The organism is Thioclava sp. GXIMD4215 (assembly GCF_045291555.1).
Classification (GTDB): Bacteria; Pseudomonadota; Alphaproteobacteria; order Rhodobacterales; family Rhodobacteraceae; genus Thioclava; species Thioclava litoralis.
On record NZ_CP149515.1, the window covers coordinates 1,962,501 to 2,018,831 of the forward strand.

At 59.7% G+C, this 56,331-nt stretch carries 55 protein-coding genes (2 of these 55 running past the window's edge); 33 read left to right on the forward strand and 22 right to left on the reverse strand.

The window, feature by feature from the left end:
* A protein-coding gene (locus WDB86_RS09705; protein ID WP_406735796.1) for a chemotaxis protein CheB crosses the window boundary here: on the forward strand, positions 1-3,050 show its 3' portion. Its footprint begins 376 nt before the window's first position; 3,050 of the gene's 3,426 nt are visible here — the last part of the coding sequence; its start codon lies beyond the left edge, outside the window; the stop codon is at positions 3,048-3,050.
* Positions 3,034-3,435, forward strand: coding sequence for a response regulator (locus tag WDB86_RS09710; protein ID WP_339108665.1), 402 nt, complete (start codon positions 3,034-3,036; stop codon positions 3,433-3,435). Before WDB86_RS09705 ends, WDB86_RS09710 begins: the two co-directional genes overlap by 17 nt.
* A gap of 203 nt (positions 3,436-3,638) precedes the next feature.
* Here WDB86_RS09710 and WDB86_RS09715 read toward each other — a convergent pair whose 3' ends face one another.
* Complete coding sequence (locus WDB86_RS09715) at positions 3,639-5,252, reverse strand: BCCT family transporter (RefSeq protein WP_339108664.1); 1,614 nt, start codon at positions 5,250-5,252, stop codon at positions 3,639-3,641.
* A 220-nt stretch (positions 5,253-5,472) separates the two neighbouring features.
* Positions 5,473-5,646 carry a DUF1328 domain-containing protein gene (locus WDB86_RS09720; protein WP_339108663.1) on the reverse strand — a complete coding sequence of 58 codons (174 nt, stop codon included), beginning with the start codon at positions 5,644-5,646 and terminating at the stop codon, positions 5,473-5,475.
* A gap of 318 nt (positions 5,647-5,964) precedes the next feature.
* On the opposite strand from WDB86_RS09720, the gene WDB86_RS09725 reads away from it, so the two are divergent.
* From WDB86_RS09725 to queC, 4 genes are all read left to right on the forward strand, one after another.
* Complete coding sequence (locus WDB86_RS09725) at positions 5,965-6,378, forward strand: phage holin family protein (RefSeq protein WP_339108662.1); 414 nt, start codon at positions 5,965-5,967, stop codon at positions 6,376-6,378.
* Positions 6,375-7,313, forward strand: a complete 939-nt coding sequence (locus WDB86_RS09730) for a hypothetical protein (protein ID WP_406735797.1) — start codon at positions 6,375-6,377, stop codon at positions 7,311-7,313. Before WDB86_RS09725 ends, WDB86_RS09730 begins: the two co-directional genes overlap by 4 nt.
* A 148-nt stretch (positions 7,314-7,461) precedes the next feature.
* Positions 7,462-8,517, forward strand: coding sequence for an AI-2E family transporter (locus WDB86_RS09735; protein WP_339108660.1), 1,056 nt, complete (start codon positions 7,462-7,464; stop codon positions 8,515-8,517).
* A 95-nt stretch (positions 8,518-8,612) separates the two neighbouring features.
* On the forward strand, positions 8,613-9,308 hold the full coding sequence (queC, locus tag WDB86_RS09740; protein WP_406735798.1) for a 7-cyano-7-deazaguanine synthase QueC: 696 nt from the start codon (positions 8,613-8,615) through the stop codon (positions 9,306-9,308).
* On the opposite strand, the gene mog is transcribed toward queC, so the two are convergent.
* Positions 9,309-9,845: a molybdopterin adenylyltransferase gene (gene mog / locus WDB86_RS09745; protein ID WP_406735799.1), complete on the reverse strand. Its 537-nt coding sequence runs from the start codon at positions 9,843-9,845 to the stop codon at positions 9,309-9,311.
* A complete protein-coding gene (locus WDB86_RS09750) occupies positions 9,842-11,071 on the reverse strand; it encodes an argininosuccinate synthase (protein ID WP_406721535.1) in 1,230 nt (409 codons plus the stop codon). The genes mog and WDB86_RS09750 overlap by 4 nt, the downstream gene beginning before the upstream one ends.
* Positions 11,072-11,174: 103 nt before the next feature.
* Between WDB86_RS09750 and WDB86_RS09755 the strand changes: the two genes are divergently transcribed.
* Both WDB86_RS09755 and ilvA read left to right on the forward strand, forming a co-directional pair.
* Positions 11,175-11,921: a hypothetical protein gene (locus WDB86_RS09755; RefSeq protein WP_406735800.1), complete on the forward strand. Its 747-nt coding sequence runs from the start codon at positions 11,175-11,177 to the stop codon at positions 11,919-11,921.
* A gap of 42 nt (positions 11,922-11,963) precedes the next feature.
* Positions 11,964-13,211 carry a threonine ammonia-lyase IlvA gene (gene ilvA, locus WDB86_RS09760; RefSeq protein ID WP_406735801.1) on the forward strand — a complete coding sequence of 416 codons (1,248 nt, stop codon included), beginning with the start codon at positions 11,964-11,966 and terminating at the stop codon, positions 13,209-13,211.
* A 47-nt stretch (positions 13,212-13,258) separates the two neighbouring features.
* Here the strand turns inward: ilvA and WDB86_RS09765 are convergent, their stop codons facing one another.
* The gene (locus tag WDB86_RS09765) at positions 13,259-13,588 is read right to left on the reverse strand and encodes an Hpt domain-containing protein (protein ID WP_339108654.1); all 330 of its coding nucleotides are present in this window, start codon (positions 13,586-13,588) and stop codon (positions 13,259-13,261) included.
* A 155-nt stretch (positions 13,589-13,743) separates the two neighbouring features.
* Between WDB86_RS09765 and WDB86_RS09770 the strand changes: the two genes are divergently transcribed.
* A complete protein-coding gene (locus WDB86_RS09770) occupies positions 13,744-15,027 on the forward strand; it encodes a SpoIIE family protein phosphatase (RefSeq protein WP_339108653.1) in 1,284 nt (427 codons plus the stop codon).
* A gap of 16 nt (positions 15,028-15,043) precedes the next feature.
* On the opposite strand, the gene WDB86_RS09775 is transcribed toward WDB86_RS09770, so the two are convergent.
* From WDB86_RS09775 to WDB86_RS09800, 6 genes are all read right to left on the reverse strand, one after another.
* Positions 15,044-16,216, reverse strand: coding sequence for an HlyD family type I secretion periplasmic adaptor subunit (locus WDB86_RS09775; RefSeq protein ID WP_339108652.1), 1,173 nt, complete (start codon positions 16,214-16,216; stop codon positions 15,044-15,046).
* 1 nt (position 16,217) lies between these two features.
* On the reverse strand, positions 16,218-18,422 hold the full coding sequence (locus tag WDB86_RS09780) for an ATP-binding cassette domain-containing protein (RefSeq protein WP_406721624.1): 2,205 nt from the start codon (positions 18,420-18,422) through the stop codon (positions 16,218-16,220).
* Between the two features lie 77 nt (positions 18,423-18,499).
* Positions 18,500-19,768 (reverse strand): TolC family protein, encoded by a 1,269-nt coding sequence (locus WDB86_RS09785; RefSeq protein WP_339108650.1) that lies wholly within the window; start codon positions 19,766-19,768, stop codon positions 18,500-18,502.
* A gap of 69 nt (positions 19,769-19,837) precedes the next feature.
* The gene (locus tag WDB86_RS09790) at positions 19,838-22,603 is read right to left on the reverse strand and encodes an Ig-like domain-containing protein (protein WP_406735802.1); all 2,766 of its coding nucleotides are present in this window, start codon (positions 22,601-22,603) and stop codon (positions 19,838-19,840) included.
* A gap of 20 nt (positions 22,604-22,623) precedes the next feature.
* A complete protein-coding gene (locus WDB86_RS09795; protein ID WP_406735803.1) occupies positions 22,624-22,833 on the reverse strand; it encodes a hypothetical protein in 210 nt (69 codons plus the stop codon).
* A 91-nt stretch (positions 22,834-22,924) separates the two neighbouring features.
* Positions 22,925-23,380, reverse strand: coding sequence for an NUDIX hydrolase (locus WDB86_RS09800; protein ID WP_339108648.1), 456 nt, complete (start codon positions 23,378-23,380; stop codon positions 22,925-22,927).
* 133 nt (positions 23,381-23,513) lie between these two features.
* Between WDB86_RS09800 and WDB86_RS09805 the strand changes: the two genes are divergently transcribed.
* From WDB86_RS09805 to WDB86_RS09830, 6 genes are all read left to right on the forward strand, one after another.
* A complete protein-coding gene (locus tag WDB86_RS09805; protein ID WP_406735804.1) occupies positions 23,514-24,536 on the forward strand; it encodes an Hsp33 family molecular chaperone HslO in 1,023 nt (340 codons plus the stop codon).
* Positions 24,529-25,128, forward strand: a complete 600-nt coding sequence (locus WDB86_RS09810; protein WP_406735805.1) for an NUDIX hydrolase — start codon at positions 24,529-24,531, stop codon at positions 25,126-25,128. The genes WDB86_RS09805 and WDB86_RS09810 overlap by 8 nt, the downstream gene beginning before the upstream one ends.
* A complete protein-coding gene (locus WDB86_RS09815) occupies positions 25,125-26,270 on the forward strand; it encodes a CCA tRNA nucleotidyltransferase (RefSeq protein WP_406735806.1) in 1,146 nt (381 codons plus the stop codon). The genes WDB86_RS09810 and WDB86_RS09815 overlap by 4 nt, the downstream gene beginning before the upstream one ends.
* Positions 26,271-26,339: 69 nt before the next feature.
* Positions 26,340-28,175: an ABC transporter ATP-binding protein gene (locus WDB86_RS09820; protein ID WP_406735807.1), complete on the forward strand. Its 1,836-nt coding sequence runs from the start codon at positions 26,340-26,342 to the stop codon at positions 28,173-28,175.
* A 64-nt stretch (positions 28,176-28,239) separates the two neighbouring features.
* Positions 28,240-29,472: a class I SAM-dependent RNA methyltransferase gene (locus WDB86_RS09825; RefSeq protein WP_406721526.1), complete on the forward strand. Its 1,233-nt coding sequence runs from the start codon at positions 28,240-28,242 to the stop codon at positions 29,470-29,472.
* A gap of 79 nt (positions 29,473-29,551) precedes the next feature.
* Entirely contained in the window at positions 29,552-30,052 is a 501-nt protein-coding gene (locus WDB86_RS09830) for a L,D-transpeptidase family protein (protein WP_339108642.1), read from the forward strand.
* A gap of 104 nt (positions 30,053-30,156) precedes the next feature.
* Here the strand turns inward: WDB86_RS09830 and WDB86_RS09835 are convergent, their stop codons facing one another.
* Positions 30,157-30,666: a CAP domain-containing protein gene (locus WDB86_RS09835; protein ID WP_339108641.1), complete on the reverse strand. Its 510-nt coding sequence runs from the start codon at positions 30,664-30,666 to the stop codon at positions 30,157-30,159.
* Between the two features lie 132 nt (positions 30,667-30,798).
* Entirely contained in the window at positions 30,799-31,857 is a 1,059-nt protein-coding gene (gene hemH, locus WDB86_RS09840) for a ferrochelatase (RefSeq protein WP_406735808.1), read from the reverse strand.
* A 146-nt stretch (positions 31,858-32,003) separates the two neighbouring features.
* On the opposite strand from hemH, the gene otsB reads away from it, so the two are divergent.
* Both otsB and WDB86_RS09850 read left to right on the forward strand, forming a co-directional pair.
* Positions 32,004-32,735: a trehalose-phosphatase gene (gene otsB, locus WDB86_RS09845; RefSeq protein ID WP_406735809.1), complete on the forward strand. Its 732-nt coding sequence runs from the start codon at positions 32,004-32,006 to the stop codon at positions 32,733-32,735.
* 1 nt (position 32,736) lies between these two features.
* A complete protein-coding gene (locus WDB86_RS09850; RefSeq protein WP_406735810.1) occupies positions 32,737-34,083 on the forward strand; it encodes a trehalose-6-phosphate synthase in 1,347 nt (448 codons plus the stop codon).
* On the opposite strand, the gene WDB86_RS09855 is transcribed toward WDB86_RS09850, so the two are convergent.
* On the reverse strand, positions 34,080-34,913 hold the full coding sequence (locus WDB86_RS09855; RefSeq protein WP_339108637.1) for a methyltransferase domain-containing protein: 834 nt from the start codon (positions 34,911-34,913) through the stop codon (positions 34,080-34,082). The genes WDB86_RS09850 and WDB86_RS09855 overlap by 4 nt on opposite strands.
* Between WDB86_RS09855 and WDB86_RS09860 the strand changes: the two genes are divergently transcribed.
* Genes WDB86_RS09860 through WDB86_RS09870 form a run of 3 tightly spaced genes read left to right on the forward strand, consistent with a single transcriptional unit; the run spans position 34,912 to position 36,456 of the window.
* Positions 34,912-35,694, forward strand: a complete 783-nt coding sequence (locus WDB86_RS09860) for a double zinc ribbon domain-containing protein (RefSeq protein ID WP_406735811.1) — start codon at positions 34,912-34,914, stop codon at positions 35,692-35,694. The two genes, WDB86_RS09855 and WDB86_RS09860, sit on opposite strands and share 2 nt — an antisense overlap.
* Positions 35,695-35,730: 36 nt before the next feature.
* Positions 35,731-35,988 carry a glutaredoxin 3 gene (gene grxC / locus WDB86_RS09865; protein ID WP_339108635.1) on the forward strand — a complete coding sequence of 86 codons (258 nt, stop codon included), beginning with the start codon at positions 35,731-35,733 and terminating at the stop codon, positions 35,986-35,988.
* A gap of 12 nt (positions 35,989-36,000) precedes the next feature.
* Complete coding sequence (locus tag WDB86_RS09870; protein ID WP_339108634.1) at positions 36,001-36,456, forward strand: MarR family winged helix-turn-helix transcriptional regulator; 456 nt, start codon at positions 36,001-36,003, stop codon at positions 36,454-36,456.
* A 138-nt stretch (positions 36,457-36,594) separates the two neighbouring features.
* On the opposite strand, the gene WDB86_RS09875 is transcribed toward WDB86_RS09870, so the two are convergent.
* The 3 genes from WDB86_RS09875 to WDB86_RS09885 form a co-directional block, all read right to left on the reverse strand.
* Positions 36,595-37,710 (reverse strand): site-specific DNA-methyltransferase, encoded by a 1,116-nt coding sequence (locus WDB86_RS09875; RefSeq protein WP_406735812.1) that lies wholly within the window; start codon positions 37,708-37,710, stop codon positions 36,595-36,597.
* A gap of 170 nt (positions 37,711-37,880) precedes the next feature.
* Positions 37,881-38,513: a ribonuclease HII gene (locus tag WDB86_RS09880; RefSeq protein WP_406721523.1), complete on the reverse strand. Its 633-nt coding sequence runs from the start codon at positions 38,511-38,513 to the stop codon at positions 37,881-37,883.
* Positions 38,514-38,601: 88 nt separating this feature from the next.
* Entirely contained in the window at positions 38,602-39,072 is a 471-nt protein-coding gene (locus WDB86_RS09885; RefSeq protein ID WP_406721522.1) for a hypothetical protein, read from the reverse strand.
* A 208-nt stretch (positions 39,073-39,280) separates the two neighbouring features.
* On the opposite strand from WDB86_RS09885, the gene WDB86_RS09890 reads away from it, so the two are divergent.
* From WDB86_RS09890 to WDB86_RS09950, 13 genes are all read left to right on the forward strand, one after another.
* Entirely contained in the window at positions 39,281-39,565 is a 285-nt protein-coding gene (locus WDB86_RS09890; protein ID WP_339108630.1) for a hypothetical protein, read from the forward strand.
* Positions 39,537-40,241, forward strand: a complete 705-nt coding sequence (locus WDB86_RS09895; RefSeq protein WP_339108629.1) for a hypothetical protein — start codon at positions 39,537-39,539, stop codon at positions 40,239-40,241. The genes WDB86_RS09890 and WDB86_RS09895 overlap by 29 nt, the downstream gene beginning before the upstream one ends.
* Before the next feature lie 87 nt (positions 40,242-40,328).
* Positions 40,329-41,426 (forward strand): carboxynorspermidine decarboxylase, encoded by a 1,098-nt coding sequence (gene nspC, locus WDB86_RS09900; protein ID WP_406735813.1) that lies wholly within the window; start codon positions 40,329-40,331, stop codon positions 41,424-41,426.
* Positions 41,427-41,475: 49 nt separating this feature from the next.
* On the forward strand, positions 41,476-42,720 hold the full coding sequence (locus WDB86_RS09905; protein WP_339108627.1) for a saccharopine dehydrogenase family protein: 1,245 nt from the start codon (positions 41,476-41,478) through the stop codon (positions 42,718-42,720).
* A 187-nt stretch (positions 42,721-42,907) separates the two neighbouring features.
* Positions 42,908-44,995 (forward strand): methyl-accepting chemotaxis protein, encoded by a 2,088-nt coding sequence (locus WDB86_RS09910; protein ID WP_406735814.1) that lies wholly within the window; start codon positions 42,908-42,910, stop codon positions 44,993-44,995.
* A gap of 106 nt (positions 44,996-45,101) precedes the next feature.
* A complete protein-coding gene (locus WDB86_RS09915) occupies positions 45,102-45,353 on the forward strand; it encodes a DUF6525 family protein (RefSeq protein WP_339108625.1) in 252 nt (83 codons plus the stop codon).
* Positions 45,354-45,514: 161 nt separating this feature from the next.
* A complete protein-coding gene (gene rsfS, locus WDB86_RS09920; RefSeq protein ID WP_406721518.1) occupies positions 45,515-45,880 on the forward strand; it encodes a ribosome silencing factor in 366 nt (121 codons plus the stop codon).
* Between the two features lie 16 nt (positions 45,881-45,896).
* Positions 45,897-46,364: a 23S rRNA (pseudouridine(1915)-N(3))-methyltransferase RlmH gene (rlmH, locus tag WDB86_RS09925; RefSeq protein ID WP_339108623.1), complete on the forward strand. Its 468-nt coding sequence runs from the start codon at positions 45,897-45,899 to the stop codon at positions 46,362-46,364.
* Between the two features lie 8 nt (positions 46,365-46,372).
* Positions 46,373-47,098: a hypothetical protein gene (locus tag WDB86_RS09930; RefSeq protein ID WP_406735815.1), complete on the forward strand. Its 726-nt coding sequence runs from the start codon at positions 46,373-46,375 to the stop codon at positions 47,096-47,098.
* An 88-nt stretch (positions 47,099-47,186) separates the two neighbouring features.
* On the forward strand, positions 47,187-48,719 hold the full coding sequence (gene gpmI, locus WDB86_RS09935) for a 2,3-bisphosphoglycerate-independent phosphoglycerate mutase (protein WP_406721516.1): 1,533 nt from the start codon (positions 47,187-47,189) through the stop codon (positions 48,717-48,719).
* Positions 48,719-49,873, forward strand: coding sequence for a murein hydrolase activator EnvC family protein (locus WDB86_RS09940; RefSeq protein WP_406735816.1), 1,155 nt, complete (start codon positions 48,719-48,721; stop codon positions 49,871-49,873). The genes gpmI and WDB86_RS09940 overlap by 1 nt, the downstream gene beginning before the upstream one ends.
* 21 nt (positions 49,874-49,894) lie before the next feature.
* Positions 49,895-51,304 (forward strand): S41 family peptidase, encoded by a 1,410-nt coding sequence (locus WDB86_RS09945; protein ID WP_339108619.1) that lies wholly within the window; start codon positions 49,895-49,897, stop codon positions 51,302-51,304.
* A 46-nt stretch (positions 51,305-51,350) separates the two neighbouring features.
* Complete coding sequence (locus tag WDB86_RS09950; protein WP_339108618.1) at positions 51,351-51,830, forward strand: RNA pyrophosphohydrolase; 480 nt, start codon at positions 51,351-51,353, stop codon at positions 51,828-51,830.
* 1 nt (position 51,831) lies between these two features.
* Here the strand turns inward: WDB86_RS09950 and WDB86_RS09955 are convergent, their stop codons facing one another.
* From WDB86_RS09955 to WDB86_RS09975, 5 genes are all read right to left on the reverse strand, one after another.
* Positions 51,832-53,400 carry an L-aspartate oxidase gene (locus WDB86_RS09955; protein WP_406735817.1) on the reverse strand — a complete coding sequence of 523 codons (1,569 nt, stop codon included), beginning with the start codon at positions 53,398-53,400 and terminating at the stop codon, positions 51,832-51,834.
* The gene (gene nadA, locus WDB86_RS09960) at positions 53,397-54,449 is read right to left on the reverse strand and encodes a quinolinate synthase NadA (protein ID WP_406735818.1); all 1,053 of its coding nucleotides are present in this window, start codon (positions 54,447-54,449) and stop codon (positions 53,397-53,399) included. Before nadA ends, WDB86_RS09955 begins: the two co-directional genes overlap by 4 nt.
* 97 nt (positions 54,450-54,546) lie before the next feature.
* Entirely contained in the window at positions 54,547-55,233 is a 687-nt protein-coding gene (gene dnaQ / locus WDB86_RS09965) for a DNA polymerase III subunit epsilon (protein WP_339108615.1), read from the reverse strand.
* The gene (gene coaE / locus WDB86_RS09970) at positions 55,226-55,825 is read right to left on the reverse strand and encodes a dephospho-CoA kinase (protein ID WP_339108614.1); all 600 of its coding nucleotides are present in this window, start codon (positions 55,823-55,825) and stop codon (positions 55,226-55,228) included. Before coaE ends, dnaQ begins: the two co-directional genes overlap by 8 nt.
* Positions 55,822-56,331, reverse strand: partial view of a shikimate dehydrogenase gene (locus WDB86_RS09975; protein WP_339108613.1) — the 3' portion only. It continues 327 nt past the right edge of the window; 510 of the gene's 837 nt are visible here — the last part of the coding sequence; its start codon lies beyond the right edge, outside the window; its stop codon occupies positions 55,822-55,824. Before WDB86_RS09975 ends, coaE begins: the two co-directional genes overlap by 4 nt.

Here is a 56,331-nt window from a genome sequence, read left to right on the forward strand (position 1 = left end):
CCTGTGTCATCCTGTCCGGCACGGGGGCCGATGGCAGCGCCGGTTTGCGCGCCATCAAGGAATTCGGCGGGCTGTGCGTTGCGCAGGACCCCGAAACCGCGCGCTATGATGGCATGCCGATGTCGGCCAAGGCGACGGGGCTTGTCGATTTCATCCGCGCGCCGGGCCGGATCATCGAGACCATAAGCCAGTTCTATTCCCACAGTTCGCTGCAACTGGACGATGTCCAGCTGGGCCAGTCCATCGAAGCGATGGTGCCCGATATCTGTGCTGTCGTCCGCAAAACATCAGGGCATGATTTCGCGCTCTACAAGATCTCGACACTGACCCGCCGGATCGAGCGCCGCATCCGTGTTCTGGGGCTGGGCGATGCGCTTGACTACCTGCGCCGCCTGCGGGTGGACGCGAACGAATGCGACAAGCTGTTCCGCGAGCTGCTGATCAACGTCACCCGCTTCTTCCGCGACCCCGAGCAGTTCGAAGCCCTGCGCCAGCGGGTGATCGAGCCTCTGGTTCAGGAAAGCACACGCGACGAGATCCGCGTCTGGATCCCCGGCTGTTCCAGCGGCGAAGAGGCCTATTCGATGGCCATGCTGTTCCATGATGCGCAGCAGCGTGTCGGCCATCATCAGCAATTACAGATCTTTGCCACCGATATCGACGAACAGATGCTGCGTATCGCGCGTCAGGGCACCTATCCGCAAGCCGCGCTGGCCGACATCCCCGAACCGTTCCGCGACCTTTATACCGTCGGGCGTGACGGGAAATTCCAGATTGTCTCGCATCTGCGCGACCGTGTGCGGTTTTCCCTGCATAGCGTTGTGCGCGATCCGCCATTCTCGAATATCGACCTGCTCTCCTGCCGCAATCTGCTGATCTATTTCGGCGACAAGTTGCAGGCCGAGGTGATGCCGATCTTCCATTTCGCGCTGCGTCCGGGGGGCACATTGTTTCTGGGTCCGTCAGAAACGGTCGGCCAGTATGACAAGCATTTCATCCCCACGGCGGCCTCCGCGCGGATTTTCACCCGCGACGACAGCCGCTCGTCCTATCCGCTGCTGATCAAGGGACAGGCCGATCAACAGCAGACCAGCCGGATCCACCTGGGCGAGAAGGATGACAGCCCCAATATGCCGCGCACCAGCACCACAGAGGCCGAAGCGCGGCTGCTGAACGCCTATGCCAACCCTGCAATGGTGGTGGACCGTTCGGGCAAGATCCTGAAGACCAGCGGCAAGCTGAGCAAATATCTCGATATCGATCTGCTTGATACCCATGTGCGCCATGCGCAGTCGGTGGCCCGCCCCGGCCTGAAGGAAGCCATTTCGGCCGCGATCCGCCATGTGGCCGAGACTGGGCGCAAATCGGTCAATCGCGACCTGTCCGCGCATTCCGAATTCGGCGTCCAGAAACTGGAGCTGCTGGCCGAGCCCCTGCCGGACCGGTCGATCCTGCTGGTGTTCCGCGATGCGGCGCGGTTCACACCGATCGAGGATCACGATTTCGACGAGGTCGAACCTTCGGACAGCCATGTGCAAAGTCTTGAGGAAGAGCTTCGCGCAACCCGCGCCCGCCTGCACACCACCGTCGAGGAGCTCGAGACCGCCAATGAAGAGCTGAAAAGCTCGAATGAAGAAATGATGTCGATGAACGAGGAGCTGCAATCGACAAACGAGGAGCTCTCGACCGTCAATGACGAGTTGAAGAACAAGATCGAAGAGCTGTCCGTGGCCAATGCCGATTTGCAGAACTTCTTCGCCTCCACCGCCCTGCCCCTGATCGTGGTGGACCAGCGCCTGCATATCCGCAATTACACGGAGTCGATCCTGACGCTCTATCCGTTCCGCCACGGCGATCGCGGACGTCCGCTGACCGATGTGACAAGCTATCTCAACGAAAACACCGAGATTTTCGAGGCGACACGGCAGGTGATTGCCCGTCAGCAGGTCCAGCAACTGACCATCACCCAGCGCGAAAGCGACAAGACATGGTCTTTGGTGATCAACCCCTACCGTATCCGCAGCGGCGAGATTGACGGCGCAACGCTGGTTTTCACCGATATCTCGCAGGCCCTGACGCTGGAACAGGAACTGGCCCGCGAGGGCGAGCGGCTGAAGCTGGCCCTTGAGGTCGCGGGGCTGGGTGTCTGGGAATATGACCGCCGCGCCAATACGCTGGATATGGACGCGCGTTGCCGGTCACTGTTCCGGCTTGACGAAAACGACGATCTGTCGAAGCCCCGCACCCTGCTGCGCCATGTTCTGCGCGACGACCGCGAGATCCTGCGCGACGGCCTGCGGCAGATGGCTGGCCCCGAAGGCAATATGGATATCGCGATCCGTCTGGACACCAAGGACCTCTCGCCACCCACGCTGAAAATCGTCGGGCGCCGCCTGTCGCATGACGCTCTGGGCCGCCGTGTCGGGGTGATCTTCGATGTGACCGATGCGCAAGAGGCGATGCAGATCCGCGAGACCATGCTGCGGGAAATGAACCACCGCGTAAAAAACATGTTCTCCATCATTTCGGGAATGACGCGCATCGCGGGGCGCAAGGCAGGCTCGGTCAAGGAATTCACCACCGAGTTGGAACAGCGCATCGCCGCCCTTGCACGGTCGCATTCGCTGACCCAGTCGGGAGATACCGGTCGCGGCCTGATGCTGCGCGAAGTGGTGAAAGTGGCGCTGGAGCCCTACGAGAAACAGGCCGAGATCCGGATTGACGGTCCGGAGGTCTATGTCCAGACGAAAGAAATCAACGCCCTGTCCCTGCTTTTCCACGAATTAGCAACCAATGCCGCGAAATATGGGGTTCTGGGACCAACGGAAGGCACACTTCAGGTAAGCTGGACCGTTGCGCCCAAAAACAAATTGATTCTTGAATGGAACGAACTCTATTCCAACCGCGTTATCCCTAGTGAATCGACGATTGGAAGCGGGTTCGGATCGACCCTGATCAAACTTTCCGCCGCGCAACTCCACGGCGATATCGAGGTCGAAACGAGCGAAGAGCAACGAACCACTAGGCTAAGCTATGGGCTGTCAGACTAACGAGCATGTACAAAAAACTGTCCTGATCTGCGAAGACGAGCCCATTGTCGCAATGGATCTCGAGATGATGGTCGGGGATATGGGCTATCGGGTGATAGGGCCCTGCGCCTCCCGCTCGGAGGCACGGACAATGATCATCAAGGAGCGCCCGGATGTGGCGATCCTTGACGTACAGTTGCGCGATGGCGAGGTGTTCCCTCTGGCCAAGCGCCTACAGGAATGCGGCACCAGTCTGGTCTTTCAATCCGGTCACAGCCGCGCCGAAGAAATCGAGACGCGCTTCCCCGGTGCCATTTTCTGTGAAAAACCTGTCTGGGGGCATCAGCTGGAAGAGGCGCTACGCCATTTTCTGGACGGCGAACAAGAGCCCGACCTCGCCGAGTAAGTCGGCCGCATAGCCGCCCGACCGGATGCTCTTCATGAAACAAAGACCCCTTGCGGGTCTTTTTCATTTCGAGCGCGTCTTTTTCATTTGCAATGCCCCGTGCGGGCGCACTGTCGGGCCGCTGTGCCATACGGGATAGCTTCTGGAACACTGCAAACGGCAAGGGGCGCAGTCCGGCGCCCCTTCCTGTGTCTGGTGTCGTGTCAGTCGAATTCGGACAGTCGGGGGCGCTTGCCGATTGTCACATGGTCGATATCCTCCGCCGCAAAGCCGCGGATCAGCGACGGGATCATCATGGAGACCAGAATGAAGATCGGCAGACCGACCACGGTGATAACCTGCTGCAGCGCGGTCAGACCGGCATCACCGGCCAGAACGATCAGCATAACGGCCACCAGCCCCTGCGCGACCCCCCAGAACACACGCTGCGGCACAGGCCCCGGCTCGGGGGTGCCGGTGCACAGCATGTCCACCACCAAAGAGGCCGAATCCGCCGAGGTGGCAAAAAAGATCGCCACGATCACCACGCCGAAGCCCTGTAAAAAACCGGCCCACGGGAAGTGCTCGAAAAAGGCGAACATCGCCAAGGGCACGCTTTGGGCGACAGCCGCACTGATCTGACCGGCCTGATCCCCCATTGCCGCACGGGCGGCAGGGCCGATACCGTCGAAATCCATCGCCTGCCAGCCAAAGATCGCAAACCAGATCAGGGTGAAAAGCGAAGGAGCGGCCAGCACACCGAAAACGAATTCGCGGATCGTACGCCCACGCGAGATCCGCGCGACGAACAGTCCGATGAAGGGCGACCAGGTCACTGTCCATGCCCAATAGAAGACAGTCCAGCTTCCCTGCCAGCCCCAGCTCGGAGTTGCGGGATTCTCATCGGCCAGCATGTCGTTCCAGAAGGCCAGACGCGGCAGATTTTCGAAATACAGCCCGAAGGTTTCCACCACGCCCCGCAGCAGGAACAGCGTCGAGCCGGTCACCAGCACAAACACCATCAGCGCCACGGCCATACCGATATTGAGGTTCGAGAGGAACTTCACCCCTTTATCGAGCCCTGCGGTGATCGAGCCAACGGCGACCCCTGTCAGGACGGTCAGAATGATCACCTTGAGCACCGTGTCATCGCGCAGCCCGAACAGGGCCGACAGCCCCGCCGCGATCTGGCTTGACCCCAGCCCTAGCGAGACCGCCACGCCAAAGAGCGTCCCGAGGATCGCGGCAATATCGATCGCCTTCCCCCAAGGGCCGTAAATCCGCTCTTTCAGAAGGGGATAGAACACCGAACTGACACGGATCGGCAGGTCGTAGCGATTGATGAAATAGGCGAAGGCCAGACCGGGAAGTGTAAAAATCGTCCAAGTGTGCAGGCCCAGATGGTAGATCGCAATCGACATCGCGTCCTGCGCGGCCTGCGTGCTATAGGGTTCGACCCCCGGCAACGGTGGTTTCGAGAAATGGCTGATCGGTTCGGCCACGCCCCAGAACATCAGCACGGTGCCGATTCCACCGGCAAACAGCATCGTGAACCAGCTCAGATTGGAATATTCGGGACGGGAATCGCGCGGCCCCAGCCGGATATGACCATGACGCGACATCGCCGCCCAGATCAGAAATCCCAGCCAGACATTGACGCCGAGGATGAAAAACCAGCCCAGATTGACGGTGATCCATTCGCGTCCGGCAGCGAAGGCATCGCCAATCGGACCCGGCGCGATCACCAGCAGGATGACAAAGGCAACCATGAAGAGTGCCGAGATGAAGAAGATATAAGGATCGGTTCGCAAACCGAGTTTGCGCACAAGTGAATGCACGTCGTTCTCCCTGTTTCGGGCTCGGGGGACGTGCCACCCAAGCATTGCGTTTCTTGAACGTCGTCGTTCGTGATCGGGAGAAATCCCGATCAGGGCGGGTCATTACCTAGAGCAATTTTCGCAAAAACCCAACCAAGGACCGGTTTCAGGCCCGATTCACGTGAAAAAGGCCGCACCTGTAGAGATGCGGCCTTTTTGCATTATGCGTATTTCGTTCCGATCAGACCGGCGGTTTGCCGCGGATCGCGCGGGCCACCATAGCCACCACGAACAGGATCAGGAAGATCACGAACAGGATCTGCGCGATCCCTGCGGATGCACCGGCAATGCCCCCGAAACCAAGAGCGGCGGCGATCAGTGCGATAATAAGAAATGTAAGAGCCCAGCCAAGCATAGGAACCTCCATCGGTTGTTTCTGGCAATCATCTTGCGTTCTGGCAGGTCAACGTTGCATTTTGCTCGGAGGTTCCGCGAAAAGATTGCAAAATCCAACGGGAACCCGAACACCCCGAGCGGCGTTTGCGCGCGTTCGTTCCAGTTCCCGGATTTCGACCCGTTCCCGCTTTTCCCGACTTTTCCCTACCGCGAGAGGCCCGACAAAAAGACACAGCCCCCGTCGCGCCTTGGGAACCTTCCCCGAGATCGGGCGTTTAGTCGCCAGATGCGGGTCAGCCGACTTCGCCTCGCCCCCAAGACGACCAAAGAGTAAGTTATGAACGAACATCACCCCGAACATACGACCAGCCCCGACACCGGCCTGACCGATACGGCGCTGCGTGCCTTTGAAAAGGGCCGTCAACTCGGGCGGGATGAGATGGCCTTTGCCCGTGCCGAGATCGCGCAGGCGGGGGCCAATCTGCGTGTTGCGGCAGTATGTCTGGGTATCGCCCTTGCAACGGCTATCGCCCTGCTCGCGGCCCTTTCGCAAACGCTGGTCTATGCGCTTCAGGCTGCGGGGCTTGCCCCCGTCTGGGCGGCCCTGATCACCACCGTTCTATTGATGCTTCTTGGGGGACTTCTGGCGCTGCGGGCCTTTGTGCTGCTGCGCCGTGCTGCGGCGACCCCGCAAACAATCATCACCAAAATCTCTGCCGATCTGCAGAATCTCAAGGAGAGCCTGAAATGAGCGAGAAAGCCACCATCAAGGAAATCGAAAACCGCCTGAACAAAGACAAGGCCGATCTGGCCGGTACGCTGGCCGATTTGACGGGCCGCGTTGCACCGGGTCTTCTGGCCGAGCATGTGTCTGACTTCATTCGTGAAAACGCGACCCCCTATGCCAAACGCGCCGAAGCGACCATCCGCGAGAATCCGGTGGCCTTTGCCTTGGCGGGCGCAGGTCTGGCATGGTTCCTTCTGGGCCGCAAAAACGGCGCGGAAACTGCGGAAACCGGCTCTGTTGCAACGGCAGCCGAAAGCGCGGCCAATGACTGGTCGGAAGAGATCGACCGCCTGCGGGCCAGCGCCACGCTGCGGCTGCGCGAACTGGAAAGCGAAGCCGAGGACAATACCCAATCGGGCCGCGATTTCGTAAAGGAACGCGCCGATATGATCTCGAAATTCTCGGGCGATGTGCGCACGAAACTGTCCAAGGATCTCGAAGACCTGTCTGCGGAGGCCCGCAAACATGTGATTGAAGCCCGCGAGCGCGCTTATGCCGCCAAGCTCAAGGCGCAGGAATACGGCACCCGCGCCGCAACCGAGACGCGCCAGTTCGTGGCCGACCATCCGGTGGTCATTGCGGTGCTGAGCCTTGCCGTGGGCGCTGCCGTTCTTGCCGCAATGCCCAAGGACAAGCTGCGCAATACGGCAGCAGGCCCCTATATCGACCGCGCCAAGGAAGAGGCGATGTCGTTCTATCGCGAAGAGAAAAAACGCGCCGAAGAGCTTGCGGCCCGCGTGAAGAAAGAAGCGCTTGATGCCGCGCGCGACGTTGCGCGCAGCGCCGAGAAGGAAGGGTCGGACCTTGGAGACCGTCTTGCGGAAGAATTCTCCAAAGAGGCCAGCGCTTCGGTGAAAAACCTGCGCAGCCATCTTCAGACCAATGGTGTGGCGCATTAAGCGACAGAGAAATGCATGCAGGAAAGCCGGAGGAAACTCCGGCTTTTTTGATTTTCTGAAATCCGAATAACCTGTTGTGAAATTTATGCCTTCCGCAGGAACAAAGGCGAAAATTCAGACGTTGGGCGCGAAACAGAGGATATCTTTCATGAGTCGCCTAGAGACCCTGTCACGTATTGCCGTCATCTTTTTAGGGGCGGTGGGCGTTGTCTTCGCGCTCGTACAGGTGGAAAGCATCTTTGCCCCGATGATCCTTGCACTGGTCGCGGGCATCGTTCTTTCACCCGTTTCCGACACATGGGAGAAAATGGGGTTCTCGCCCGTCTGGGGGGCGCTGACTTCGCTAATCTTCTCATTGCTGATCGTGGCGATGATTGTCCTGATTTTCCAGCCTCTGGTCTATCAGATCGTGGATCAGGCCCCGAAGGTCTGGCAGGATATGCGCTCGACCATCGACAGCTATAAAAGCGCCATCTCCAATCTCAACTCCATGAGCGACCGCATTCAGGAAGCGGTCAGCGATTCTGCGGCCAAGACCGGAGAAGATGGTGGCGGGGTGCAAATGCCGACGCTCTCGGATGCGCTGATGCTGGCCCCTTCGATGTTCGCGCAGTTTCTGGTGTTTATCGGCACGCTCTTCTTTTTTCTACTGACCCGCAGCGAAGTCTACGCTTGGGTCGCGCGCCATCTGTCGGAACCGGCGGACCGCGCAACAACGGCCAAACGTCTGCGCGCGGCAGAACGCAAGGTGTCGCGTTACTTCCTGACCATTACCCTGATCAATGCGGGGCTGGGGCTGGCAACAGGGCTTGTTCTGACTGCGCTTGGCATGCCCGGTGCGATGCTCTGGGGGCTTGTCGCGTTTCTTATCAACTTCGTGCTCTATATCGGTCCGGCCTGTCTGATCGTGGCCTTGGTCTTTGCAGGCGTAGCGGCCTTCGACGGCTTCTATTCACTTCTGCCCGCAATCCTTTACGCCAGCCTGAACGCGATGGAGGGCCAGTTTGTGACGCCTGCACTCGTTGGCAAACATATGCGCCTGAATCCGCTGCTGGTCTTTCTCTCGCTGATCTTCGGGATCTGGCTCTGGGGACCGGTAGGCGGGATTGTGGCGATTCCGCTTCTGCTATGGGGGCTGGTGCTGGCCGATGGCCTGCCTGAAAGTCAGGCGGAACGGCTTATGGCCACCAAGATCACCGAATAACACCGTGCAAGGCCCCTTGGTTTGGGGCGGCTTCCGCGCTAAACCCTGATCTCCGGTCGCAGCCCACCCGGATGCATCAAAACAGGGAAGCTTTCATGAAAACCATCGTCATCTGTTCCGGCGGCCTCGATTCCGTCACTCTGGCCGATAAGATCGCTGCCGAACACAGCCTTGTCGGGCTGGTCTCCTTTGACTACGGCCAGCGTCACCGCAAAGAGCTGGATTTTGCGGCCCGCGCGGCCCGGCGTCTTGGCGTCAAGCATGACATCATCGATATGCGCGGCATCGGGGCTTCACTGACCGGCTCGGCGCTGACCGATGATGTGGATGTGCCCGATGGCCATTATGCCGAAGAGACGATGCGCATCACCGTCGTCCCGAACCGTAACGCGATCATGCTGACCATCGCTTTCGGGATTGCGGCGGCCCGTGGCGCCGATGCGGTGGCCACGGCGGTGCATGGCGGCGACCATTTCATCTATCCCGACTGCCGCCCCGCCTTTACCGAGGCCTTCGAGGCGATGCAGAAACAGGCGCTCGATGGTTATGCCGATGTGTCTCTTTATACGCCCTTCGTCCGCGTGCCGAAATCGGCGATTGTCGAGGAAGGCGCACGGCTGGGCACGGATTTCGCCCAGACCTGGTCCTGCTATAAGGGCGGGGAAAACCACTGCGGGCGCTGCGGCACCTGCGTCGAGCGGCGCGAGGCCTTCGATCTGGCGGGCGTGACTGATCCTACCGTCTATGACGATCCGGATTTCTGGAAAGCTGCGGTGGAAAAAGCGCGCTGATTACTTCGCCTTCGGGCGGAAGGCTTTGATCTTGGCGGGGTCTGTCTCGATATACCCTGCCCCGATCAGATCGAGGCAATAGGGCACAGCGGCGAAAACGCGGTTGAGGCAGGTCGCTATGGCCGAAGGCTTACCCGGCAGCGTAATGATCAGCGATTTCCCTGCAATACCAGCGGTCTGGCGCGACAGAATGGCCGTGGGCACCTCTTCCAGCGAGGCGCTGCGCATTTCCTCGCCAAACCCCAACAGCTCTTTCTCCATCACATCGGCCACGCCCTCGGGCGTCTGGTCGCGGGGCGCAGGGCCGGTGCCGCCGGTGACAAGGATCAGATCGGCCTCTTGGCCCACCAATTCGCGCAGCTTTTCGGCCACGCTTTCGCGCCCGTCGGGGATGATATGGCGCGAGATGCTTAGCGGCGAGGTCACCACGCCGCCAAGCCAGTCTTCGCAGCCCGGACCGCCCTTGTCTTCATATTCCCCCGCAAAGGCGCGGTCGGAAACGGTGACGATGGCGGCATGGGGCTGCGATTTGCTCATTTTGCCACGCGTGCGTTGCGGGTCGCGATCAGCTTCAGACGCAGAGCGTTCAGGTTGATGAAGCCCGCCGCGTCCTTCTGGTCATAGGCGCCTGCATCTTCCTCGAAGGTCACGTGCTTCTCGGAATAGAGCGAATACTCCGACCAGCGCGCCACGGTGCGGGCCGCGCCCTTGAACAGCATCAGCTTCACGGTGCCGGTGACATATTCCTGCGTCTTGTCGATCAGCGCCTGCAGCGCCTCACGCTCGGGCGAGAACCAGAAGCCGTTATAGATCAGCTCGGCATAGCGCGGCATGATCGAATCCTTCAGGTGACCCGCACCGGAATCCAGCGTGATCTGCTCGATGCCGCGGTGTGCTTCCAGAAGAATGGTGCCGCCGGGGGTCTCGTAGACGCCGCGCGATTTCATACCGACGAAGCGGTTTTCCACGAAGTCCAGACGGCCAATGCCGTGCTTCTTGCCCAGCTCGTTCAGCTTGGTCAGGATCGAGGCCGGGCTCATCGCCTCGCCATTGATCGAGACAGCATCGCCCTTCTCGAACCCGATCTCGATATATTCCGGCTCGTTCGGTGCGTCGAGGACCGGATCATCGGTGCGCTGATAGACATAATCGGGCGCCATATCGCCCGGATTTTCCAGAACCTTGCCCTCGGAAGAGGTGTGCAGCAGGTTCGCATCCACCGAGAAGGGGGCCTCGCCACGCTTGTCTTTGGCAATCGGGATCTGGTTCTTCTCGGCGAAGTCCAGAAGTGCGGTCCGCGAATGCAGGTCCCATTCACGCCAAGGCGCGATCACCTTGATCGAGGGATCAAGCGCATAGGCGGCCAGCTCGAAACGGACCTGATCGTTGCCCTTGCCGGTCGCGCCATGCGCCACGGCATCGGCACCGGTTGCCTTGGCGATTTCCACCAGACGCTTAGAGATCAGCGGACGCGCGATCGAGGTGCCCAGCAGGTAGAGACCTTCGTAAACGGCATTGGCGCGGAACATCGGGAAAACGAAATCGCGCACGAATTCCTCGCGCACGTCTTCAATAAAGATGTTTTCCGGCTTGATGCCTAGCATCTCGGCCTTCTTGCGTGCGGGGTCCAGCTCTTCGCCCTGACCGAGATCGGCGGTGAAGGTAACGACCTCACAGCCATATTCGGTTTGCAGCCATTTGAGGATGATCGAGGTATCGAGGCCGCCGGAATAGGCGAGCACGACTTTCTTGGGCGCGGACATTGACATCTCCCGAGGAACAGATTTTGACGTGGGGATAGAGCGTTTTTTTCTGTGCTACAAGGCCTAGTGGCGTTTTGGCACGCCTGCATTTGAAAGAGATAAAATGTTACCCAGCATTCTGCAGACCGCATTACGCGATATTTTCCGTGATCTAGGCCGAACAGCGCGCATTCTATTCGTACCCGCCATCTTCTGCTTTGCCGCCTTTCTTGGCCTCTGCGTCTGGCTTCCCCAGACCATGTCCGTCGACTTGGTTGATTTCCTAACCGGCATACCCCTTTCCATCATGGGCCTCTGGATCGCAGTTTCATGGCATCGATACGCTTTAGCCGATCTGGCAAAACCGCTTTCGCGCTTTGGGTTTATCGGGCGTTGCGGCTTTTATCTGCTCGTCGGGATTGTGATCTGTTTGGCGGTGTTCATCTGCTCCATTCCTTTCCAGATGCTTGCGAAGGCCGCGTTTTTCGAGGCGGATAGTGTTGTGCTGACAGCATTCGCAATAGCGATCTCAGCCCTATGCCTTGGTATGATCGGCCTACGACTCGCCATTCTTCTGCCCGCAGTGGCCTTGGGGCCAACGACCGACAGCTTCCGTATGATGTGGCGCAGGACCAAAAAGATGTGGCTGCCTTTGTGTGGGATTGTTCTAATAATGGGCTTGGGTTTTGGCCTCGTCACAGGCGGTATTCTCGGAACCGACGTACTGCTCGATCTTGTATTTACGCCCAGCAGCCTCCCTTGGGATATCGCTCGTGCTACGGTAGAGATCTTCGCACAGCTCCTCATAACACTTGGCTGGGTGGCCCTGCTGTCGTCACTTTACCGGCATGTGTATGACCGAAATTCTTGAAATCTGCTTGCGCCTTTTTCAACCATGCGTATTCCATGAGCCATGACAGATTTTGCCCTGAACGCCCAAGCCTCCGCCCGCGCGCTGCGCGACCTTTTCGAGCCGACGTCCCTGCTGCGGAACGACTTCCTGTCCGAGCGCTACGGGGCGGATATCTGGCTCAAGCGCGAAGATCTGACACCCGTGCGCAGCTACAAGCTGCGCGGAGCCTTCACCGCGATGCGCAAACTGCGCTTGGCCGACCCGAGCGCGGATCATTTCGTTTGCGCCAGCGCGGGCAACCATGCGCAGGGTCTAGCCTATACCTGCCGGCACTTCGGGGTCAGGGGCACGATTTTCATGCCGGTGACAACGCCGCAGCAGAAGATCGATAAAACCCGCAGCTTTGGCGGCGATAACGTCGAGATCGTGCTGACGGGGGATTATTTCGACGACACTCTGGCGGCCAGCCAAGCTTTCTGTGCAGAGGCAGGCGCGCATTTCTTGGCGCCTTTCGACAATAGCGATGTGATCGAAGGTCAGGCGACCGTGGCCGTGGAACTGCTGGACCAGCTTGGGCGCGCGCCGGATTTCGTCACCATTCCGGTGGGCGGCGGCGGGCTGTCAGCCGGTGTCACGCGCTATCTCGGGGCCGCCAGCCCCAAAACGCAATTCCGCTATGTCGAACCTATGGGCGGCCGGAGCCTCCATGCCGCCTTGGAAGCCGGTGAACTGGTCACCCTGCCCCATGTCGACAGTTTCGTAGACGGCGCGGCTGTGGCGCGGATTGGCCAGGCCCCTTTCGAAGCCCTGCGCGACGTCCCCGCAGATCATGTGTTCGGCGCGCCTGAAAACCGGATCTGCCGAACCATGCTGGAGCTTCTCAATGTCGAAGGCATCGTGTTGGAACCTGCGGGGGCGATGTCGATCGACATGCTACAGGACATGCGCGACGAAATTGCCGGCAAGACTGTGGTCTGTATCGTTTCCGGAGGGAATTTCGACTTTGAACGTCTGCCCGATGTCAAGGAACGGGCGCAGCGCTATTCGGGACTGAAGAAATATTTCATTCTGCGTATGCCGCAACGTCCGGGCGCGCTCAAAGATTTTCTGCAGATGCTTGGTCCGCAGGACGATATCGCCCGCTTCGAATATCTGAAGAAATCAGCCCGCAATTTCGGTTCGGTGCTGATTGGCATCGAAACGCGCGATCCGACGAGCTTCGGCAAATTGACCCAGCAGCTTGATCAGGCCGGCTTTACATATCGCGACATTACAGAAGATGCCATTTTGGCCGAGTTTCTGATCTGACGCGAACGCCCCCCACCGATCCGCTGATTGGTGGGGGGCTGACGATATCAGGCCGCGCTGAGGAACTCGCCCACGCGGGCCATGAAATCTTTTTTGGACGCCGCATAGATATCGAGAATCGCGGAGACATCCACTTCGGACGACCGGCCTGCCGCAGAAAGCCGTTCGCCCTCTTGGCACATCACGCCAAAAGCACGGAAGCCGAGATTCCACGCAGAGCCTTTGAGGAAGTGCAAATCTTCTTCCAGCTTTTCGGGACGGGTCCCCAAACGCATGACCACACCCTCGACTTCGTCCATAAAGAGCTCGACGACTTCACCGAAGCCATCTGCCCCAATTTCGGATTGCAACTCGGCAACCCGATCCCAATCGATCATCTGAACCTCCACCAAAGGGCAACACCACCAGCGACAAGGCTAGGCAAGAAAACTTGCCAAAAACTTAAGCGCGGAAACTTACTGGGATTTACGCCAAATTAAGAGTGGCTGCGCCAAAGATGGCCATCAGTAGTGTCACGAGGAGCGGAATCGGCTTGCAGGATCCTCTGTATAAGCTTTCGCCGGCCACCCAAACGCCGGACGAGAATGCGCGCCGCAGCGTGCTTGTTGTCGATGACAGCAAAATGCAGCGTCGTATTCTATCGGCGCAGCTTTCACGGTCCGGCTATGATGTCACCGAAGCCGCCTCTGCCGAAGAGGCGCTTGAGATTTGCCAGCAGTTCGAGCCGGATATCGTCATCTCCGACTGGATGATGACCGGCATGTCCGGTGTGGAATTTTGCCGTAAATTCCGTGAAATGCCACGGGCAGGTTATGGCTATTTCATTCTGCTGACATCCAAATCGGAAAAAGCCGAAGTGGCACTGGGCCTGCAAAGCGGGGCCGATGATTTTCTGGCCAAGCCGGTCAACGGGAACGAGTTGCGCGCGCGCCTGCAGGCCGGTGACCGGATCTTGCGTATGGAGCGCGAACTGACGCGAAAGAACCAGCTTCTGAGTTCGACGCTGGATGAGCTGAAAACCGTACATGAAGGTATTCGGCGCGATCTGTCCGAGGCACGGCAGCTCCAGCAAAGCCTTGTCAAAGAAAGATACCGGAGCTTCGGCAGCTCGGAGGTAACGCTCATGCTCCGGCCCTGCGGTCAGGTGGGCGGTGATCTTGTGGGCTTTTTCCCGATCAATGCGCGGCGTGTCGGGCTTTATGGCATCGATGTCTCCGGCCACGGTATTACATCGGCCCTGATGACCGCGCGGCTTGCGGGGTATCTTTCGGGCTCTTCGCCCGATCAGAACATCGCCTTGGTCCTCTCGGATTTCGGGATCTACGAAGGCATGGACCCGGGCGAGCTGGCGACCTATCTCAACAAACTCGTTCTGGATGAAATGCAGACCGAGAGCTATTTCACGATGGTCTATGCCGATGTGGATCTGGTCTCGGGCGAGGTTCTGATGGTGCAGGGCGGGCATCCACATCCCGTCAAGCAACGCATTGATGGCACGATAGAGCTTCTGGGACAGGGCGGCCTGCCCGTGGGGCTGATCGAGGAAGCCCAATATGAGACGTTCTCGACCGTGCTCGAACCCGGCGAAAGGTTGATTCTGATGTCGGATGGCATCACGGAAGCAACCGCGCATGACGGCCAGTTGCTTATGGAGAACGGGCTCGACAGCATGCTGAAGACGCTCTCCAATCTCAACGGCAACGGCTTCCTTGATGCGCTTTACTGGGAGGTCGAGAATTACGCCGATGGCAATCTGACAGATGATGTCTCTGCCGTTTTCTTCGAATTCAACGGCGCGAAGCGGAACGCGGACTGACCCTTCGCGCGGAGGCTTACGGTTCGCGCAGGGCCTCGCGGGATTTGTAGAGCGGCTTGAGCAGATACTGCAGAATGGTCTTCTCGCCGGTATGCAACTCCACCGTCGCCTGCATGCCGGGACGGATTTCCAGATTGCGCTGGCGCTCTGTCAGATCAGACAGGTCCACACTCAACGTAACCTCGTAATGTGGCTGCGCATTTGGGTCTTTCTCGTCTTTGAACGTATCGGCAGAGACCACAACCACCTTACCGGTCAGGCTGCCATAGATCGTGTAATCATAGGCCGAAAGCTTGATCGTGGCATCCTGCCCCGCACGAACATTCGCAATATCTTTCGGTGCGATCTGGGCGTCGATATACAACTCTTCGCCCTCGGGAATGATCTGCATGATCTGCTGGCCCGGCTGGACGACACCGCCGATCGTGGTGACCGATAGCTGGTTGATGATCCCCCGCATCGGGGCCACCAAAGTGGTGCGGCCCAGTTGATCTTCCGAAAGTTTGAGTTGCTGACGCAGGGTGCCCAGCTTGTTCAGCGTATCCGAATAATCGGAGGCCCGATCCAGCTCGGTTTTGGTAATGATTTCATTGAGCTGGTTCTGCGCATCCTCGAAGGCCTTGCGCGATTTGGTTACCTCGATCAGTGGCGCAACCTGCTTTTCATACATGCGTTCAACAAGGTCACGCTCTGCCTTTGCCTGTGCAACCACGGCTTTCGCCCCCGATACACGGGCGTGATAATCTTCCAGCCGCGCCTCAAGCAGCCCCGATTCCGAGGCGATGATATCGGGCACAAGGCGGATCTGCTCTCTGGTCGGGTTGAAAATCAGCGTATCTTTCATCTCGGCTTCAAGCCGCATCTGGCGGATTTCAAGCCCCGCGATCTGGTCCCGCAAATCATCGGTCTGGGTCTGGTATTGCGTGGCATACAGCTTCGCCAGCACCTGCCCCGCCTCGACATGATCCCCCTCGGCCACATCCAGCTCTGCCAGAATTCCACCCTCGAGGTTCTGGATGATCTGCGGGCGCGACGACGACACGATCTCCCCCGGACCGCGCACAATCTGGTCAACCCAAGCCATTGAAGCCCAAAGCAGAAAGATCGCAAGTGCGATCCCGACCAGCCAGACAGTCATGCTCATCCGTTTGGTGCGGGTAAGGATCACACTGGGGTCGATCGTGGCCATGTCAGGTTCCGGTTTTCGCTTTGGTGAGGTGGGCCAGAACCGCATCACGCGGGCCGTCCACTGCCAGTTTTCCATTCTGCAGGATCAGGGTGCGCGAGGTCAAAGACAGGATCGGCACGCGGTGCGTCGCGATGATCGCAGTGCGACCTTCCAGCCACGATTGCAAGCGGCTGACCAATGTGGCCTCCAGCGTCGTGTCCAAGGCCGAGGTCGGCTCGTCAAGAATGACCACCGACGGATCCTGCAACCAGAGCCGCGCCCAGCCAATGGATTGGCGCTGCCCGACAGACAGCCCCTCGCCACCATCGCGCAGGGTCAGGTCCAGCCCCTTCGGATGGCTACGCACAAAAGGCCCAAGCCCTGCAAAATCCAGCGCCTCATAGAGGCGGGCATCATCGCGTTCCAGCTGGGTCAGGTTCAGGTTTTCCCGCAAGGACCCCGCAAACAACCGGACATCCTGACTGAGATAGCCCAGAGAGCGGCGCAGATCGCGCGGATGGAGCTGGCCGATATCGATCCCGTCCAGCAAAATCCGCCCCGCTTGCGGATCATAAAGCCCCGCCATCAGCTTCAGGAGCGTCGACTTGCCGGACCCGTTAGTGCCCAGCACGGCAACCTTCTGCCCCGGAGGGATCTTCAGGTTGGGAATATCCAGCGTCAGGGAGCTGTCCTGATCATATTGGAAATTCACATGGCGCATCTCGTATTCGCCCCGCACCTGCTCGGTGCGCAGATAGGAACGGTCATCGGCCTGCGCCTGATCGGATTCGATGATCGCATCCAGCCCGTCCAGCGCATGTTTGACATTCGACCAGCGTGACAGCGTGCCTGCAAGCTGGGTCAGGGGCGACAGTGTGCGCGAGGTCAGGATCCCGATGGCAATGATCGACCCGACCGTAAAATCGCCCGAAAACACCTTATAGGTCCCGATCACCACGGCGGTGATATAGGTGCCCTGCTGGACCATCTGCGCCCAATAGGTCAGGGCCGCAGCCAGCTTGCGCTGTTCGGAGGATTTGATCGCCGACAGGGTGATCAGCTCTTCCCAGATCCGTTTGAACCGGTCCGCCCCGCGTGAAGTGGCCACGGTTTCATGCTCGTAGATCGCTTCGTGCAGCAGACGGGACGCGCGCACCGAGGCGCCTTGGGTTGCTTCGGTCAGGCGGATCATCTTGCGCTGGAACAACAGCCCCGGCAGCACCATCAGGACCGCCCCCGCCAGAAGAACCCAGATCAGCGAGCCGCCGATAGAGGCCACCAGAAACAGGAAAACGAACACGAAAGGCACGTCCGCCAGCGTGCCGATGGTCGAGGCAGTGAAAAACTCGCGGACCGAGGAAAACTCGCGCATGGCCGAGAAAAGCTGGCTGGGCGAGCGTTTACCCGGCGCGACCTTCATGCCCAGCAGCCGTTCCATCAGCAATTGCTGGACCGATAGCTCGATCTTGCGACCTGCCATATCCATCAAGCCCGAGCGCGCGACCTTCAACGCCATCTCGAGACCAAGCGCCAGAAACGCGCCCAGAGCCAGAACCCAAAGCGTGGCCGTCGACTGGTGCGGGATCACACGGTCATAGACCTGCAGGCTGAACAGCGCCACGGCCACCGCCAGAAGGTTCGCGAAAAGCGACCCGACCGCCACCTCGACAAAAGCACGGCGCTGTTTATGGAACGCCCCCCAGAACCAGTGCTCGCGCTCGGACGAAATCTTGTGGCGGTCCTCAAGCTGTTTGAGCGAGGTCCGCGCACGGATCACGGTGCCGGTAAAGAAGCTGACAAATTCGCCCACCGGCACTTCGGCGCGCTGGTCCTTACAGGTTTTGTCATAGACGAACAGCGTCTGGCCATCCTGCCCGATGACCAGAACCATCTGGCCATTGCTCATCTGCGCCAGTGCGGGCCATTGATCGGGCGTGATCGAGGGGATCTTCTCGACCGAAGACACAAGCCCCGCCACCCGCAGAACAGCCGCAATATGCTCGGGCTTGATCTCGGCGGCCTCCTTGGCATCGCCGGTCAGCGCCGCCGTCGCCTCGCCCACAGCCCGTAGCATCTGTTCGAGAATGTCGATGGCCGGAATATCGGCCCCGAGAAGTCCGGCATAAAGCGCGGCCAGCTCGGCACGGGCGCGGGCACGATCCGAGGTGCTCTGACCGGCGGGCGGCTTCGCAACCGGAAGCTTAGGGTCGCCAGCGGCAGGGCGCAGCTCACCATTCGCCCCACTGATATGGGACGCATTGATGTCGAATGCTATGATGCGCTCTGCCAAAACTCTCTACCCTGCTAAATGACGCTCCCGTCGACAAGGAGCCCGTACCGGCGTGCGATTTCTAGCCTTATCAGGGCGATATCGTACTTTTGTCCAGCCAAGTCCTGCCGCATCTCGGCATAATTTTCAAATTGGTTAACAAGCTCCATCAGGCTGCGCCCGCCCAGACGGTACTGCTCGGTGTAAAGCGCAAGGCTCTTTTCCATTTCGGCAACCACATTGGCATCCCGCCCCTGCTTCGCCTCTGCAGCCGTCAGCTTGGATTTCAGCGTCACCACATCCTGATAGGCTTCCTGCCGTGCCTGTTCGACCTGCTGCTGCGCCGATTGGCGCGCCGCATCCAGCGCCTTGAGCTGATCGCCCGTGCCGAAACCGAACCCGCTGCTGGTGCCAAGATTGACCCCCGCATCCGGTTTACCGCTCCCGACAGAGGCGCTGGCCGACAACCCCGGCAACAGCCCCGCACGGCTGATCTTTGCTTCGGCGACGGTCAGGCCACGATTGCCTTCGGCTTCTTTGACGCTCAGCGCATCGGGCAACGGATCGGGAATATTCAGTGCATCGATTCCCCGCGCAGGCACCGCAGCGCCGCCCGTCATGGACTCAAGCTGCGCAATCTCGGAGCGGGCGGTGTCGCGCAATGCGGCCTCGGTGGCCTGCATATCGATCAGCTTCTGGGTCAGCACCCGCTGCTCGGACATATCCGACAGGCCGCCTTCCACGCGCTGGCGCATGATATTGTCATATTCTGACAGCTTGTTGCTGGCCTGCGTGGCCGCAGCGCCCTCGGCTTCGGCCTGACGGGCCTTGATATAATGGGCAAGTGCCGAATAGACCTTGTCGTTGTAATCCGAAGACAGGTTCACCGCTGCCAGTTCGACATCGGCTGCGGCATATTCGCGCTCGGCCCGTTTGGCCCCATTGTCAAACAGCACCTGATCCAGAACGATCGACGTCGCCAGATCCCCCAGCGAGGTCAGGCTGACGCCCGGTTTCAGAGTGGGCAGCCAGTTTTTCGACTTGGCCTGAGCGGTCAGTTTCTTGACGACAAGTTCGGACTGGGCAGCACTTTTCTGGTAGCCCAGAACCGCTTTGGCGACCTGATCATAGGCCCCACCCGCAGGCAGGACAGAACGTCGGGACGCCAGATCGCCGATAATCGCAGAGCTTTGCGCCGTCACACCGGGAGGCTGTTCGGCAAAGCCGTTCTCGGAGGGCGCATAGGCCGACCGGCCAGAGGGAAACGGCGTCCCTCCGCCCAGACAACCAGAAAGAGAGGTCATCACGACACTCAGAAGTGCCGCCCGGACGAGAACCGTCCGGGAATTGCACATATCAGCCATCTACCCGCCTTAGATTAAAGAGGTCGTGATGCTGTCATCGACATAAAGCTTCGCATCGCCGTCATCGAGCGTGTAAAGCGTGTAACCATCCATATCGCTTGTGTCGGATTTGGTCATCCCCGAGACACTGACAGTATCATCGGAGTCCCCCTCGATGATCAGCGTGTTTTCCGCACCGGTCAGGGACTGGATCTGGTCGCCGCTGATGGTCAGGTTCACATCCGCCAGATCAAGGTCGATCTTGGAGAAATCGAACTGGTCCAGACCGGCGCGCGACAGATCAAGATTGACCTCGGTTTCACTGGAAACGGTCAGGGTCGAACTTTCATTGCCTGCCGCATCAACATCCGTCACCGCGAAATAGGTGCTCATGGCCTGCGACGAGAAGGAATAGATGTCCTCGCCCGAACCGTCATTCGCGGCGGTTGCGGTATGCGTCAGCTCGGTCACCGTCCCATCGCCGGAGATTGCCGACACGGTGTAGCTATCAGCCTCGCCATCGGAGTCGGTATAAAGGGCACGCACGGTGCTCGACCCGTTGGTGGACCAGGTGACATCGGGCGCTTCGGGCGCTTCGAGGTCATAGCTGAAGATGCCGGAGGTCGCGGTATCGCCTTCAAGCGTGTTGCCATGTGCATCGACCGCGGTGATCGAATAGGTCGCCGTGCCGGTGCCTGCGGGCAGATCATCGGTGCCGAATGTGGTCGTCCACGTCCCGTCGGCCCCGACCGTCACCGTCTGGGTCGCACCGGTTTCGGTGATCGTCACGGTGATGGTCGACCCTGCCTCGACAGTACCCGAAATCGCGAACCCGCTGGCCGCTTCGGCGCTGTTCACGGTGTTATCGGCCGTCACCGAGTTGACCGAGAAATTCTCGACAACCGTATCGAAGACGACATCCAGCGTGGTCGAACCGCTATTGCCATATGCATCCACGGCGGTCACGGTCAGGGTTTCGGTTGCCGCGGCACCCTCGGGCAGGCTATCCGCCGGAACCGTCGCGCTCCAGGTTCCGGTCGCCGAGTTCACGGTTGCCGAAATCTGGCTGCCATCCGCCAGCGTCACCGTCACCGATTGCGCCCCGACTTCGACCGTGCCGCTCAGCACAAGACCGCCAGCCCGCTCGGTGGCGTTGACCACGTTATCGGCCAGATCATCATTGGGCGTGCTGGTCGAAACGGTCAGCGTATCCAGAACGGTGTCCACCTTGATCGTCTGGCTTGCGCTGGCCGTATTGCCATAGGCATCGGTTGCGCTCACGCTGATCGTCGCGGCAGAGCTATCGGCAGGCACTTCGGAGGCGCTGAAATTCGCGCTCCAGGAGCCATCGGCACCGGCAACGACCGTGCGCGTGCCCGAGCCGAAGCTGACAGTGACCGTGGCCAGTGCCTCTGCGGTCCCCGTCAGGATCACGCCGGAGGTTTCCGAGCCGCTGATCACGTTATCGCCCATCTGCGTGCTATCGATGCCCACCGACACCGAGCTATCCACCGTTACGGATTTCGTAGCGGTGGAGACGTTGCCCGCATCATCGATTGCGGTCACGGTCGCCACATAGCTGCCGCTCGACAGCGACGAATCCGTGACAACCGCGCTCCAGTTTCCGCTGGCATCGACCGTTGCATCATAGATCTTGCCGTTAATCGACACGCTGACCGACGTCGCGTCCAGATCGGTCGTCCCCGAAAGGGTGAAGCCCGAAGAGGCTTCTGCCGCGCTGACCACATTGTCAGCGGTCACATTGGCCGAAGAGAAGGATACATTGAGTTCGGTATCGACGACCAGAACATCGTTAAGAACGGTGACGTTCCCGTTCACATCGGTCGCGGTCACCACCATATCCGTCGAGTATTCGCCCGCCGGAAGCTGGTCTTGCGTGAACGTCACACTCCAGTTGCCATCGGTGTCAACAGTGGTGCTTTGTTCCTGACCGTTGATCGTGACCGTAATCGAGGCCCCGGCCTCGCCCGTCCCGCCAATCGAGATCCCGTCCGCATATTCGGCCAGATTCTCGATATCGGAGGTCGATTCCGCACCATAGGTCACTTCGACCGCAGGCGGCGTCATGTCGATCAGGAAATCCGGACCATCAAGGGTGTATTCCGTTCCGCCAGGCGACGTTACCACAACGGTCGAGGTCAAATCCCCATCCGACGGGAAGGTATCATCCTCGAAGGTCACGGCCCAGTCGCCATTCTCGTCCACCGTGGTCTCGATCGTCTGGTCCCCCAGCGTCACAACAACGGTCGATCCGGGCTCGCCGGTCCCGCTGACCTCGGCCTTGGGATCATCGGTATTGGTGGTCAGCGTGTAATCGGCATCGGGGTCATTGACCGTCGGGATGATGGCATCATCATCACCATCGTCGCTACCACCGGTGTTTTTGTCTTTATCGTCATCTTCATCGTCGCCACCGCCGCTGGCCAGCGCAACCGCGCCCGCAGCCGCCGCACCGCCTGCCAACAACGGACCCAGTCCGAGCAGCGGAGCAAAGCCGGCCATACCGGCGGTATCTTCCTCGACCGGAGCAAGAATGTCGTCGCCATCCAGGAAAGCCAGTTCGTCATTGGGGCTCCACTTGCCGATGATTTCCGGCTCGGAGTAATTGGCAAACAGCACGCCGTCGCCGCTATCTTCCAGATTGACCTGCGTGATCTCGCCATCGGCAGAGATATACAGCGTGTTGGCAGGGGCCTCGAAAAAGCCTGCCAGATCCACAATGCGACCGTCGGTCAGAACGACGTGCAAATCGCCGCCAGCGCGTTCGTATTTCAAAATATTCGTTTTGCGCAGATTCAACGAAACCGCGTCGCCGCTCCCGACCTGGATAAAATCGCCAGCACCATCGCCTGCAACCGTTCCACGAGAAACGCCGCCCGTAACATCACGGACGGCAAAGTCCACTGACCTTGCCATGAGTCTTGCTCCGCCTCAAAAAAGATGTGCAGCTCTTTTGACTGCATTTGTTTTTGCTCTTCCAAGCGGTAGCGGATTTTCGCTGACAAGCCTAGTTAAATGTCTCTTAACGTCAATTAATGGCCATACTTATGACGCGAGGGCCACGCATGTGACAAAAATACGCCACATTTTACCTGCTCATTTTCTTGGCATCCGCAGCCCGAAAACCTGCGAAAGAAATTGCCGGTCACTTTTAGATGATAGCGTTTCTATAGCCTTATCAATATCTTGCCATACTGCCCTATGCCCTTTTTCTGTAGGGGCACCATAGCAGACCGTTGGTCGCGCAACATGGATCAGGCAGATTTTCTCAGCCCACATATTATAATCTGGCATATAGACGAAACGCCGATAGGCACCGATCCTGCGGATGCCGGAAATACCCCAGCCGGTCTCTTCGCGCACCTCCCGATGCAGTGCCGCAAGCGCCCCCTCGCCGGGATCGATTCCACCACCCGGAAGCTGAAATTCCGGCACGGGCTTCTCCTGATGGGTAAGCAGCACCTGATCCCCCCGCAGCAAAAGTGCATAGGCACCGGGACGGCGCCTGTAGTGCTGCCCTCGGCGCAGCGGCTCTCCGAAACGTGGAATCATGGCAAAGCCCTTTTATTTGACACGACAAAATCGCGGGAAATTCCGCGAGGTCTTGGGTTCGCGGCTTGTCGCGCCCATATAGGCAAGGTAATCCCGCTGCCAAGCCAAAGGCAAACCCCCTTCGAGGACCTATATGAGTACGCTATCCCAAATCGCCTGGGACGATACAGTTCTGCCCTTCCAGCTCGACCGTTCGGACATCCGTGGCCGCGTCGCACGGCTGGACGGTGTTCTGGAAGAAGTCCTGAAACAGCATGACTACCCCACCGTGGTCGAGGCACTGGTGGCCGAGGTCGCCTTGCTGACCGCGATGATCGGCCAGACCATCAAACTGCGCTGGAAGCTGTCGCTGCAGGTACGCGGCGACGGCCCGATCCGCATCATCGCCACCGACTACTATGCACCTGCCGCCGAGGGCGAACCTGCCCGCATCCGCGCTTGGGCCAGCTTTGACAAGGACCGCCTTGACGAGGCGGGCGACGGTTTCCCCCAGATCGGCAAAGGCTATTTTGCCGTTCTGATGGATCAGGGCGAGGGCACGACCCCCTATCAGGGCATCACGCCTCTGGCGGGCGGGTCGCTGACCGCCTGTGCGCAGGCCTATTTCGCGCAGTCCGAGCAGTTGCCGACCCGCTTCCAGCTTGCCTATGGCCGCGCCACCCTGCCCGGCCAGTCCGAGGCATGGCGCGCCGGTGGCGTGATGCTGCAGCATATGCCGCCCGCCTCGCCGCTGCGCGCCCCCGAAGAGGGTGGTGCCGATAGCGAAGGGCTGCTGACCGCCGAGGACATCCTTGACGGCGAAGAAGGCGAGAACTGGAACCGCGCCAATATCCTCTTGGATACGGTCGAAGAGATCGAGCTGATCGGCCCGCGCATCCATGCGACCGACCTTCTGGTGCGATTGTTTCACGAGGAACAACCGCGCGTCTTCGATCCGCAGCGTGTGGAATTCGGCTGCACCTGTTCGGCGGATAAGGTGCGCAACAGCCTGTCGATCTATTCGGCCAAGGACATCACGCATATGACCACCGAAGACGGCATCGTCACCGCCGATTGCCAGTTCTGCGGCGCGCATTACGAATTCGATCCGCAGACGCTGGGGTTTGAAGCCACGAAAAACCCCGATGGCACCCCGGTCGAGGCCAAGGATGAGTGATCTTTCGTCCCGGTTACAGGCCGCTCTGGCCCGACCGGGGCGACCCTCTTCGGATTACGATCTGAACGAGGGGATCTCCCTGCCTGCGGGGCGCGTACTGCGCCCTGCGGCTGTGCTGGTGGCGTTCGAAGATACGCCCTTCGGGGCGCAGCTCTATCTGACAAAACGCGCGTCCCATCTGAAGCACCACCCGGGCCAGATTGCCTTTCCGGGCGGTAAGGTGGATGCGGGCGACCGCGATCCTGTGGCCGCCGCCCTGCGCGAAGCCCGCGAGGAAATCGGCCTGCCTTCGGAAAATGTGCAGATCCTTGGCCACCTTGACCCGCATGAAACCGTCACCAGCTTCTCGATGGTTCCGGTTCTGGCTCGGATCACGACGCCGTTCCGCCCCGCCCCCGAACCGGGCGAGGTCGAGGAGGTGTTCACCGTGCCTCTGCACCATATCGCCAATCCTGCGAATTTCCGCCTTGAGGGGCGGCGCTGGCGTGGCACGTGGCGGCACTATTACGCCGCCCCCTATGGCCCCTACTATATCTGGGGCGCTACGGCGCGGATCCTGCGCTCTTTGGCAGACAGGCTGACCCCGTCATGAAACTGACGGATGACTGGCTGACAGCCCCTGCCACACAGGCCGTAATGCAGATGCTTGAAACAGCCGGCCATCAGGCGTTCTTTGTCGGTGGCTGTGTGCGCAATGCCGCCTTGGGTGCACCGGTCAGCGATCTGGATATTGCCACCGATGCGCCGCCACAAAGCGTGATTACACTCGCCAATGCCGCTGGTCTGAAACCCATTCCCACGGGCATAGAACACGGCACGGTGACAGTGGTCTCGGACCATATCCCGCATGAAATCACCACCTTCCGCCGCGACGAGGAGACCGATGGCCGCCACGCTCTGGTTGCCTTTTCCACGGAGATTGCCGAGGATGCGGCGCGGCGCGATTTCACGATGAACGCCCTTTACGCACGCTCGGATGGCGAGGTCCTCGACCCGCTGGGCAGCGGTCTGGCGGATCTGCAGGCGCGTCATCTCCGGTTTGTCGGGGAAGCGGAAGACCGGATCCGCGAGGACTATCTGCGTATCCTGCGCTTCTTCCGTTTCACCGCATGGTATGGTGCGCCTGAAAACGGTCCGGATGCCGAAGGTCTGGCCGCCTGTGCCGCCTTGGCCGAGGGCATTGACGGCCTCGCCCGCGAGCGTATCGGCGCGGAAATGCGCAAGCTTCTGGCCGCGCCCGATCCTGCGCCCGTCATTGCCTCGATGGCGCAAACCGGCATCCTGTCCCGCCTCCTGCCCGGTGCGGATGCCAAAGCCCTGCCCGTGCTGATCCATCTGGAAAACGGGCGCGGCCCCGATCCGCTGCGACGTCTGGCCTGCCTGACATCGCAGCCCGCCACCGCCGCATTGCGCCTGTCACGGGCCGAAGCAAAACGTCTGGCCCGTCTGCGCGAGGCCGCGCAAGACATCGGCAGTCCCACCGAAATGGGGTATCGTCTGGGGGTCGAGGACGGGTGTGATGCATGGCTTGTCCGCGCAGCACTTCTGGAAATGCCGATGACACCCGACTGGCCCGCGCAGATTGCCTTTGGTGCCGCACAGACATTTCCGGTCACCGCCCGCGATCTTTTGCCCGCCTTACAGGGCAAGGAGTTGGGCGATAAGCTGGCCGAGCTGGAAATCCGCTGGATCGGCAGCGGCTTCACGCTGGATCGTGCGCATCTGCTAGGCTGAGCCTGCGCACCGCCCCCCTTGGCCGGACGCACGGCACGGTCTAGCTTGACCTGCAAAAGGAGCATGCTGATGATAAACCCGTTCCGCAAGGCCAGATCCGCCCCGCCAACCACACTCGGGCGCTTTCTCTTCTGGTGCCTGAGGGGCGCATGGGGGCTGATCACGGTATCGGCCCTGCTATCCGCCGCAGCAGGCGCGATGGAAGTGGTCTCGGCATGGCTTCTGGGGCGCGTGATCGACAGTCTGATCTCGACGACGCAGGGCGATATCTGGTCCGACCACGCGCTGATCCTTGGCGGTTTCGTGCTCTTCTACCTGGTGATCCGCCCTGTGGTCTTTGGTCTGTCAACAGCCGCCAACCACCTATTATTACAGCCAAATATCTTCCCTCAGGTCTTGTCACGCCTGCACCGCCACACGATGGGCCAGTCGGTGACCTTCTTCGATAACGATTTCGCCGGTCGCATCGCCCAAAAGCAGATGCAGACCGCCCGCGCGGTGACCGATGTCGCACAAGGCAGCATAGAGACCGGCATGTTCGCCCTCTCGTCGATCCTCGGCTCGGCAGCCATGCTGGCCGCAATCGACGGTTGGGCGGCGCTGGCGCTGCTGCTATGGATGATCGCGATGGTTCTGGTGATCCGCACCTTCCTGCCGCATGTGCGCGGGCGGTCGAAGGCGCGCGCCTCCGCACGGGCCACGGTGTCGGGGCAGGTGGTGGATACGATCACCAATATCAAGACGGTGAAGCTTTTTGCCAATACCGAACACGAGGACCGCGAGGCCTTGGGCGCGATGGAAAGCTTCCGCGAACGCGCGATCGCCTTCGGACGCGTCTCTACCGGCTACCGGACCGCCCAGATGGCGCTCTCGGGCCTGCTGCCGGTGGTTTTGGTCGGCGGTACGGTTCTGCTCTGGCGTCAGGGCGCGGCCAGTGCGGGGGATGTGGCCGCCGCAGGGGCCATCGCCATGCGGATCGCGCAGATGTCGGGGTGGGTGTCGATGTCGCTGATGCAGATCTATGGCTCGATCGGTGAGGCGGAAGACGGGATGAACACGCTGGCCGCGACCCACGGCCTGACCGACCACCCTGATGCACAGGACATAGGGCGCGCGCAGGGCGCAGTATGTTTTGACCATGTCAGTTTCAGTTACGGACGCAGCGAGGGTGGATTGCAGGATATTTCTCTCGCTATTCCCGCAGGCCAGCGCGTCGGTATCGTGGGGGCGTCAGGCGCAGGGAAATCCACCCTCGTTGCCCTGCTTCTTCGGTTGTATGATACCGAAAAAGGGGCCGTTCGGTTGGATAATACCGATATCCGCACGATCACGCAGGAAAGCCTGCGCCGTCAGATCGCTATGGTCACGCAGGAAACAGCCATGTTCAACCGCTCTGCCCGCGAGAACATTCTCTATGGTCGCCCCGATGCCACCGAACAGGAGATCATCGACGCCGCCCGCGCGGCCGAAGCGCATGATTTCATTCTCGATCTCGAAGACCATAAGGGCAATAAAGGATATGATGCGATGCTGGGCGAACGCGGGGTGAAACTCTCGGGCGGCCAACGCCAGCGTATCGCCCTCGCCCGCGCCTTCCTGAAAAACGCACCTATTCTGGTGCTGGACGAGGCCACCTCGGCGCTGGATTCCGAGGTCGAGGCGCAGGTGCAGGACGCGCTGACCAATGTGATGGCCGACAAGACCGTACTGGCCATCGCCCACCGCCTGTCCACCATCGCCGAAATGGACAGGATCGTGGTCATGGAGAAAGGCCATATTGCGGAAGACGGCACGCATGATGAACTGCTGGAGCAGAACGGCCTCTATGCCCGCTACTGGAACCGGCAGTCAGGCGGCTTTATCGGTGCCGAGGACAACGCGGAAGATGTGGAGGCGGCGCAATAGGCTTTGCCTTGCGGCCAAGGGCTGCTAAAGCCTGCCCTCAAGCAAAGCCAGCCGGATAGCCATCATGACCGATCACATCTATAGCGTCGACCGCCTCTCCATTCAGGCCGATGGCGTCATCCGCAGCGAAGAGGGCACGATCCACGCGCCGCTCACCCTCCCACAGGAAGACATCACCGGCGAGGTCGTTGCTGGCCGGATCGCGCAACCGAAGATCGTCAACCCTTCCGCCAGCCGAGTCCGGCCTCCTTGCCCGCATTATCGCGCCTGCGGGGGCTGCAGCCTGCAACATGCCTCGGATGCATTCGTGGCCGACTGGAAAGCCAGCGTGATCGAAACGGCACTGGCCGCGCGTGATATCGACGCCAAGGTCGAACAGGTCTTCACCTCTCCCGCCAATTCACGCCGCCGCGCCACGCTTTCGGGGCGCCGCACGAAAAAGGGCGCGCAGGTGGGCTTTCATGGCCGCGCCTCCGGCACGATCACCGAAATCACCGGCTGCACCCTGCTGCGCCCCGAGCTGCTGGCCCATCTGCCCACGGCCGAAGCCCTGACCATCGCCGGAGCCAGCCGCAAGGGCGAGCTGTCGATGACGCTGACCCTCTCGGAGGCTGGCGTCGAGATCGCCTGCACCGGCGGCAAGGAGATTTCGGCAGATCTCTTCACCACGCTCTCCGAGATCGCCCATAAGAACGGGCTGGCGCGGATCTCATGGAATGGCGAGATGGTCGCCGCGATCCGTCCCGCATGGCAGGCGATGGGACGGGCACAGGTTGCCCCGCCCGCAGGCGCTTTCCTGCAGGCCACGAAAGAGGGCGAAACGGCGCTGACCGATTTCGTTCTGCAAAACCTCGGCAAGGCCGCAAAAGTGGTCGATCTGTTCTCGGGGTCGGGCACTTTCACCCTGCCTCTGGCCCAATATGCCGATGTCCATGCGGTCGAGGCCGAAGCCCCCATGCTGGAGGCTCTCGACCAAGGCTGGCGCAAGGCACAGGGCCTGCATCGTGTGACCCATGAAGCCCGCGATCTCTTCCGCCGCCCGCTGCTTCCCGACGAGCTCGACCGTTTTGACGTAATCGTGATCGACCCGCCGCGCGCCGGCGCGGAGTCCCAGATTGCCGAAATCTGCCGCTCGGATGCCACACGTGTCTTGCATGTGTCCTGCAACCCGATCACTTTCTCTCGCGATGCCAAGACCTTGCTGGAAGCAGGATTTGTCCTGGAGAAACTTATCGCTGTCGACCAGTTCCGTTGGTCTGCCCATATTGAAATCGCTGCGCTGTTTACCCGTTGTTAACCACGTCTAAAGCAGACTCGATCTAAAGGCAGAAAACGGCTAGAAGGCCTATCGAGCAGACCTATCAAACAGGCAAAAAATGCAACGCAGAACGCTTCTTTCGGGCCTTGGCGCAATGGCCCTTCTGTCGGCATGTGGCGACAGTTCGAAGTTCAAGAATTACGAAGGCGCGCCGGTGACACAGATTCAGGTCTTCAAGAAAGACCGCAAGATGTATCTGTTCTCGGGCGACCAGATCGTCAAAACCTATGACATTGCTCTGGGCGGCCAACCGGTTGGTCCCAAGCAGTTCGAAGGCGACGGCAAAACCCCCGAAGGGGTCTATTACATCGACTGGCGCAATCCCAATTCCGCCTATCACCTGTCTCTGCGCGTGTCCTATCCGAACCCGCAGCAGATCTCCTTCGCTGAAAGTCAGGGCCGCAAACCGGGCGGAGATATCTTCATTCACGGGCAGGCAGGGGCCAATAAGGGCCGCGGCAAGGACTGGACCGCAGGCTGTATTGCCGTGAATGATAAACAGATCGAGGAAATCTATTCGATGGTGCTGACCGGCACCCCGATCTTTATCTACCCCTAAGCGGCCCCGCGTCGCGACAGGCATCAAAAAAGGCCCTCTTGCGGGGCCTTTTTCTATGTCGGACAAGCCATGTTACAAGGCATAGCGGGTGTAGGGCGGGCGCATCAGCGCCCGGTCAGCATGGTCCACCAGATCTTGCCCGACGGCTCCTGATACCAGGCAAAGCCCATCTCGGTGGCCGCCGGATTGAGGATCACATCGCGGGTCTCCGGATCGCTCATCCAAGCCGAAAGGGTTTCGGTCTCGGTTTCATAGGTCTCCGAGATATTCTCGCCCACGACTTCGCCATAGAAGCCCGCGCGTTTTGCACGATCCAGGGGCGAGGACCCGTCCGAGCCCCAATGCCACGGCCGGTTCTGCTTGGCCATGTCCTTGCTATGCACCGTGGCAGCGATCGCCAGCTGTGTGTTCAGCTGCATCGGGCCGGTACCACGGGCGGCGCGCAGGCTGTTGACCGCCTCGAGCGCGCGGCTCGGGATCACCTCGGCATCCTTTTTGGTGATCCGATAGACTTTCGGCATCGGCTTCCCATCGGGGGCCAGCTGCACATCGTTTGAAGTGGTCGCGCAGGCCCCGAGGGCCATCAGCAACGCAAGGATAGGAAGTGCTTTCATACCGTTCACCGTCGAATTCTCTGGCCGCCAGCGATACACGCAGCCGCGCTTTGCTTCAAACCCACAGTTCCGTGAGGACATCAAATGCCTGCGGGTTGCGACACTGACGCCATGTTTTCGCCGCCGGACCGCTCAGAGGCGGTGGATCCAGCCCTGCAAATTCTCCTCGATGACCTCGCTCAGCAGCGCGATATGGGCATCACCGTCATTGAGACAGGGGATATAGGTAAAGCTTTCGCCACCCGCATGTTCGAAAGCCTCGCAGATCTCGCCCTTGATCTCTTCGAGGGTCTCGATGCAATCGGCCGAAAACGCGGGCGAAATGACAGCGATACGCTTTTTGCCCGCGCGGGCCAGTTCGGCCACATGTTCGACAGTATAGGGGCGCAACCATTCCTCGGTGCCAAAAACCGACTGGAAGGTGGTGTGGATGCGGTCTTTGTCCCAGCCCAGCCGCTCGCGCAGAAGGCGCGTCGTCTTCTGGCACTGACAGTGATAGGGGTCGCCTTCCATCAGATACCGCTTGGGCATGCCATGATAGGAGCAGACCAGCACATCGGGCTGTGCCCCGTCTGGATAGGCGTTCAGCACCGATTGGGACAGAGCCTCTATATAGTTCGGGCGGTCGAAATATTCCGGAACGACGCGCGCGGCAGGCTGCCGTTTCTGGGTCATCAGCGCCTTGAAAAACGCATCATTGGCCGTGGCCGAGGTCGCCCCCGCGTAATGCGGATACAGCGGGAAGAACAGGATCTTCTCGCAGCCGTTCTTCACCATCCGGTCCACCACGGATCGGGTCGAAGGATTGCCGTAGCGCATACAGAAATCCACCTCGACGCGGTCGCCATAAAGCGCCGCCATCGATTGCTTCAGCTTGGCCACCTGCTGTTTGGTGATCGTCATTAACGGGCTTTCATTGGCCTCGTTATTCCAGATCGTCTTGTAATTCGCCCCCGAGGTGAAGGGGCGCTTGGACAGGATAATCAGCTGCAAAAGCGGTTGCCATTTCCAGTTCGGAATATCGATGACGCGCTTGTCCGAGAGAAATTCGCCCAGATACCGGCGCATCGACCAGTAATCCGTTCCATCCGGAGTGCCCAGATTGGCCACAAGGACACCGATCTTGGCCGTAGGCACCGCAGGGTGGTCGGCAGACGCATGGCTCAAGCGCGGATTGGCTGGCTTCGGCATGGAAAGATCCTATCGCGGTTTCGGAACATTTCCGGAGATAACGCGTTCGGGAACTGTGTCAAAGCCCAAAGTTCTCATGACCCGCGGCTACGCGGTCCGCCAGCTTTGACATGCGCCGCATTTTGGAATTAGTCTCAGGTATGGACATGATGGAATATCGCACCAAAGTGCCACCGCTCGATTGCTCTGACACAGCTCTTTTTCTCGATTTCGATGGAACATTGGTCGATATAGCCCCCACACCGGATGCCGTGGTGCTTCCGGCGGATCTGGGGCTTTTGCTGTGCCGTCTGGAAGAGGCGACGGGAGGGGCGCTTGCAATCGTATCGGGCCGTTCTCTCAACGAGCTAGAAGGCTTCCTGCGAGGCTTTGACGGCGTCATGGTCGGCTCGCACGGGTCGGAAGCGCGCGGCACGACGCCCCCGCTGGAGGCCCTGCCCGAAGGGCTGGAGGCCGCCCAGACCGAAATGCGTGATTATGCCGCGTCGCGCGGGCTGCTTTACGAGCACAAATCGATGGGGGCCGCGATCCATTTCCGCAACCGTCCCGATGCAGGGCCGGAAGTGCGGGCCTTCATCGACAGGCTGGCGATCACCAATCCGCGTTTCGAGGTCCAGCCCGCGAAAATGGCCTATGAGCTGCGTCCGGCAGGGTTTTCCAAAGATGGCGCGCTTCAGCTTCTGTCGGACCTTCCCGCCTTTCTTGGCCGTCGACCGGTTTATATCGGCGATGACACCACCGACGAACCCGCGCTGGACTGGGCCGAGACCCACGGCGGCTTCGGCATCAAGGTCGGTGAGGGTGCAAGCTGTGCAAGCCAGCGCCTGCCCGACCCTGCCGCCGTTCTGGAATGGCTACGGGCGGGAGGGGCGCGCTAGGATGGGACGGCTGATCTGTATCTCGAACCGCATCCCTTCCGGTCCCAATCCCTCGGGCGGTCTGGTTGTTGCACTGCATGACACGATCAAGGAAACAGGGGGGATCTGGATCGGCACATCGGGGGAGATCGTGGACACCCCCGAGAACACCTTGCATGAAATCACCGACGGTCCCTTCCGCCGCATGGCCTTCGACCTGACCGAGGCCGAACAGAAGAATTATTATTTCGGCTTTTCCAATCAGGTGCTCTGGCCGCTGTTTCACGGACGGACAGACCTGCTGGAGATCCATGCCGAATATCTCGACAGTTATAAGGAAGTGAACCGCCGCTTTGCCAAGATGCTGATCGAGGTGATCGAACCCGAGGACCGGATCTGGGTGCATGATTATCACCTGATCCCGCTGGCGCTGTATCTGCGCCAGTTGGGGGCGAAGAACCGGATGGGCTTTTTCCTGCATACGCCCTTTCCCAATCCGATCACGCTGCATGCCCTGCCAAATGCCGAAGATGTCTGCGAATGGCTGGCCAATTACGAGGTGGTCGGCATGCAATCCGAACGCGATGCCCGCGCCGCCATTGCCTGCCTGACCGAGATCGCGGGCGCGCAGGAGCTTGCGGGCGGCTTCGTACAGCTTGGCGAGCGGCAATGCCGTGTTGCCGCCTTCCCGATTGCTATCGATGCGCAGGAATTCCGCCATCTGGCCGAAGAGCAGATCGACCGCTTGCCCGCAGGGGTAATCAAGCCGGACCGGCAGCTGATCATCGGGGTCGACCGGCTTGATTATACCAAGGGCGTGCCGCAACGGTTCAAGGCTTTTGGCGAGTTCCTGTCGCGCCATGAGGAATGGCACCGCCATGTCTCGCTGATCCAGATCAGCCCGCCCACCCGCGAAGGGGTGGAGGCCTATGACAATATCCGTGAAGAGACCGAGCATCTCTCGGGGCAGGTCAACGGCCAGTTCGCGGATATCCAGTGGGCGCCGATCCGGTTCATCAACCGTCCTGTTCCACGGGAAACACTGGCGGGGCTGTATCGGGCGGCGCAGATCGCGCTGGTCACGCCGCTGATGGACGGGATGAACCTTGTGGCCAAGGAATTCGTCGCAGCCCAGAACCCCGAGGATCCGGGCGTTCTGATCCTGTCGCAATTTGCCGGTGCGGCCGAGCAGATGGACGATGCGCTGATCGTCAATCCGCATGATATCGAGCAGATGGCCACCGCCATCATGACCGCACTGGCCATGCCGCTGCAGGATCGCCGGCGCCGCCACGAAGCCCTGATGGATGTGCTTCTGACCAAAGATGTCAGCTGGTGGTCGAAAGGGTTTCTGACCGCGCTGGGTTAGACGGGTTTCTCGCCGGTCGGCAGTTCGAACGTCCCGAGCGCATCGGCCAGCCGCCTGCGGGCCGATCCCGGACGTAGCGGCTGCTGCTGGCTTTCATGCGGCGTCCACCCCGTCAGCCAGATCGTCTCGAAGGTCGCATGGATACGCCCTTCCGCATCGGCATAATGCGCAAGATAGATGTCCAGCGCCCGCATCAGGACCGCGCGGCGGGTGAAGTGCCGCCTGCGACCGGCCAATGCATTGGTTTCACCCATCGCGCGCAGGTCTGCAAACAGCCGCATCGGATTGGTATAGGCCACGTCGCGGGTGACACTATCGGCCACCGGCAGGGCCAGCCCGACACGCTGCAGGAGCGCCCCCAGATCGCGCACCTCTCCCATCGGAACGACACGCGGGCTGAGGCCACCTGTCACCGCGGCTTCGGCTTCGGCCAGTGCCGCGCGCAATTCATGCAGGGTCTGGCCACCGAACAGGATGCCGATGAACAGCCCGTCAGGTTTGAGCGCCCGCATCGCCTGTACGATCTGCCCCACCGGATCATTGGCCCAATGCAGCGCAAACGCGTGCACCACCAGATCATGCGCCCCCTCTTCAAGGTCAAGCACCTCGGCATCGGGCACGATCTTGGCATCCGGCAGCACAGGGGTCCAGATTTCGGGGAAAGCCGCAATCAGAGCGGGCGATGTAAAGGTTCTATTAACCTCGATCAGCCTTTCCTGAAGATCGGCCACCGCCTCTTCTTGCAAAAACGCATCAAGCCCGCGCGCCCGCGCACGCAGGCGTTGGCGGTCAAGGGCGGGGCGGTCGGTCAGAAGCGGAGGTGTCGTCATGATAAGGCCGAAGAGTAATTCCGGAGCGCCCCGAAGACCAGAGGCGATTGCAGGGCTGCGCCGTCAGGCACGGGCGGCCCTGCGTCTGATCTACCCGCCGCTATGCATCGCCTGTCAGGCACCGGTCTCCGAGGAAGGCGTGCTGTGCCCTGACTGCTGGCCCCGAACGGGGTTCATTCGCGGGCTGTCCTGCGAGACCTGTGGTGCCCCTCTCCCCGGCCAGTCGGACCGCATCGAACAGTGCGACGCCTGCCTGCGCACTCCGCCTCCTTGGGACAAAGCGCGCGCCGCCCTGCGCTATGACGGGACCGCCCGCGCCATGATCCTGGGCTTCAAACATGGCGACCGCACCGAACTTGCCCGCCCTTTCGGGCGCTGGATGGCCGAGGCGGGGCGGGATATTCTGGACGAGACCTGTCTTCTGGTGCCCGTTCCGCTGCATCGCTTCCGGCTGATCAGGCGCAAATACAATCAGGCCGCACTTCTGGCGCAGGCTCTCGCCCGCGAGACAGGCGGCGAACTCTGTGTCGATCTGCTCCGGCGCATCAGGATGACCCCGCCGCAAGAGGGACTGGACCGCAAACAGCGCGCCGAGAATGTGGCGGGCGTCTTTGCCCTGCATCCGAAACGGGCAGATCGGGCGAAAGGCCGCAAGATCGTTTTGATTGATGACGTGATGACCTCGGGTGCCACATTACGCGCCGCCTATGATGCGGTACGACCTTTAGATGCACCCAAGATCTATGTCCTGTGCCTTGCCCGCGTTGCAAAAGATCCCTAGATCGCGGTAAATCGCCCTGACCCGAAAGGAACCGATATGAAACGCGTCGAGATTTACACCACCCGGACCTGCCCCTATTGCATCGCCGCCAAGCGGCTTCTGGACAAGAAAGGCGTGGCTTATGAAGAAACCGATGTCGGTGCCGATCCCGACCTGCGTCTGGCGATGACCAATCGCGCGGGTGGCAAACGGTCCGTGCCGCAGATTTTCATCGGCGATATCCATGTGGGTGGCTGCGACGACCTGCATGCGCTGGATGCCAAGGGTCAGCTTGACCCGATGCTGGCCGGTTAAAGGCACAGGCCAGTGAGCGAGCAATTCGACCCTCTTGCGGCAGCCCTGTTTTCCGAGGTCTTCATGGCCGACCAGCTGGCGCGCAACGTCGTCAGCCGTGTGCTGCCCAAGGGCATGGAGCTGTCGCATTTCTCGGTGCTCAACCATCTGGCCTATCTGTCGGAAGAGCGCACACCGGCCCAGCTTGCGGCGACCTTCCATGTGACGCGCGGCGCGATGACCAATACCCTGTCCAAACTCGTCTGGGCGGGGCATGTGCATATCCGTCCCGACTGGGATGATGCGCGGCGCAAATTCGTGTCGATCAGCCCGGCAGGGAAATCCGCCCGCGACGCCGCCTTCGCGGCGCTGATGCCGGTGATCACCGATATCGTGCGCGACATCGGGCCGGAAAAAGTGCGTCAGGCGCTGCCCGTCATGCGCGAATTGCGCGCCAAGCTGGAAGCTGTCGGGCAGAACGGCAAATAACACCATCAATCGAGTCAAAAAGACCCCGCCGGCAGTCGGCGGGGCAAGGTAGCGCCCTGTGGCAGTAAACATGGGCGCTGGCGGTCATGGCCCCGAGGCCGGAAGGCCAAGGGGTCTTATTCCGTAGCTTGCCGTGGATCAGTTGATCCGGCCACCCATCTCATCACGGATCTGCTGGCGCAGCGCGTCGATCGGCACCAGTTTGCCATCGCGCTTGTAATGCCAATAGGTCCAGCCATTGCACGAAGGCGCGCCTTCAAGCTGTGCGCCCACCTGATGGATCGAGCCTTTGATATCCTTGCCGATCAGCGTGCCATCGGCACGGACCTTGGCAGTGTAGCGGTTGCCTTGGCTCACCAGTTCCTCGCCCGGACGCAACATGCCGCGCTCGACCAGCTGGCCGAAAGGCACACGGGGTTCGGCGCGTTTCGAGGTGGTGACTTCCAGCACCTCGGCATCCAGCTTGCGGGTACGGGCCAGACGTTTGGTCGCGGCCTCGCGGTAGGCTTGCTCGCGCTCGATCCCGATATAGTTGCGGCCCAGCATCTTGGCGACAGCGCCCGTGGTGCCGGTGCCGAAGAACGGGTCAAGGATCACATCCCCCGGATTGGTCGTGGCGATGATCACACGGTGCAGAAGGGCTTCGGGCTTCTGGGTCGGATGGGCTTTATTGCCCATATCGTCCTTCAGACGCTCGCCGCCGGTGCAGATCGGGATCACCCAATCCGAGCGCATCTGCACGCCTTCATTCAGCGCCTTGAGCGCCTCGTAATTGAAGGTCGGCTTGGCATTTTCGGATTTCGAGGCCCAGATCAGGGTCTCATGCGCATTGGTGAAGCGCTTGCCGCGGAAATTGGGCATCGGGTTCGATTTGCGCCAGACCACATCATTCATAATCCAGAAGCCCTGGTTCTGCAGCTCTGCACCCATGCGGAACACGTTGTGATACGACCCGATCACCCAGATCGCCCCGTTGGGCTTGAGGATACGGCGCGCGGCGGCCAGCCAGTCGCGGGTGAACGCGTCATAGGCGGCGAAACTGTCGAACTGGTCCCATGCGTCATCGACGGCATCGACCTTGGAATTGTCGGGGCGGTGAAGCTCGCCCTTGAGCTGAAGATTGTAAGGCGGGTCTGCAAAAATCAGATCTACGCTGTTTTCCGGAAGGGCGTTCATCTGTGCGATGCAGTCGCCTGCCAAGATCTGATTGAGCGGGAGATCGGCCTGCGCCGCCCGCGATTTCGCTTTTGTCATACTTGCCTCATGCCTTTCCTGTCCCGTGGAAGACAGGTTACCGCCGAATTGCATCGGTCTGATTTGACTGATTTTACTGCTCTATACGTGTCGACATTTTTGCCGATCTTGTGTGGATAAACATGGCGGAACCGGCCCGAAGCGTCAATTTCTTTAATTGCACCAGAGGGCTATATTTTGACTTGGCACAAGATATTGTGGACGGGCTTGAAGCTTTTCCGATGTACTGGGGTCACACCAAATTCCTGAAGGGCGGCAAGATGTTGCGCCGTAGGGTAACCTGCGTTCTGCTCCCAGCCATACTGTGGATACTGTTGCGCCAGCGACACCATCAGCGCATCGCGTTCCTCTTTGGCAAGGATTGAGGCCGCCGCAATCGACACCGAGCGCCCGTCACCTTTGACGATCGGTTCCGCGCTGATCCGGAGATCCTTCGGCACGCGATTCCCGTCAACAAGCGCGTGGTCGGCCTGTTGCGACAGCCCCTCCACGGCGCGCACCATCGCAAGATGCGAGGCGTGGTAGATATTGAGCGCGTCGATTTCCTCGACGCTGGCATGGGCCACACACCATATAGCATGTGCCTTGATCGCCTCGACCAACCCGGCGCGGCGTTTGGCGCTGAGTTTTTTGGAATCATTGAGCCCCTCGGGGATATGGGCGGGGTCCAGAATGACCGCCGCCGCCGTTACGGGGCCACAAAGCGGCCCGCGTCCGACCTCGTCGACACCGGCCACAGAGACAAAGCCGCGGGCATGCGCCGCGGCCTCGAAGGAATAATCGGGGGAAGTTTTTGTGTTCATATGCTGTTTTTGCACATCCCACCGGTCCCCGACAATCTGCAATGCCCGACGATCTGTCACGCCCGACAAGCCGCAGCGGAGGCCGTGCCTAGTGGCGGCGCATGCGGACTCCGCGATCCGCAAGGCAGTTCTGGCCGTAAACGGTCTGCGTGCGCCCGCCCCTATGGATGTCGATCAGGCAGCTCTGGGGCAGTCGGCGGTCTGCCGTGCGTTCCGCGCAGCGTCTATCGACAACCTCGGCCAGACCGCGATTGGTGCGCACCTTCATGGCACAAGATTGCGCATAGCTTGGCGCGCGATCATACCGCCTGTCATGACGGCCTTCATTCCAACGGGAATCGCCGCGGTCATCCCAGCTATAGGCGGGCGGTCTGGGCTGACTGTCTCGCTTGCTGCTCTTGTCATTCATATTGTCGATCAGCACAGCGGCTGCGCCGATCCCGATCAGGACACCGAGCGCTTTCTTCTGGTCGGAATCCATCGCGGCAGCGGGGGAAACGGCGGCAAGGCTCAGCGCAAGGGCCGTCGTTGCGGCAATAACGCGGGTCGAGAGGGACATGGTCTAACTCCTGATAGAACAGGCTCCGGCACAGTTGCGAAGCGGATAGCCCCTGATGCGCCGTCTCCCGCCAGACAGGCAATATCGCCGCGCTGTCATTGGATATCATCGGCAGAACCATGCGGATCAACAGCGTGTCATCGGATAACATCCGCCTAAAAAGCCTTTGCTATTGAATGGCAAAGCGCTCTTGCGCAAAATCCGGCCTATGAAACCTGTTGCCATCATCCTCGCACTTATATGTGCCCTTGCAGCCCCTGCGCATGCGGACTGTTATGCCGATTACAAGGCCAAGCAGGACGATCCCTTGCGGCTGCATTACGGGGTTGCGAAACTCCCCGACACTGCCTGCAGCCGTGATGCGGCGCGGGCTGCGCTGGCACCGCGCCTGAAACGCGGCGGCTGGACGCTACTCAATATCGTTTCCGTATTCGGGGACGACGGGCTGGAAAAAAGGAAGCAAAGTGCGGGAAGCTATTTCCTCCGTTACTGAGGGGCTACGGACAGGGCAGCGGGCGCTGATCTGGGGCGTGGTGGCCATCACCACCATTCTGGGGCTGGCGGCAGCTTTGCTGTTTCTGGCGCTGCCGGATGCGGATGCCTTCAACACGCGGGTCGAGCAGATCTTTGTCGCCAATGACGCGCTGACCCAGCCCACCCAGCTGCGCCTTCTGGAGGTGCTGGCGCAATCGGGCACGGCCTTTTCCGAGGTGCTGCAAAGCTACCGGATGATCATCTTCATCCTGCTGGTCTTTGCCACGGCGCTTCTGGTGGTGGCGCTGGTCTTCCTGATCATGATCATCGCGCAGAACAAACGTATGGCCGAGATCAGCCGTCAGGGCATCGAGGTGCAATCCCTGCGCATCTTGCGGGCGGAAAATATGGTGATGCTGAATGACATGGGCTTTACCCTGACCCCTGCCGCGATTGAGACTCTGGCCGTTCTGGCCGAGGCGCGGCTGGACGATGACATTCTGACCGGCATCCAGATCGAGGCGATGATCAGCGGCAAGCCCGAGGCCGATTGTGAGGAAGCCGCAGGCGCCACCCGTATCAAGCGGCTGCGCGACAGTCTGGGCAACCAGCTTGTGGCCGAGCTGCTGGTGCGCAACATTGCCCGCAAGGGCTATACGCTGGCGGTTGAACCGTCGCGCCTGAAGGTGGACTGAAGCCTTCCGTCATAAAGGCTTCGCTTGCGGGCGGGGTATATCGGCCCTATATGGCCAAACGAATGCCCCGATATCCGGAGATGCCCAATGCAAACGCCATTCTATCTGCTTGATCGCGCAAAGCTGGTCCAGAATATGGAAAAGGTCGCACGCCTGCGGGAGCTATCGGGTGCCAAGGCGCTTTTGGCGCTGAAGTGCTTTGCCACTTGGTCGGTGTTTGACACGATGCGCGACTATATGGATGGCACGACGTCTTCCTCGCTCTACGAGCTGCATCTGGGGCATGAGAAATTCGGCAAGGAAACCCATGCCTATTCCGTGGCTTGGGCCGATCACGAGATCGACGAGGCGATTTCCTATGCCGATAAGATCATCTTCAACTCGCTCAGCCAGCTCCACCGTTTCGCCGATAAGGCGCAGGCCAAGGGCATCCAGTCGGGCCTGCGGCTCAATCCGCGGTTCTCGACCTCGGGCTTTGATCTGGCAGACCCCGCGCGGCAATTCTCGCGCTTGGGCGAATGGGATCTGGAGCGGCTGGAAAGTGCACTTGACCGGATTTCCGGCGTGATGATCCATTACAACTGCGAGAATGGTGATTTCGACCTGTTCGACAGCCAGTTGACGCGGATCGAGACGGAATTCGGGTCTTTCCTGAAAAAGCTCGATTGGGTCAGCCTTGGCGGCGGTATCCATTTCACCGGCGAGGGCTACCCACTTGAAAAACTGGCCGCGCGTCTGAAGGCGTTTTCCCAAAGCCTCGGCGTGCAAGTCTATCTGGAACCGGGCGAGGCCTCGATCACCAAGACCGCCAGCCTTGAGGTCACCGTGCTGGATATCGTCGATAACGGCAAGAAGGTCGCGATTGTCGATAGCTCGATCGAGGCGCATATGCTGGACCTGCTGATCTATCGCGAAACGGCGAAACTGCCGCAGAATGGCGCGCATGAATATCAGATTGCGGGCAAAACCTGCCTTGCGGGTGATATCTTTGGCGATGCCCGTTTTGACGCGCCGCTGGAAATTGGCGATCGTATCAGCATTGCCGATGCGGCAGGCTATACGATGGTCAAGAAGAACTGGTTCAACGGTGTGGCCATGCCCGCCATTGCCATCCGCGAGAAGGACGGCACCATCACGCCGGTCCGCGAATTCACCTACGAAGACTACCGGTCTTCGTTGTCCTGAGGGTTAAAAGCCCCCTTCCCCTGTCCAAGAGAAAAAGGAGACAGCCGAAGTGAAAAAGAACGTGCTCATCATCGGTGCCGGTGGCGTGGCGCAGGTCGTGGCGCATAAATGCGCGCAAAACAACGATGTGTTCGGGGCGCTGCATATCGCGTCGCGCACGAAGTCGAAATGCGATGCCATCGTTGCCAGTGTTCACGAGAAGAAGGCGATGAAAGTCGACGGCACGTTCGACACGCATGAAGTCAATGCGCGCGACACCGCCGCCGTGACTGATCTGATCCGCAAGGTGGATGCGCAGATCGTCATCAATGTAGGCTCTGCCTTCGTGAATATGTATGTGCTGGACGCCTGCATCGAGACCGGTGCCGCCTATATCGACACCGCGATCCATGAAGAGCCCGAGAAGATCTGCGAGACGCCGCCGTGGTATGCCAATTACGAGTGGAAGCGCCGCGATACCTGCACCGAGAAGGGCATCACCGCCATTCTGGGCGCGGGCTTCGATCCGGGCGTGGTGAATGCCTATGCGCGTTTCGCCATCGACCAGATGGACGAAGTGAAGTCGATCGATATCGTCGATATCAACGCGGGCTCGCATGGCCGCTATTTCGCGACGAACTTCGACCCCGAGATCAACTTCCGCGAATTCACCGGCACCGTCTATTACTGGGAAGACCAGAAATGGAAGGAAACCTCGATGTTTGCCTCGGGCAAGACATGGGATCTTCCGGTGGTGGGCCCCTCTAAGGCCTATCAATCGGGCCATGACGAGGTGCATTCGCTGGCAACCAACTATCCGCAGGCCGATGTGCGTTTCTGGATGGGCTTCGGTGACCATTATATCAACGTTTTCACGGTGCTGAAATCGTTGGGCCTCTTGTCCGAGCAGCCGGTGAAAACCGCCGAAGGTCAGGAAGTGGTGCCGCTGAAGGTGGTGAAGGCCGTGCTGCCCGATCCGTCTTCGCTGGCACCCGATTATACCGGCAAGACCTGTATCGGTGATCTGGTGAAGGGCACGAAAGACGGCAAGGATGTCGAGCTGTTCGTCTATAACGTGGCCGATCACAAAGAAGCCTATGAGGAAGTCGGCTCGCAGGGCATCTCCTATACGGCAGGTGTGCCGCCGGTGGCGGCTGCCATGCTGGTTGCCTCGGGCGAATGGGATGCCAAGACGATGAAGAACGTCGAAGAGCTGGATCCCAAGCCCTTCTTCACCATCCTCGACAAGATCGGTCTGCCGACCCGCGTGCAGATTGGCGGCATTGGTGGCGAAGACAAGGCATGGAATGCCTGAGTCTACAGTCATGAGATGATACGGAAAACCCGCCGCAACCTTGGCGGGTTTTTCTTTGCGCGAAGATCGAAAAAACACTCTGGAAATATATGTTTTCCTGTCCGGCGCGCGCGTGAAAAGACGGCTGGCAAGAAAGGATTCACGAGTTTCGTTTACAACCTCTTCTGGTGATATCAGGAGTGTTGTCATGAAGTTTGTCTCGAATCTGCGGATTTCCACGCGGATTTATTCGATTATCGTATTTTCCGTTCTGACCAGCCTGGCCATTGCGGTCACCATGTTCAGCTTTATGGTCAGAAATACATATGAGATGCGCGAGGCCCATCTTCGCGATGTTGTCGATAGCAATGTCAGCCAGCTTGTCGCCCTGCAAGAAGACGTTGCCAAGGGCCGACGCACGCTTGATGAGGCCAAAGCGGAAGGCGCACGGATTCTGAACGCCGCCCGCTATGATGACGGCAATTATCTTTTTGCTTTTACGAATGATATGAAACTTGTCGCGCATGGCCGTGATCCCCAGCGCGCCGGTCAGGACCAGAGCCAGTTCACCGATCCCAACGGCATTTATGTCTATCGCGATCTGCGCGATCTTGCCACAGCAGGCGGCGGGCTGTTGCATTACAGTTCGAAACGCACCGGAGATGATGGCGCAGACGAACAGATTCCGAAAATCAGCTATGCCCGCGCCTTCGAACCCTGGGGCTGGGTCATCGCTACCGGCTCCTATATCGAAGATATTCAGGCCCAGATCGCCCAGATCCGCAATATTGCCGCAGCCATCTTCATTGCCGGTTTCATCCTTGTCGGGCTGGTCTGCTGGCTGATCGCACGTTCTGTAACCGCTCCGATCCGCGATCTGAAGCTGCGTATGGGGCGTCTGTCGGATGGTGATGTGGACAGTGCCGTTCCTTTCACGGGGCAAAAAGACGAAATCGGGGAAATGGCGCGGGCGGTCGAGACCTTCCAGATGTCGATCCGTCGTGGCGCAGAAATGGAACAGGAAGCCAGCCGCCATAAGGCGGAGCAGGAGGCCCTGAAGGCCCAAGCCGAGGAAGAGCGTCGCCATCGCGAAACAGAGGCCCTTGCCGCCGAACGCCGCGAGATGGAGCGCAGCGCCGCCGATCAGGCCGAGCGTGACCTTATGCGCGCCCAAAGCGATGCCGAACGGGAAGCCAATGCCGACAAACAGCGTAAGGTGGTTTCCGAACTGGCTATTGCTCTGAACGCTCTGGCAGAGGGCGATCTGACCCGCCGGCTGGAAACAGCATTTCCGGCAGAGTATGAAACACTGCGCAATGACTTCAATCGTACGGTCACCAAGCTGGAAAGTCTCATCGGAACAATCAGCCAGACTGCCGAGGTGATCGAACAGCAGGGGCTTGATATCACGGCCTCGTCCGAAGATGTCGCCCGCAAGACAGAAACCACCGCGGCGACTCTGGAAGAAACAGCCGCAGCCCTCCAAGAACTGACCTCGTCCGTCCAGCAAGCCGCTCAAGGCGCGACAGAGGCCGACAAGGTCGTGCAGGAAGCCCGTGGCGAGGCCGAACGTAGCGGAGATGTTGTTTCGCAAGCCGTGGATGCGATGCAGCAAATTCAGGACAGCTCTGGCCGGATCTCGCGGATCATCGATGTGATTGACGATATCGCCTTCCAGACCAATCTTCTGGCGCTCAATGCCGGGGTAGAAGCTGCCCGCGCAGGGGAGGCCGGTCGCGGTTTTGCTGTGGTGGCTTCGGAAGTGCGCGCATTGGCACAACGATCATCGGAAGCCGCTCGGGAAATCAACACTTTGATTTCGGAAAGCGGGGACCACGTGTCCAAGGGCGCAACAATGGTCAACGAAGCAGGCAGCGCCTTGCAACGGATCGCCGCATCGGTATCGCGCATTTCGCACCATGTTTCGGATATCGCCCGTTCGGCCACCGAACAATCTGCCGGTGTGTCCGAGATCAACAATTCGGTCGCGCATCTGGATGCCAATAGCCAGCAAAATACGGCACTTTTCCAGGACACGCTGATGGCCAGCAAGCAACTGACACTTGCCGCAAGTGATCTGCGAAGCTCCACCGCGCAATTCAAACTCTGTCAGCCCGTGTCCAAAACGTCGGAAAACCGGTCGGGATCGTGGAGCGCCGCGTCAACGCCAAAGCCTGTCCCGTCTAACGCAAAACCGGCAGCCCCTATGAAGACCGCCGTCAAACCGGCACCACAGCCTGTTATCAAGAAACAGGCCAATGGTCCTGATATCAACGATGACTGGGAAGACTTCTGAGGTTTCGCCCCATTGAAAGCCGCTCTGCAAGGGCGGCTTTTCAGGCGGCTTGAAAATCGCTCCGGCTATATGTAATGATATAGTATTACATATAGCCGGAGCAGACATGGTGGGAAATCTGGGCTCGACGCGCCTGAAGCGCCCTTTGAAAACCAATACGATGCAAAATTACGATGCGCTGCCTGCGCCGCTCAGGCGGTGGGTCGCACAAGCCGCCCTGCCTTGGTCTGCCCGCTCGTGCCACAAGATCTGGTCACGCGCACAAGCGCGCGGAGAAGGCCTTTCCCAGATTATTACCCGTCTGGACCGCGCAGAAAAACGGGCACTTGAACGCGATCGTGCGGCCCGCTTCACATGACGCGTCGAATTTCCTCCAGCCAAAGTTGAGATTTCCTGCGCCGGATGTTATTTTGACCTCATGCCCAGCGTCGGGGCTTGGACGGCGTGCAACTCTCGGAGGACTATGTCCTGTCTCATCCTGAACTCGCAGCGGTCAATTCCGGTGCAATGGTGGTGCCTATGACTGCTGATATCGTGGCAAGTACCAATTTGAAAAGCGACCAAATTCTAGAACGCGTCCTCAGCTCGCTTGATGACGACAAGGCCGAAGAAATCGTTACGATCAATCTGGCCGGTCGGTCGTCGATCTCGGATCATATGGTGATTTGCTCTGGCCGCTCCAGCCGTCAGGTGGCCGCAATTGCCGAGAAACTTGCAGAGCGGCTGAAAGACGAATTCGGTATCATCTGCAAAATCGAGGGCAAAGAAGCCGGCGATTGGGTTCTGGTCGACGCGAATGATGTCATCGTTCATGTGTTCCGTCCGGAAGTGCGCGAATTCTACCAACTGGAAAAAATGTGGGTGCCGACGGGCGACCCCATCTGATCCGGATAGCCGCAAGATGAAAGTAACCGTTCTGGCGGTAGGCAGGCTGCGCAAAAGCCCAGAGTTGACGCTGATCACCGACTATCTCGACCGTTTCAATAAAGCGGGCCGTAGCCTTGGGCTGGGGTCCGCTTCGGTCGTTGAAGTCGAAGACAAACGCAATCTGGGAATGGCGGAAGAGGCCAAGCTGCTTGAACGCGCGATCCCCGAAGGGGCCGCGATCGTTACGCTTGACGAACGCGGGCAGGTTATTTCCTCGCCCGATTTCGCGGAAAAACTGGGTGGCTGGCGCGATCAGGCGCGGGATGTGTGCTTTATCATCGGTGGCGCGGACGGTATCGACCCTTCCCTGCGCCAGCGCGCAGATTTCTCGATCAGCTTCGGGAAAATGGTCTGGCCGCATATGTTGGTGCGCGTCATGCTGGCCGAACAGATCTATCGCGCCGGACAAATTCTGGCCGGTACCCCCTATCACCGCGTCTAACAGGGCAGATGATGCAAGCCTCTGAGTTCCAGATGTTTTCGGATGAGGCCCTGTCACCGCGCGGGATCGCTCTGCTGGGCTATCAACGCACGCGCCATATTTCGAGATCGGCCCAGAAAGCATGGAGTAACGGCGACCCTACCCCGCTGATGCGGGACGCAGAAACGCATCGTCGCGCCATATTCGACTCCGTCCTTGGTGAATTGCATGCCGATCACCAGCATCTGGCCGCAGCCCTTGCCAAAGCCCAGATAGAGCCGAAATCGGTGATCGATATCGGATGCGGTCAGGCTTTGGGGGACCTTTTCCTGCTGGTCGATCACGATCCGTCCTTCCTGCTGATCGATATCGAGGAGACACCGGAACAATACCATTTCTGGGCGGAGACAGGGGCGGGATATGCCTCGCTGGCCGAAGCGGCAGAGCTTTTGCGTCAAAACGGCGCCAAGCGGGTGCGCCGGATCAACCCGCGCAAGACGCCGGAGCAGATTGACGGGCTGCATGCCGATCTGGTCATCTCCACATTATCCTGCGGGTTTCACTACCCGATCCCGACCTATCTGCCGATCTTCCAAAAAACGTTGCGTATGGGCGGGGCCGTGGTTCTTGATCTGCGCCGCTCTTACGCCGATGAACCGGATGAGGCGTTGGAAACCCTGTTCAATGCCGCATTTTTAACTGAAATCCCTTGTTCCGAGCCAAAGGCGGCCCGAATTCTGTTCACCGCCGCTTGATCGCAGAATTTCGGAGAACCTGTCCGAGAAACTTGCCGCATGGCTGAGGAACGCTTATGCAGAACCTGCTGATTTGAAAGAGGCCGCCATGACCCATCCTAAGCCCGTTGTTCTTTGTATTCTTGACGGTTGGGGCGAACGCGCCGAGACGGTCGGCAACGCCCCTGCCCTTGCCAAAACCCCCAATATCGACCGGATCTGGGCCGAATGCCCGAAATCAACGCTGATCACCTTCGGCCCCGATGTCGGGCTGCCGACGGGACAGATGGGCAATTCGGAAGTGGGCCACACCAATATCGGTGCGGGCCGCGTGGTGGCGATGGATCTGGGCCAGATCGATCTGGCCATCGAGGACGGGTCGTTTTTCAAGAACGAGGCGCTGCTGGCCTTTACCGAGAAGATGAAGCAATCCGGCGGAACCGCCCATCTGTTCGGGGTGGTGTCGGATGGCGGCGTGCATGGTCATATCGAACATGTTCTGGCGGGATGCCGCGCGCTGGCCGAGGCCGGTGTTCCGGTTGTGCTGCATGCAATCACTGACGGGCGCGATGTGGCCCCCGACAGTGCGGCGCGCTTTATCGACGAACTGATGGACCGTCTGCCGGAAGGGGCGCGTGTGGGCACCGTGATCGGGCGTTATTGGGCAATGGACCGCGACAACCGTTGGGAACGTGTCGGGCGCGCCTATGACGCGATCACCAAAGCCGCAGGGGATGTGTCGCATGCCGAAACGCCTCAGGCAGCCGTCAAGCAAAGCTATGACGCGGGCAAGATGGATGAATTTATCGCACCCACCGTCATCGGCGATTACAAGGGCACGCAATCGGGCGACGGTTTCTTCTGCCTCAACTTCCGCGCTGACCGTGCGCGCGAAATCCTCAAGGCCCTGGCTGACCCCGATTTTGCCGAAGACGGTATCGACACATCTGCCCGCCCCGAATGGGCGGCTCTGCTGGGCATGGTCGAATATTCCGACAGCCATAACGCCTATATGACAACCGCCTACCCCAAAAAGAAAATCGTCAATACGCTGGGCGAATGGGTCTCGAAACAGGGCAAGAGCCAGTTCCACCTTGCCGAAACCGAGAAATACCCGCATGTGACCTTCTTCCTGAATGGTGGCAAGGAAGAGCCGTGGGAGGGCGAGGACCGTTTCATGCCGAAATCGCCGAAAGTGGCGACCTATGATCTGCAGCCCGAAATGTCCGCCCCCGAAGTGACCGATAAATTCGTCGAAGCGATCGAGGCAGGCTACGACCTGATCGTGGTGAATTATGCCAATGGCGATATGGTAGGCCATACCGGATCGCTGGAAGCCGCGATGGCCGCCTGCGAGGAGATCGACCGCGATATCGGCCGCGTGCGCGAGGCGCTGGAAAAGGCGGGAGGCGCGATGGTCATCACCGCCGATCACGGCAACTGTGAAACCATGATCGACCCCGAAACCGGTGGTCCGCATACCGCGCATACCACCAATCTGGTGCCTGTCGCACTGGTGGGCGGGCCGGCTGGTGCCAAGTTGCATACGGGCCGTCTTGCCGATCTGGCCCCGACGCTTCTGGGTCTGATGGGCCTGCCCGTGCCGGAAGAAATGACGGGCCAGAGCCTGATCGATCTCTGATGCGGTTCGGCTTTCGGTTTCTTGGTTCGGCCCTGTTTTATGGCCTGATGTCCGGTGCGGTCTTTGCCGCAGGTAATCCGGCAATGGATAATGCTTTGCAAGCCGCGCAAAATCTGCGCGGTGCCATTGCCGCCATGGATGATGCGAAGACCAAATCCGAACGGATCGAAAGCCTGACTGCCACGATCAACGCCTACGAGCACGGGCTGAGTGCGCTGCGCGACGGATTGCGGCGCCTTGCCATTCGCGAGGCGGAAATCAAACAGAGCTTCGATGGCAAACGTGATGAAATCGGCAGGCTGCTGGGGGTGATGTCGTCCATGCAGCAATCCGACGGCCCGATGCTGCTGATGCATCCTGCGGGTCCGGTCGGCACGGCCCGCTCCGGCATGATCCTCGGATCGGTGACCCCTGCCCTGCAAGCGCAAGCCAAGGAGCTTTCGGTCAAGCTCGACGAGATCAAACAGATGCGCGACATCCAGCAAGGCGCAATCGACGTTCTGGCCAAGGGCATGGAATCTGTCCAGCGCGCGCGCACCCAGCTTGCCGAAGCCATTGCCAAGCGCGAGGCGCTGCCCGGACGTTATCTGGAAACGCCACAGGATCTTCAGCAGCTCGTGCAAAGCGCCGATACGCTGGAAGCCTTTGCCAGCGGCATTCTGGATCTGGACAGCGATATCGGCGCGCCGGTCAATGACTTCCAGTCTGCCAAGGGAAAACTGCCCCTGCCGGTGATCGGCAGTGTGTTACGCAAGTATAACGAGGCCGATGCCGCCGGTATTCGCCGCCCCGGCTGGGTGATCGCCACTGCTCCTTCGGCCTTGGTAACCGCCCCCTGGCCTGCAACTATTCGTTATCTCGGCCCGCTTCTGGACTACGGAAATGTGATGGTGATCGAACCATCGGACGGATATCTTTTGGTTCTGGCAGGGCTGGGAACCGTGTATGGAGAAACGGGTGACGTTGTGCCGCAAGGCGGTGCATTGGGCATGATGGGTGGCAAAGAACCAAGCGCCCGTGAATTCGGTGTCGAATTTGTCGACAGCGCCGTCAAAGGTAGTAGCGCCGACCGAACGGAAACGCTTTATATGGAATTACGCAAGGGCGACGAGCCGATCAATCCTGCTGATTGGTTTGCTCACGGCTCGAAATAATAGGACGGGATTGAGGTTAGGATGAGAAAACTGGTCATGGCGGCTCTGGGCGGAACGGTCGCAGGGATCGTGATGTCGACGCAGATCGCCGCGCCCCTGATGGCGCAGGAAGCGGATGACAATGCCGCGGTCTACGAGCAGCTCGACCTGTTCGGCGACATCTTCGAGCGTATCCGCAAGGATTATGTCGAGGAAACCGACCCCAAGAAGCTGATTGAAGCCGCTGTGAACGGGATGCTCAGCTCGCTCGATCCGCATTCGAGCTATATGCCGCCCGACGATTATCAGGATATGCAGGTCCAGACCCGCGGCAGCTTTGGCGGTCTTGGTATCGAGGTGACGCAGGAAGACGGCTTTGTCAAAGTCGTGTCCCCGATGGATGGGACCCCTGCCGCCGAAGCGGGCCTGAAAACCGGCGATTTCATCACCCATGTGAATGGGGAAAGCCTTCTGGGGCTGACCCTTGATCAGGCGGTCGATCTGATGCGCGGTCCCGTGGGATCCGAAATCACCGTCACCATTGCGCGCAAGGGCGAACAAGACCCCTTCGACGTGACCATGACCCGCGATACGATCAAGATGACCGCTGTGAAAGGCCGTCTGGAAGGATCGACCGTGGTGCTGCGGATTTCGACCTTTAACGACCAGACCTTCCCCAATCTCAAGCAGCAGCTTGAAGAGAAAGTGAAGGAAGCTGGCGGGATGGATAAGGTCTCGGGCTTCGTGCTGGATCTGCGCAACAACCCCGGTGGTCTTCTGACGCAAGCCATTGCAGTGTCGGATGCCTTTATCGACAAGGGCGAGATCGTGTCGACCCGCGGCCGCAACCCCGAAGACAGCGAGCGTTTCAACGCCACGCCGGGCGATCTGGCACAGGGCAAGCCGATTGTGGTCCTGATCAATGGCGGCTCTGCCTCGGCATCCGAAATTGTGACCGGTGCCCTGCAAGACCATCGCCGTGCGATTGTGGTGGGCGAGAAGAGCTTTGGCAAAGGCTCGGTTCAGACCGTTATGCCGATCAAGAATGAAGGCGCGATGCGTCTGACCACCGCGCGCTATTACACGCCCTCGGGCCGGTCGATCCAGTCTTTGGGGATTGCGCCCGATATCGTTGTGGCCCAACCCGCCCCGCAAGCCAATGCGGAAGAGGATGATACGGCCAGCAGCGCAAGCCATATGCGCTCCGAAGCCGATCTGCGTGGCGTTCTCAGCAATGACTCGATGACCGAGGAAGAGAAAAAGCAGGCCGAGGAAGAGATGAAGCGTGCAGCCGATGCGGCAGAACTGCGCAAGCAGGACTACCAGCTGGCCTATGCGATCGATATCCTCAAGGGTCTGAGTGCTATCGCACCGGAGGTTGCCGAGAAGGCGGCCCAAGATGCAACAGAAGCGCCCGCCCCCGCGCCGCAAAAAGCAGAGACGAAAAAGTAACAGGACGGGGCCCTTCGGGGCCCCTTTTCTTTGAAGGACAACGGATATGCAGGATTTCAGCAAGCTCCCCTACCGGCCCTGCGTCGGTATCGTGCTGATCAATCACGACGGCCTGATCTGGGCCGGAAAGCGCATCGATGCCAAGGTCGACGCATGGCAGATGCCGCAAGGCGGTATCGACGAGGGTGAAAAGCCCAAAGAAGCCGGTCTGCGCGAGCTATGGGAGGAAACCGGCCTGACTGCGGATATGGTCGAAAAGCTTGGCAAGACCGAAGACTGGGTGACCTATGATCTTCCCGACGAGCTTTTGGGCAAGGTCTGGGGCGGAAAATATCGTGGCCAGAAACAGAAATGGTTCGCCTTCCGCTTTCTGGCCGAGGATAGCGCGGTCAATATTGCCACCGAACATCCCGAATTCTCGGAATGGGCGTGGAAATCCGCCGACGAGCTGATCACCTCGATCGTGCCGTTCAAGCGCAAGGTCTATGAAACCGTTCTGGCCGAATTCAAAGATCTCGTGAAATAGCTCAAGCAGGCTGCGCGAGAGAGGCCGACACCCTGTCGCGCAGCGCCTCGGCCTCGGCCAGCAGCATCAGGCTGCGTTGGGCCTGTGCAGGATCGGGCTGCGGATAATCCGAACGGAAATGCCCGCCACGGCTTTCGCGGCGCTGATGGGCGGCACAGGCAATCAGTGTCGCGGTGGCCAGCATATTCTGGAAAACGATATTTTCCTCATTTCTCGACATTTCAGAAATAACAGAAATCGTTTTTTCCAGCCCCGCCTTATCCCGAATGACACCGACCCCATCCGTCATCGCCTGACGCAGCTTGGCGATAGTATCCGCGCAAGGCTGACGACCACCGGCGGCAAAATCCAATGTGACTTCGGGCACGTCACAAAGCGCGATTTCCTTGCCGATGTCATCCGCACAGATCCGGCCATAGACAAGCGCCTCCAGAAGCCCGTTCGATGCCAGCCGGTTGGCCCCGTGTAACCCGGTCGAAGACGCTTCACCACAGGCCCAGAGGCCCTTCAGGCTACTCCGGCCCAGCCTGTCGACCCAGATACCGCCCATATGGTAATGCGCCGCCGGAGCCACCGGAATGGGGGTCAAGGCCGGATCGATCCCCGCGGCCAGACAAGCCCGTGCGACAGACGGGAAACGCTCGTGTATCTCGGCACCGAGCACGGCGCGGGTATCCAGAACCGGCTGCCGACCAGCCTGATATTCGCGGTAAACGGCACGGGCCACGATGTCGCGCGGGGCAAGCTCGGCATCAGGATGCTCGTCCAGCATGAAGCGCTGCCCCATGTTATTCAGCAAAACTGCGCCCTCGCCCCGCAAGGCCTCGGTCGCCAGTGGCGCAGGATCCAATCCGACAGCAATCGCCGTGGGATGGAACTGCACGAATTCGGCATCGGCAATCACAGCCCCTGCCCGCGCCGCCATGCCGATCACCTGCCCCCGTATCCGCGCCGGATTGGTCGTAACGGCAAACAACCCGCCCGAACCACCGCCGGCCATCAGGATCGCAGGCGCATGAAGCAGAACGCTTTCCGAGGGCTGGTCCGCGCGCGTCAGAAAGATACCGGTCACACGATCGCCGCTCTGGTGCAGATCAACGGCCATAACGCCTTCAAGGACCTGTATCGAAGGCGTGGCGCGCACGGTGGCAATCAGGCTTTGCATGATCTCGCGCCCGGCCTGATCGCCCTTGACCCGCACCACCCGCGCGGCGGAATGCGCCGCCTCGCGGGACATGACATAGCCGCCACTGGCATCACGGTCGAAAGGCGTTCCGATTTCGGTCAGGCGCAGAATATGTCGGGCCGCCTCGGAGGTGACCATCTGCGCGATTTCAGGCACCACAGTGCCCGCCCCCGCAATTTCGGTGTCGCGCGCATGGGCTTCGAAACTGTCGGTTGCCGCCATAGCTGCCGCAACCCCACCCTGCGCCCAAACCGAAGATGCCCCCTCGCCCAGCTTTTCAGGCGAAATGACAAGAACCGGACGGGGCGCCAGCCGCATTGCCGCGTAAAGTGCCCCAAGCCCCGCGCCAATGATCACAACGCGACTGGTGGCAAGCTCGGTCACTTGGCGACCGCCTTCGAAAGCTCGATCATCCGCTCAACAGCGACCCGCGCCTTACCGGCCACCTCGGGATCGACTTCGACCGCTTCGGAGCCGGTATGCAGCGCCCAAAGGATCTTTTCGAGCGTGATCTTCTTCATATAGGGGCACATATTGCACGGACCGGTAAATTCGATCTCGGGCAAAGCGTCTGATATATTGGATGCCATAGAGCATTCCGTCACCAGCATCGCCTTGGCGGGTTTATTGGTGGTGACATAGTCGATGATCCCGCTGGTCGAACCGGAATAATCGCAGGCATCCACCACATCGGGTGGGCATTCGGGATGCGCAATGATCATGGTGCCCGGGTTCATCGCACGGAAATCATTGATATCTTCCGGCGTATATTGCTCGTGCACGATACAGGAGCCCTCCCACCAGACGATCTTTTTCTGCGGCACCATATTGGCAACGTTCTGCGCCAGATACTGGTCCGGCGTCATGATGATCGTCTCTTCGGGCAAGGCCGCCACAATCTGGGTCGCGTTCGAGGAAGTGCAGCATATATCGGATGCCGCTTTCACCTCGGCGGTGGTATTTACATAAGACACAACCGGCGCGCCCGGATATCTGGCACGCATCTGGGCAATCCCTTCGGCAGTAATGCTTTCGGCCAGCGAACAGCCTGCCTCGACATCAGGGATCAGCACCGTTTTTGCCGGATTGAGGATTTTCGACGTCTCGGCCATGAAATGCACACCGCATTGCACGATAATATCCGCCTCGACCTTGGTCGCTTCGATGGCAAGTTGCAGGCTATCCCCCACAACATCTGCCACGCCATGATAGATTTCCGGCGTCATATAGTTATGTGCCAGAATAACCGCGTTTTTTTCGGCCTTCAGCTTATTGATAGCCGCAATATAAGGGGCGTAACGGACAAAGTCCGGAAACGGAATAACCCGATCCATCTTCGCATGGATATCGGCCATAGAACTGACCAGTTCGACCGAAGGTGTCAGGTCATAGACTTCGGCGAGCGTCGCGCGCATGGCGGTAAAATCAAGCATGGTTTCCTCCCAGCCCCTTCACTTGAGCCGCCCTTTACGCGATTTCCCCCAACAATAGAATGGAAAAATGGATTTCAGACTATGTTTTACCAATTAGTCAGCGTTTCCAGATTGCGTTTTCTCCCAGCTTCTCGACATAAGCGGCATGGGCCGCCGCCTCGATTTCGGTCACGCGGGAGGGCAGAGCCTGAGGACGTGGTGCAGGGCGCCAGATCTCGGAAGGGCCAGCATTTTGGGCATGCTGATCAAGATTAAGACCAAAGCCCGGCTGACGCCCACCAATAAGTTCCAGATAGACTTCGGCCAGAATTTCACTGTCCAGAAGAGCCCCATGCAGCGTCCGCGAGGAGTTATCGATAGAAAACCGCCGACATAGCGCATCAAGCGTGGCCGGAGACCCGGGAAACATCCGCCGCGCCATTGTCAGCGTATCGACCGCGCGGTCATCAGCAATCAACGGCTTTTTCACCCAGCCAAGTTCGGCATTGAGAAACCGCATATCGAATTTGGCGTTATGGATCACCAGCTTGGAATCCGGTCCGATAAAATCCAGAAAATCCTGTGCGATTTCAATGAATTTCGGCTTATCAGCCAGAAACTCATTCCCCAAACCATGCACCTGGAACGCCTCTGTCGGCATGTCCCGCTCGGGGTTGATATACTGGTGGTAGTGATTGCCGGTCGGCATATGGTTGAACAGCTCGACCGCACCGATTTCAACGATACGGTGGCCCTCGTTCGGTTCAAATCCGGTGGTCTCGGTATCGAGAACAATCTCACGCATGAGGCTTCTCCATGATCTGGTCAATCAGACGTCGCACATCCCGAGCCGCAGTTTCAACATCAAGCGTTTCGATGACATAGTCCGCGCGCGCACGTTTTTCCGCATCCGGCATCTGCTTGGACAGAATAAGCTCGAACTCCGCTTCGCTCATTGTTCCACGTGAAAGCACGCGCTGTTTCTGGATCTCGGCAGGGGCACTGACCACCAGAACGGCATCACAGACTTTATCGGCGCCGGTTTCAAACAAAAGCGGAATATCCAGAACAATCAGCGGCTCCTGCAGATGGGATGCCACGAACTCCGTCCGAGATTGCGCGGTCAACGGATGCACGATCGCCTCAAGCTGGACCATCGCCTCGGGTGTGTCTTTCAACAGCGCCTTCAACGCCTTGCGGTCAACCTTCCCATCCTTGACGGCATTCGGAAACTGCGCCGCGATCGGGGCAACGGCAGCGCCGCCCAGATCATAAAGCTGACGCACGACCGCATCCGCATCCCAAACCGGAATGGACGCAGCCGCAAAAAGAGCTGCCGTGGTCGATTTCCCCATTCCGATAGAGCCGGTCAGGCCCAATATGAAAGGACGGGTCATTGCCCCAGAACCTCGATGCGCAGGGCCTCGGTTACCTCGGGACTTTGACCGAACCAGCGCTCAAACCCCGGACGTCCCTGATGCAACAGCATGCCCAGCCCGTCCACAATCCGGCATCCCTGCGCCTGTGCCTTTTGCAGGAAAGCCGTAAGCAGCGGAATATAGACGATATCTGTTGCCAATGCGGTTTCCGGTAACAGATCCAGCGAGATGTCGAATGGCGGTTGGCCCTCCATTCCCAAAGACGTGGTATTGACCGCTGTTGCCACCCCGTCAAAAATGGCTGCGGCCTCCTCCCAGTCATACACCCTGACCTTCGGACCGAAGCTTTCGGCCAGCGCCTCGGCACGCGCCTTGGTGCGGTTGCACAGCCGGATTTCAGGCACACCAGCTTCCAACAGGGAAACAATAATGGCCCGCGCAGCCCCACCAGCCCCTAGAACAGCGGCAGGACCCGCCGATGGTTCCCAATCGGGAGCGCTTTGCCGTAAATTCGCGATAAAACC

What these genes read in the sequence shown, in the direction of transcription:
- hemH (WP_406735808.1), bottom strand. Translation starts at nt 31,857, where the DNA reads ATGCCGAAGCCAGCCAATCCGCGCTTGAGCCATGCGTCTGCCGACCAC.
- nadA (WP_406735818.1), bottom strand. Translation starts at nt 54,449, where the DNA reads ATGCTTGATTTTACCGCCATGCGCGCGACGCTCGCCGAAGTCTATGAC.
- WDB86_RS09915 (WP_339108625.1), top strand. Translation starts at nt 45,102, where the DNA reads ATGGTGGGAAATCTGGGCTCGACGCGCCTGAAGCGCCCTTTGAAAACC.
- WDB86_RS09815 (WP_406735806.1), top strand. Translation starts at nt 25,125, where the DNA reads ATGAAACTGACGGATGACTGGCTGACAGCCCCTGCCACACAGGCCGTA.
- WDB86_RS09890 (WP_339108630.1), top strand. Translation starts at nt 39,281, where the DNA reads ATGAAACCTGTTGCCATCATCCTCGCACTTATATGTGCCCTTGCAGCC.
- WDB86_RS09825 (WP_406721526.1), top strand. Translation starts at nt 28,240, where the DNA reads ATGACCGATCACATCTATAGCGTCGACCGCCTCTCCATTCAGGCCGAT.
- WDB86_RS09945 (WP_339108619.1), top strand. Translation starts at nt 49,895, where the DNA reads ATGAGAAAACTGGTCATGGCGGCTCTGGGCGGAACGGTCGCAGGGATC.
- WDB86_RS09830 (WP_339108642.1), top strand. Translation starts at nt 29,552, where the DNA reads ATGCAACGCAGAACGCTTCTTTCGGGCCTTGGCGCAATGGCCCTTCTG.
- grxC (WP_339108635.1), top strand. Translation starts at nt 35,731, where the DNA reads ATGAAACGCGTCGAGATTTACACCACCCGGACCTGCCCCTATTGCATC.
- coaE (WP_339108614.1), bottom strand. Translation starts at nt 55,825, where the DNA reads ATGACCCGTCCTTTCATATTGGGCCTGACCGGCTCTATCGGAATGGGG.
- rsfS (WP_406721518.1), top strand. Translation starts at nt 45,515, where the DNA reads ATGACTGCTGATATCGTGGCAAGTACCAATTTGAAAAGCGACCAAATT.
- WDB86_RS09810 (WP_406735805.1), top strand. Translation starts at nt 24,529, where the DNA reads ATGAGTGATCTTTCGTCCCGGTTACAGGCCGCTCTGGCCCGACCGGGG.
- WDB86_RS09730 (WP_406735797.1), top strand. Translation starts at nt 6,375, where the DNA reads ATGAGCGAGAAAGCCACCATCAAGGAAATCGAAAACCGCCTGAACAAA.
- WDB86_RS09725 (WP_339108662.1), top strand. Translation starts at nt 5,965, where the DNA reads ATGAACGAACATCACCCCGAACATACGACCAGCCCCGACACCGGCCTG.
- gpmI (WP_406721516.1), top strand. Translation starts at nt 47,187, where the DNA reads ATGACCCATCCTAAGCCCGTTGTTCTTTGTATTCTTGACGGTTGGGGC.
- WDB86_RS09910 (WP_406735814.1), top strand. Translation starts at nt 42,908, where the DNA reads ATGAAGTTTGTCTCGAATCTGCGGATTTCCACGCGGATTTATTCGATT.
- queC (WP_406735798.1), top strand. Translation starts at nt 8,613, where the DNA reads ATGAAAACCATCGTCATCTGTTCCGGCGGCCTCGATTCCGTCACTCTG.
- WDB86_RS09875 (WP_406735812.1), bottom strand. Translation starts at nt 37,710, where the DNA reads ATGACAAAAGCGAAATCGCGGGCGGCGCAGGCCGATCTCCCGCTCAAT.
- nspC (WP_406735813.1), top strand. Translation starts at nt 40,329, where the DNA reads ATGCAAACGCCATTCTATCTGCTTGATCGCGCAAAGCTGGTCCAGAAT.
- WDB86_RS09710 (WP_339108665.1), top strand. Translation starts at nt 3,034, where the DNA reads ATGGGCTGTCAGACTAACGAGCATGTACAAAAAACTGTCCTGATCTGC.
- WDB86_RS09765 (WP_339108654.1), bottom strand. Translation starts at nt 13,588, where the DNA reads ATGATCGATTGGGATCGGGTTGCCGAGTTGCAATCCGAAATTGGGGCA.
- ilvA (WP_406735801.1), top strand. Translation starts at nt 11,964, where the DNA reads ATGACAGATTTTGCCCTGAACGCCCAAGCCTCCGCCCGCGCGCTGCGC.
- mog (WP_406735799.1), bottom strand. Translation starts at nt 9,845, where the DNA reads ATGAGCAAATCGCAGCCCCATGCCGCCATCGTCACCGTTTCCGACCGC.
- WDB86_RS09720 (WP_339108663.1), bottom strand. Translation starts at nt 5,646, where the DNA reads ATGCTTGGCTGGGCTCTTACATTTCTTATTATCGCACTGATCGCCGCC.
- WDB86_RS09855 (WP_339108637.1), bottom strand. Translation starts at nt 34,913, where the DNA reads ATGACGACACCTCCGCTTCTGACCGACCGCCCCGCCCTTGACCGCCAA.
- WDB86_RS09860 (WP_406735811.1), top strand. Translation starts at nt 34,912, where the DNA reads ATGATAAGGCCGAAGAGTAATTCCGGAGCGCCCCGAAGACCAGAGGCG.
- WDB86_RS09800 (WP_339108648.1), bottom strand. Translation starts at nt 23,380, where the DNA reads ATGATTCCACGTTTCGGAGAGCCGCTGCGCCGAGGGCAGCACTACAGG.
- WDB86_RS09755 (WP_406735800.1), top strand. Translation starts at nt 11,175, where the DNA reads ATGTTACCCAGCATTCTGCAGACCGCATTACGCGATATTTTCCGTGAT.
- dnaQ (WP_339108615.1), bottom strand. Translation starts at nt 55,233, where the DNA reads ATGCGTGAGATTGTTCTCGATACCGAGACCACCGGATTTGAACCGAAC.
- WDB86_RS09805 (WP_406735804.1), top strand. Translation starts at nt 23,514, where the DNA reads ATGAGTACGCTATCCCAAATCGCCTGGGACGATACAGTTCTGCCCTTC.
- WDB86_RS09880 (WP_406721523.1), bottom strand. Translation starts at nt 38,513, where the DNA reads ATGAACACAAAAACTTCCCCCGATTATTCCTTCGAGGCCGCGGCGCAT.
- WDB86_RS09885 (WP_406721522.1), bottom strand. Translation starts at nt 39,072, where the DNA reads ATGTCCCTCTCGACCCGCGTTATTGCCGCAACGACGGCCCTTGCGCTG.
- WDB86_RS09930 (WP_406735815.1), top strand. Translation starts at nt 46,373, where the DNA reads ATGATGCAAGCCTCTGAGTTCCAGATGTTTTCGGATGAGGCCCTGTCA.
- WDB86_RS09750 (WP_406721535.1), bottom strand. Translation starts at nt 11,071, where the DNA reads ATGTCCGCGCCCAAGAAAGTCGTGCTCGCCTATTCCGGCGGCCTCGAT.
- WDB86_RS09735 (WP_339108660.1), top strand. Translation starts at nt 7,462, where the DNA reads ATGAGTCGCCTAGAGACCCTGTCACGTATTGCCGTCATCTTTTTAGGG.
- rlmH (WP_339108623.1), top strand. Translation starts at nt 45,897, where the DNA reads ATGAAAGTAACCGTTCTGGCGGTAGGCAGGCTGCGCAAAAGCCCAGAG.
- WDB86_RS09850 (WP_406735810.1), top strand. Translation starts at nt 32,737, where the DNA reads ATGGGACGGCTGATCTGTATCTCGAACCGCATCCCTTCCGGTCCCAAT.
- WDB86_RS09835 (WP_339108641.1), bottom strand. Translation starts at nt 30,666, where the DNA reads ATGAAAGCACTTCCTATCCTTGCGTTGCTGATGGCCCTCGGGGCCTGC.
- otsB (WP_406735809.1), top strand. Translation starts at nt 32,004, where the DNA reads ATGATGGAATATCGCACCAAAGTGCCACCGCTCGATTGCTCTGACACA.
- WDB86_RS09940 (WP_406735816.1), top strand. Translation starts at nt 48,719, where the DNA reads ATGCGGTTCGGCTTTCGGTTTCTTGGTTCGGCCCTGTTTTATGGCCTG.
- WDB86_RS09785 (WP_339108650.1), bottom strand. Translation starts at nt 19,768, where the DNA reads ATGACCTCTCTTTCTGGTTGTCTGGGCGGAGGGACGCCGTTTCCCTCT.
- WDB86_RS09950 (WP_339108618.1), top strand. Translation starts at nt 51,351, where the DNA reads ATGCAGGATTTCAGCAAGCTCCCCTACCGGCCCTGCGTCGGTATCGTG.
- WDB86_RS09775 (WP_339108652.1), bottom strand. Translation starts at nt 16,216, where the DNA reads ATGGCCACGATCGACCCCAGTGTGATCCTTACCCGCACCAAACGGATG.
- WDB86_RS09820 (WP_406735807.1), top strand. Translation starts at nt 26,340, where the DNA reads ATGATAAACCCGTTCCGCAAGGCCAGATCCGCCCCGCCAACCACACTC.